51 protein-coding genes and 3 pseudogenes are annotated in these 57,671 nt (G+C 37.7%); 34 read left to right on the top strand and 20 right to left on the bottom strand.

What is annotated here, in order from left to right; translation table 11 throughout:
- Positions 1–91: 91 nt before the first annotated feature.
- Entirely contained in the window at positions 92–835 is a 744-nt protein-coding gene (locus AN486_RS05545; protein WP_290599523.1) for a Uma2 family endonuclease, read from the top strand.
- A gap of 151 nt (positions 836–986) precedes the next feature.
- On the opposite strand, the gene AN486_RS05540 is transcribed toward AN486_RS05545, so the two are convergent.
- The 4 genes from AN486_RS05540 to AN486_RS05525 all read right to left on the bottom strand — a co-directional run bounded on the left by AN486_RS05540 (position 987) and on the right by AN486_RS05525 (position 5,640).
- A complete protein-coding gene (locus AN486_RS05540; RefSeq protein WP_290599522.1) occupies positions 987–1,202 on the bottom strand; it encodes a hypothetical protein in 216 nt (71 codons plus the stop codon).
- Positions 1,203–1,386: 184 nt separating this feature from the next.
- Positions 1,387–2,895 (bottom strand): serine/threonine-protein kinase, encoded by a 1,509-nt coding sequence (locus AN486_RS05535; RefSeq protein ID WP_290599521.1) that lies wholly within the window; start codon positions 2,893–2,895, stop codon positions 1,387–1,389.
- 170 nt (positions 2,896–3,065) lie between these two features.
- Entirely contained in the window at positions 3,066–4,133 is a 1,068-nt protein-coding gene (locus tag AN486_RS05530; protein WP_290599520.1) for a serine/threonine-protein kinase, read from the bottom strand.
- Positions 4,134–4,563: 430 nt separating this feature from the next.
- Entirely contained in the window at positions 4,564–5,640 is a 1,077-nt protein-coding gene (locus AN486_RS05525) for a RuBisCO accumulation factor 1 (RefSeq protein WP_053541066.1), read from the bottom strand.
- A gap of 348 nt (positions 5,641–5,988) precedes the next feature.
- Here AN486_RS05525 and ubiE point away from each other — a divergent pair, with 348 nt between their 5' ends.
- Both ubiE and AN486_RS05515 read left to right on the top strand, forming a co-directional pair.
- Positions 5,989–6,678, top strand: a complete 690-nt coding sequence (gene ubiE, locus AN486_RS05520) for a bifunctional demethylmenaquinone methyltransferase/2-methoxy-6-polyprenyl-1,4-benzoquinol methylase UbiE (protein WP_168635985.1) — start codon at positions 5,989–5,991, stop codon at positions 6,676–6,678.
- 244 nt (positions 6,679–6,922) lie between these two features.
- Complete coding sequence (locus tag AN486_RS05515; protein ID WP_053541068.1) at positions 6,923–8,161, top strand: DUF445 family protein; 1,239 nt, start codon at positions 6,923–6,925, stop codon at positions 8,159–8,161.
- Between the two features lie 56 nt (positions 8,162–8,217).
- Here the strand turns inward: AN486_RS05515 and AN486_RS05510 are convergent, their stop codons facing one another.
- From AN486_RS05510 to AN486_RS05500, 3 genes are all read right to left on the bottom strand, one after another.
- Positions 8,218–8,397, bottom strand: a complete 180-nt coding sequence (locus AN486_RS05510; protein WP_199924348.1) for a hypothetical protein — start codon at positions 8,395–8,397, stop codon at positions 8,218–8,220.
- Positions 8,398–8,954: 557 nt separating this feature from the next.
- Positions 8,955–10,667, bottom strand: a complete 1,713-nt coding sequence (locus tag AN486_RS05505) for a diflavin flavoprotein (protein ID WP_290599526.1) — start codon at positions 10,665–10,667, stop codon at positions 8,955–8,957.
- A gap of 252 nt (positions 10,668–10,919) precedes the next feature.
- Complete coding sequence (locus AN486_RS05500; RefSeq protein WP_290599519.1) at positions 10,920–12,638, bottom strand: diflavin flavoprotein; 1,719 nt, start codon at positions 12,636–12,638, stop codon at positions 10,920–10,922.
- Between the two features lie 1,026 nt (positions 12,639–13,664).
- On the opposite strand from AN486_RS05500, the gene AN486_RS05495 reads away from it, so the two are divergent.
- From AN486_RS05495 to AN486_RS05465, 7 genes are all read left to right on the top strand, one after another.
- Positions 13,665–14,846 carry an acyltransferase gene (locus tag AN486_RS05495; RefSeq protein WP_290599518.1) on the top strand — a complete coding sequence of 394 codons (1,182 nt, stop codon included), beginning with the start codon at positions 13,665–13,667 and terminating at the stop codon, positions 14,844–14,846.
- Between the two features lie 396 nt (positions 14,847–15,242).
- Positions 15,243–15,884 carry a hypothetical protein gene (locus AN486_RS05490; RefSeq protein ID WP_039202830.1) on the top strand — a complete coding sequence of 214 codons (642 nt, stop codon included), beginning with the start codon at positions 15,243–15,245 and terminating at the stop codon, positions 15,882–15,884.
- A 308-nt stretch (positions 15,885–16,192) separates the two neighbouring features.
- Positions 16,193–17,002 carry a pentapeptide repeat-containing protein gene (locus AN486_RS05485; RefSeq protein WP_290599517.1) on the top strand — a complete coding sequence of 270 codons (810 nt, stop codon included), beginning with the start codon at positions 16,193–16,195 and terminating at the stop codon, positions 17,000–17,002.
- Positions 17,003–17,051: 49 nt separating this feature from the next.
- The gene (locus AN486_RS05480) at positions 17,052–18,383 is read left to right on the top strand and encodes an AAA family ATPase (RefSeq protein WP_053541072.1); all 1,332 of its coding nucleotides are present in this window, start codon (positions 17,052–17,054) and stop codon (positions 18,381–18,383) included.
- On the top strand, positions 18,380–19,132 hold the full coding sequence (locus AN486_RS05475; RefSeq protein ID WP_290599516.1) for a retron system putative HNH endonuclease: 753 nt from the start codon (positions 18,380–18,382) through the stop codon (positions 19,130–19,132). The genes AN486_RS05480 and AN486_RS05475 overlap by 4 nt, the downstream gene beginning before the upstream one ends.
- A gap of 302 nt (positions 19,133–19,434) precedes the next feature.
- Positions 19,435–19,953 carry a hypothetical protein gene (locus tag AN486_RS05470; RefSeq protein ID WP_290599515.1) on the top strand — a complete coding sequence of 173 codons (519 nt, stop codon included), beginning with the start codon at positions 19,435–19,437 and terminating at the stop codon, positions 19,951–19,953.
- 128 nt (positions 19,954–20,081) lie between these two features.
- Positions 20,082–20,705: a 4Fe-4S single cluster domain-containing protein gene (locus tag AN486_RS05465; RefSeq protein ID WP_290599514.1), complete on the top strand. Its 624-nt coding sequence runs from the start codon at positions 20,082–20,084 to the stop codon at positions 20,703–20,705.
- A gap of 128 nt (positions 20,706–20,833) precedes the next feature.
- On the opposite strand, the gene AN486_RS05460 is transcribed toward AN486_RS05465, so the two are convergent.
- Together AN486_RS05460 and AN486_RS05455 are read right to left on the bottom strand one after the other, a co-directional pair.
- Positions 20,834–21,529 (bottom strand): DUF305 domain-containing protein, encoded by a 696-nt coding sequence (locus AN486_RS05460; RefSeq protein ID WP_290599513.1) that lies wholly within the window; start codon positions 21,527–21,529, stop codon positions 20,834–20,836.
- Between the two features lie 180 nt (positions 21,530–21,709).
- Entirely contained in the window at positions 21,710–22,555 is an 846-nt protein-coding gene (locus AN486_RS05455; protein WP_290599512.1) for a procyclic acidic repetitive family protein, read from the bottom strand.
- Between the two features lie 211 nt (positions 22,556–22,766).
- On the opposite strand from AN486_RS05455, the gene AN486_RS05450 reads away from it, so the two are divergent.
- Complete coding sequence (locus tag AN486_RS05450; protein ID WP_290599511.1) at positions 22,767–23,666, top strand: metallophosphoesterase; 900 nt, start codon at positions 22,767–22,769, stop codon at positions 23,664–23,666.
- Between the two features lie 127 nt (positions 23,667–23,793).
- On the opposite strand, the gene rpmB is transcribed toward AN486_RS05450, so the two are convergent.
- A complete protein-coding gene (gene rpmB, locus AN486_RS05445; protein ID WP_027402820.1) occupies positions 23,794–24,030 on the bottom strand; it encodes a 50S ribosomal protein L28 in 237 nt (78 codons plus the stop codon).
- 158 nt (positions 24,031–24,188) lie between these two features.
- On the opposite strand from rpmB, the gene AN486_RS05440 reads away from it, so the two are divergent.
- Both AN486_RS05440 and AN486_RS05435 read left to right on the top strand, forming a co-directional pair.
- The gene (locus AN486_RS05440) at positions 24,189–24,509 is read left to right on the top strand and encodes a BrnT family toxin (protein ID WP_290599510.1); all 321 of its coding nucleotides are present in this window, start codon (positions 24,189–24,191) and stop codon (positions 24,507–24,509) included.
- Positions 24,484–24,735, top strand: coding sequence for a BrnA antitoxin family protein (locus AN486_RS05435; protein ID WP_290599509.1), 252 nt, complete (start codon positions 24,484–24,486; stop codon positions 24,733–24,735). Before AN486_RS05440 ends, AN486_RS05435 begins: the two co-directional genes overlap by 26 nt.
- Positions 24,736–24,786: 51 nt before the next feature.
- Here AN486_RS05435 and htpG read toward each other — a convergent pair whose 3' ends face one another.
- Positions 24,787–26,754: a molecular chaperone HtpG gene (gene htpG / locus AN486_RS05430; protein WP_290599508.1), complete on the bottom strand. Its 1,968-nt coding sequence runs from the start codon at positions 26,752–26,754 to the stop codon at positions 24,787–24,789.
- A gap of 51 nt (positions 26,755–26,805) precedes the next feature.
- Here htpG and AN486_RS05425 point away from each other — a divergent pair, with 51 nt between their 5' ends.
- The 6 genes and pseudogenes from AN486_RS05425 (at position 26,806) to AN486_RS05400 (ending at position 32,827) form a co-directional block, all read left to right on the top strand.
- Positions 26,806–27,018, top strand: coding sequence for a hypothetical protein (locus AN486_RS05425; protein ID WP_290599507.1), 213 nt, complete (start codon positions 26,806–26,808; stop codon positions 27,016–27,018).
- Between the two features lie 58 nt (positions 27,019–27,076).
- Entirely contained in the window at positions 27,077–28,375 is a 1,299-nt protein-coding gene (locus AN486_RS05420) for a P-loop NTPase fold protein (protein WP_290599506.1), read from the top strand.
- The gene (locus AN486_RS05415; RefSeq protein ID WP_290599505.1) at positions 28,375–29,982 is read left to right on the top strand and encodes a tetratricopeptide repeat protein; all 1,608 of its coding nucleotides are present in this window, start codon (positions 28,375–28,377) and stop codon (positions 29,980–29,982) included. The genes AN486_RS05420 and AN486_RS05415 overlap by 1 nt, the downstream gene beginning before the upstream one ends.
- Positions 29,983–31,077: 1,095 nt before the next feature.
- Positions 31,078–31,269 (top strand): hypothetical protein, encoded by a 192-nt coding sequence (locus tag AN486_RS05410; RefSeq protein ID WP_290599527.1) that lies wholly within the window; start codon positions 31,078–31,080, stop codon positions 31,267–31,269.
- Positions 31,270–31,349: 80 nt separating this feature from the next.
- Positions 31,350–32,093, top strand: a pseudogene (locus AN486_RS05405) (DUF4351 domain-containing protein); the annotation flags it as partial.
- Between the two features lie 371 nt (positions 32,094–32,464).
- Entirely contained in the window at positions 32,465–32,827 is a 363-nt protein-coding gene (locus AN486_RS05400) for a hypothetical protein (RefSeq protein WP_053541086.1), read from the top strand.
- Positions 32,828–32,983: 156 nt separating this feature from the next.
- On the opposite strand, the gene AN486_RS05395 is transcribed toward AN486_RS05400, so the two are convergent.
- From AN486_RS05395 to gloA, 3 genes are all read right to left on the bottom strand, one after another.
- Entirely contained in the window at positions 32,984–33,613 is a 630-nt protein-coding gene (locus AN486_RS05395) for a methyltransferase domain-containing protein (protein ID WP_290599504.1), read from the bottom strand.
- Between the two features lie 30 nt (positions 33,614–33,643).
- Entirely contained in the window at positions 33,644–36,262 is a 2,619-nt protein-coding gene (gene clpB / locus AN486_RS05390) for an ATP-dependent chaperone ClpB (RefSeq protein WP_290599503.1), read from the bottom strand.
- 92 nt (positions 36,263–36,354) lie between these two features.
- Positions 36,355–36,747 (bottom strand): lactoylglutathione lyase, encoded by a 393-nt coding sequence (gene gloA, locus AN486_RS05385; protein ID WP_027402811.1) that lies wholly within the window; start codon positions 36,745–36,747, stop codon positions 36,355–36,357.
- Positions 36,748–36,913: 166 nt separating this feature from the next.
- Between gloA and AN486_RS05380 the strand changes: the two are divergent.
- Both AN486_RS05380 and AN486_RS05375 read left to right on the top strand, forming a co-directional pair.
- Positions 36,914–37,498, top strand: a pseudogene (locus AN486_RS05380) (Uma2 family endonuclease).
- A 25-nt stretch (positions 37,499–37,523) separates the two neighbouring features.
- Entirely contained in the window at positions 37,524–38,102 is a 579-nt protein-coding gene (locus tag AN486_RS05375; protein WP_039204374.1) for a Uma2 family endonuclease, read from the top strand.
- Between the two features lie 330 nt (positions 38,103–38,432).
- On the opposite strand, the gene secA is transcribed toward AN486_RS05375, so the two are convergent.
- The 3 genes from secA to AN486_RS05360 form a co-directional block, all read right to left on the bottom strand.
- Positions 38,433–41,213, bottom strand: a complete 2,781-nt coding sequence (gene secA, locus AN486_RS05370; RefSeq protein ID WP_290599502.1) for a preprotein translocase subunit SecA — start codon at positions 41,211–41,213, stop codon at positions 38,433–38,435.
- A 261-nt stretch (positions 41,214–41,474) separates the two neighbouring features.
- On the bottom strand, positions 41,475–42,011 hold the full coding sequence (locus AN486_RS05365; RefSeq protein WP_053541090.1) for a cytochrome c: 537 nt from the start codon (positions 42,009–42,011) through the stop codon (positions 41,475–41,477).
- A 277-nt stretch (positions 42,012–42,288) separates the two neighbouring features.
- Positions 42,289–42,663, bottom strand: a complete 375-nt coding sequence (locus AN486_RS05360; RefSeq protein ID WP_053541411.1) for a cytochrome c — start codon at positions 42,661–42,663, stop codon at positions 42,289–42,291.
- A 429-nt stretch (positions 42,664–43,092) separates the two neighbouring features.
- On the opposite strand from AN486_RS05360, the gene petG reads away from it, so the two are divergent.
- Positions 43,093–43,206: a cytochrome b6-f complex subunit V gene (gene petG, locus AN486_RS05355; RefSeq protein WP_015078754.1), complete on the top strand. Its 114-nt coding sequence runs from the start codon at positions 43,093–43,095 to the stop codon at positions 43,204–43,206.
- Between the two features lie 199 nt (positions 43,207–43,405).
- Here the strand turns inward: petG and rsmD are convergent, their stop codons facing one another.
- Positions 43,406–43,984 carry a 16S rRNA (guanine(966)-N(2))-methyltransferase RsmD gene (rsmD, locus tag AN486_RS05350; RefSeq protein WP_053541091.1) on the bottom strand — a complete coding sequence of 193 codons (579 nt, stop codon included), beginning with the start codon at positions 43,982–43,984 and terminating at the stop codon, positions 43,406–43,408.
- Between the two features lie 66 nt (positions 43,985–44,050).
- Positions 44,051–44,686, bottom strand: coding sequence for an imidazole glycerol phosphate synthase subunit HisH (gene hisH / locus AN486_RS05345; RefSeq protein WP_027402806.1), 636 nt, complete (start codon positions 44,684–44,686; stop codon positions 44,051–44,053).
- Positions 44,687–44,752: 66 nt separating this feature from the next.
- On the opposite strand from hisH, the gene AN486_RS05340 reads away from it, so the two are divergent.
- From AN486_RS05340 to AN486_RS05330, 3 genes are all read left to right on the top strand, one after another.
- Positions 44,753–45,331 (top strand): peptidase C15, encoded by a 579-nt coding sequence (locus AN486_RS05340; protein WP_290599501.1) that lies wholly within the window; start codon positions 44,753–44,755, stop codon positions 45,329–45,331.
- Positions 45,332–45,369: 38 nt separating this feature from the next.
- On the top strand, positions 45,370–46,728 hold the full coding sequence (locus AN486_RS05335) for a DUF3370 domain-containing protein (RefSeq protein ID WP_290599500.1): 1,359 nt from the start codon (positions 45,370–45,372) through the stop codon (positions 46,726–46,728).
- A gap of 380 nt (positions 46,729–47,108) precedes the next feature.
- On the top strand, positions 47,109–47,351 hold the full coding sequence (locus tag AN486_RS05330) for a hypothetical protein (protein WP_053541094.1): 243 nt from the start codon (positions 47,109–47,111) through the stop codon (positions 47,349–47,351).
- Between the two features lie 605 nt (positions 47,352–47,956).
- On the opposite strand, the gene AN486_RS05325 is transcribed toward AN486_RS05330, so the two are convergent.
- Positions 47,957–48,889: an NAD-dependent epimerase/dehydratase family protein gene (locus AN486_RS05325; protein WP_053541095.1), complete on the bottom strand. Its 933-nt coding sequence runs from the start codon at positions 48,887–48,889 to the stop codon at positions 47,957–47,959.
- 293 nt (positions 48,890–49,182) lie between these two features.
- Between AN486_RS05325 and AN486_RS05320 the strand changes: the two genes are divergently transcribed.
- The 9 genes and pseudogenes from AN486_RS05320 to AN486_RS05280 all read left to right on the top strand — a co-directional run.
- Entirely contained in the window at positions 49,183–50,325 is a 1,143-nt protein-coding gene (locus AN486_RS05320) for a glycosyltransferase (protein WP_053541096.1), read from the top strand.
- A gap of 112 nt (positions 50,326–50,437) precedes the next feature.
- A complete protein-coding gene (locus AN486_RS05315) occupies positions 50,438–51,196 on the top strand; it encodes a sugar transferase (protein ID WP_053541097.1) in 759 nt (252 codons plus the stop codon).
- 497 nt (positions 51,197–51,693) lie between these two features.
- Complete coding sequence (gene gmd, locus AN486_RS05310) at positions 51,694–52,773, top strand: GDP-mannose 4,6-dehydratase (RefSeq protein ID WP_290599499.1); 1,080 nt, start codon at positions 51,694–51,696, stop codon at positions 52,771–52,773.
- Between the two features lie 20 nt (positions 52,774–52,793).
- Positions 52,794–53,738, top strand: a complete 945-nt coding sequence (locus AN486_RS05305; protein WP_290599498.1) for a GDP-L-fucose synthase — start codon at positions 52,794–52,796, stop codon at positions 53,736–53,738.
- Between the two features lie 181 nt (positions 53,739–53,919).
- The gene (locus AN486_RS05300; protein ID WP_290599497.1) at positions 53,920–54,483 is read left to right on the top strand and encodes a 5-formyltetrahydrofolate cyclo-ligase; all 564 of its coding nucleotides are present in this window, start codon (positions 53,920–53,922) and stop codon (positions 54,481–54,483) included.
- A gap of 157 nt (positions 54,484–54,640) precedes the next feature.
- Positions 54,641–56,008 carry an AAA family ATPase gene (locus AN486_RS05295; RefSeq protein ID WP_290599496.1) on the top strand — a complete coding sequence of 456 codons (1,368 nt, stop codon included), beginning with the start codon at positions 54,641–54,643 and terminating at the stop codon, positions 56,006–56,008.
- A complete protein-coding gene (locus AN486_RS05290; RefSeq protein WP_290599495.1) occupies positions 56,005–56,643 on the top strand; it encodes a retron system putative HNH endonuclease in 639 nt (212 codons plus the stop codon). The genes AN486_RS05295 and AN486_RS05290 overlap by 4 nt, the downstream gene beginning before the upstream one ends.
- An 81-nt stretch (positions 56,644–56,724) precedes the next feature.
- Positions 56,725–57,414, top strand: a complete 690-nt coding sequence (locus AN486_RS05285) for a carbonic anhydrase (protein ID WP_290599494.1) — start codon at positions 56,725–56,727, stop codon at positions 57,412–57,414.
- A gap of 135 nt (positions 57,415–57,549) precedes the next feature.
- Positions 57,550–57,671 (top strand): annotated as a pseudogene (locus tag AN486_RS05280) (ISL3 family transposase); the annotation flags it as partial.

Here is a 57,671-nt window from a genome sequence, read left to right as displayed (position 1 = left end):
ACATCGTACGATGCCTGCGGAGCGCTGGGCGATCGCTTTACCCTCTAATTTTGCTAAACTAGAATAAACCTCACACCAGCAGGAGGACATAATGACTTTTACAACTGATATCCAGGAAGATCAAGACTTACGCCCTTATCCAGAAACCTCTCTTCCAGACCACACTCAACTCCCAGAGTCGGACGGTACATTTGTGAAAAACTTCCAGGAACATCCCCAAAGCATTCTACTAACAGAGTCCATCACACAAGTATTACAAAAACTCCATCCAGATGGGCAATATACTATAGGTCAAGATTGCGGTATCTATTGGCGTATTACCGAGCCACCAGAAAAAGGTGCAGAAGCCCCAGACTGGTATTATGTCCCGAATGTCCCACCTTTACTCAATGGTAAAACCCGACGTTCCTATGTCCTTTGGCAAGAATATATTTCGCCATTAATTGTGTTAGAATTTGTTTCGGGGAATGGTGCAGAAGAGCGAGATAAAACTCCTTGGAAAGGTAAATTTTGGATTTATGAACAGGTGATTAAACCTGCTTTTTATGGCATTTATGAAGTTAATAAAGCCAGTATAGAAGTTTATGAATTAATTGGTGGAAAATATCAGTTATTAGCAGCAAATGAACGAGGACATTATTCAATTACACCTATGGGTGTGGAGTTGGGTTTATGGCAAGGTGAATATCAGAATGCAGAATTACCTTGGCTGCGGTGGTGGGATTTGCAAGGCAATTTGTTATTGACTGGTAATGAAAGAGCCGAACAGGAAACACAAAGAGCAAATCGTTTGACTGCACAATTACGGGCTTTGGGGATTGAACCGGAAGCGTAATATTAAATTAAATGTAATGGTGACGGTTTTGGATTTAATGGAAGTAAAAAGAAATAGCCCGACTGAGAATGAATTCCCAGTCTAATAGCAAAAGTCATCTAAAGATGACTAAATTTGATATTAGGCGTTAAAACTAATTCTCTCATTAATCTTATGTTAAACTTGCCTGTAATTCAACAATAATACTCTCCATAGATTGAGGTTTTAATTCTCCTCTGTGAAAGGCTGAAATCGCTTTTTTTGCATCTTCAGCAATTTCTTCCCGACGAGATTCAATCATTTGATTTTTAATAATTTCTAATAACATTTCTCTTTGTTCAAAAGGAAGTTGATTAACTGTTAAAATTGCCTCTTCTAATGTCACCATAATCTAGGTTCTCTTGATTTAATGGACTTTATTTAAATAGATTATAACTTATGGAGTAATTCAAACGCAGATAAACGCAGATAAACGCAGATGGTTTTTGGGCTATTTAAGGAAGCTAGGGATCATTTATCTAACTCTACCCAAGAATACGGTTTCTATTTACTTCTTGTATAGATCATACAAACTATCCAACCAGCTTAAAGAGTCGGTGTACTATCCATCCTAAACCTAAGCCGACGTTGGAAGTACCAGCCAAACTTAGAAAAGTATGAAACTTGCTAAAGGATGTTTCTAATTCAGCCCCAGCCCAAGACACAGCCCCAGCCGCAACTCCACCCACAACCCAAGCCGAAATCGCAGCCGGAATCGCAGCCGAAACAGAAGCTCCAGCCAGAATCGGCTCCACAACCCAAGCCGTAGCCACAACCCGCGCCACGTCCCAAGCAACAGCCCGCCCCACGTCCCAAGCCACAGCCACAGTCGCAACCACAACCACAGCCCAAAGCCAAAACGGAGGATTAACGACGGTTAAAATGAAGCCAATTAGCCAATAAGTCAATAATAATATAGTCAACGAAACCCAAGGAATTGTTCTAGCTGGTTTATTCCTAATAGTTTCTTCCTCTACTGTAGGTCTAGAGTAAACGTATTCTTTTCTGTAAGTATCTTCAACTGGAGGTGGAGGTGTTACTGTTGGATCTTTTGCCTCTACATTACGACCTTTTACCACTACATTAACAATTTTTGTTCCTGCATTAACAATATTTGCCACTGCATTAACAATTTCTATACCTGCATTGCGACCTTTTACCACTACATTAACAATTTTTTTTCCTGCATCACCACCTTTTGCCACTGTATTAGGAATTTTATGCTTGTAATTTAACATTTCTATCCATGACTGCATGGACTGAGGACGGTCTTTTGCTTCTAACGCCATACCTTTGAGAATTGCCTGATTTAATTCCTTGCTGATAGTGACAATAATTTTATGTGGTGCAATTAATAACTCATCATCAAGTTTACGAGCTAAAGAATTTGTCGGGTATTGACCAGTTACTCCATAATAAAGACTAGCAGCTAAACAGTAAATATCTACTCGTGGATCTCTACTTCCTTTATATCTCTGTTCATAAGGAGCAAATCTTTCATGGGCTGATTTATCTGTTGAACTCTGAGTTGCAGGAATTATTTGTTTAGCAATGCCAAAATCAATTAAAACTGCTTTACCATTATCTTTAATCATAATATTTCCAGGATGAGCATCTCTATGCACTAAACCCGCTTGATGTATCATTATTAAAGCTGCGCCAATTTGGCGAATATAAGTTATGATTTCTGCTTCTGGTAATGCTCCTTTACGCTTAACTATTTGAAATAAATTTTCACCTGGTATAAATTCCATGACTAGACAATAGGTATTACCTTCCTGAAATAGTTCAATTACCCCAACAATATGAGGATGAGGATCTTTAGATAACTCTGCTAATATTTGTCCTTCTGCAATAAATTTTTCTATATATTTTTCATAATCTGGATCATGTTGCAGATATTCATTAGGTGTTTTAATGACAACAGACCGATTTAAATTAACTTGTAATGCTTGGTAAGTAATTCCAAATCCTCCTTGTCCGAGAACTTGCTGAATTATATATTTACCATTTTGTAATTTTTGTCCTGTTACCCAAGTCATAAACACCTCTGATTTACAAATTAATACTAATTTTGAGTAGCAAATTACAGCAATTCTGATTTAAGTAAAATACAAAAAAGAATTAAACGCGGATAGACGCAGATGAACACAGATAAGATAACTTTGTATTTCATTAAATTTAAAAAAGCTGTTTATTTATTAAAAACTGTTTATTTTTTGGTAGAAGTAGGATTGGGAGGTGGTGTTGTTGAACTTTTCCAACTAGCTATACCTTGAAGTAAAGCCCCAAAAGCTGCAATTGCAGCTATAACTAATGTTAAAATCTGCATTCTTTTATCCCAATTTACAGAAAGTTTGTTTTCTGTTCCGTTATTAGTGTGACTTGCTGCATTAGTACTTTGACCTTTTGCATTGACATTTTGATCTTCTGCATTGGCATTTTGACTTTCTGCATTGGCATTGTAAGAATTGCTATTTAATAGTTTTAGCCATAATTCTATTGATTTTGGTCTGTTTTTGGCTTCTAATTCCATTCCTTTAAGAATTGCTAGATTTAATTCATTACTGATACTAGAAATAAGCTCTTGTGGTGGTGTTAAACGTTTATTGTCAATTTTACGTTTTAAAGCAGTTTCAGGAAGTTGACCAGTTATGGCATAATAAAAAGTTGCAGCTAAGGAATAAATATCACTAGCTGCGGTTGGTTTAGTATTTTTAGTGCAAAGCTCAAGAGATGCAAAACCCTCGACATTTTCTCTAACTCGTCGCGTTGTTAATTCATGATCAAAATCTAAAACTAAATCAAAATCAATTAATACAGCTTCAGATTTTCCCGCACGTAAAATAATATTTTCTGGCTGTACATCTCCATGAATTAAATGATGTTGATGTACAATTGTTAAAGCCGCGCCAATTTGTTGAATATAAATTAATGCTTCTTCTGGAGAAATTTTTCCCAGTTTATCTAAAGTTTCTCCAGGAATATATTCCATTACTAAACATGAATAACCTGCTTCTTTAAAAGGTTCGTAAAATTTGACAATATGTTCATGTTGACAAAGGGTAAGTTTTACCGCTTCTCGCATAAACATAGTTTCTAAACGTTCTTTCTCTAATTGATTAAGAGATGTAAGTGAATTAACATCTAAAGTTTTTAGCAGCAGAAAATCGTGCTGTTTGTCTTTAGCAATATAATTAATGCCAAATCGTCCTGTTTTTAACTTTCTCTCAATAGTGTATTTTCCACCTTGCAACTGATCACCTGCTACCCAAGCCATTTTTGCAACTCCCCAAATACTTGGATTAATTTTCGCACAAAAAGCTTGTGTAGTCTCTATCTAGCTTCAGTTTTCACCCAAAATCACGAAACTCCTTCCCATGCCATATTCTTAATATAAGAATCACATCTTCAATGCGTAATTCATCAACTTTCAACAGAAAATAATCCCTTGGTCTTCTATGAAACCTGCTTATATAATAAAAATATCTTAACTACTTGATTGTATGGGTAGGGGTTTAGCACTGCTAAACCCTTACACATCTACGCAAAACTGTTAAATTAATTTCTTCTTTCTGACTCGGTGACTTCTAGAGACTTCCAAATAAAAAAATGTCCCAAAACTGATGCAAAAATTCTCTCTCTGTGTACTCTGTGCCTCTGTGGTTCGTTTCTTGGGATAATTTATTTCTTGGAAGTCTCCTATTGCATTACTCGTCAATCTGCCAAGCATCTTTGGTATATTCTTCATCGAGAACTTTCTTAGGACGAACCAAGACAATCATTTTTCCTAACAAGGGAATTGCTGGTGCAGTTTCAAACCATTGAAAGTCAATACTATCGCCGTTTTCAAACACAAAGTAATTGGAAATATCCCATTCTCTTTGAGCGCGATCTATAACGATCATAATTGGTTCAACTTTGTTTTGATGGGGGTTGGGGAAAATATCGCTTTTACCAATGACAACTACAGGATCTTCGGCATTTAGTAGCACTTTCCAACCTGGTAAAGATACCCAAGCTTGTTCTCCGGCAAATTTGACGATCCGAAATGGTTGAATTTCGGTAATAAATGGTACAGCTTTTAATTCCTGTGATGTTAATGGTAACTCGCCTACAACCGGTAAAATCCGGGGTAAATCTTCATCAATTTCTAGACGATAAAATGGTAAAATCGGCGGTGCTACTTTAGCCGTAACGCTAAAATCCATTAACAGTTGTTCTAGTTGTTTTCTAGCTGTTTCGGAGTGAGCAAAGCGTAATCCCTTGGCAATTAAGCGCGATCGCTCGGATAAGTCAGATTTTTGTTTAGCATATTTCCAGGATTGATAGGCGATCGCATCTCCTGGATGTTTACTAAAACCTTCGGGTAAAGTAGGAAACCAAGAATAGTCTTTCACTGCTTTGGCTATATCCCTGACTACATCGGCATCAAGTTTGTATTGATATGTCAAATCCGCAGTCGTGGCTCGGTCTTCTTGGGTTAATCCACGCAATTCATATAAGACATCACTACTCTTGGTGCTATAATATGCCAATGTTGCCGATGATGAGCCACATTTTTCCATAGAATTATAAACCTGAGAGCCAACAATTACCTGATTTTGTTGAATTGGTTCAAATCCAGTGGCTTCAAAGATGTCTTGGGGATTGTAACCATTTTTTTGCAGGTAGGCGATCGCCTGTCCCCATTCCACCCAAGTCCCCTGTTTTTGTCTCAGCTTAACTAATAATTCTGTGGCTGTTTCTTGGTCAGGATTTGGCAAATTGGGCTGTATTTCGGTCATAATTAAAGGATGCGTCTTAAAAAGTTAATACTGTGTGATGAGCGTGAAGAAATATAAATCTGGAAAACTATCTTCTTCTCTTATGTGTATTTTGACTTATTACTCATGAAAATAGTCAGAAAAAATAAGTGAGATATATAGTTGTAGAATTAGTGTATCAAAGAAATTTGCATCTCACTTGAGTTTTCAGCGCTATTCTTAACATCATACAGATAGAAAATATAACAAAATAGCAGCTAACACGGATATATTTATGGATAAACCCAATTTTGAATCTAACCAAGTTCGCCGTCAACGCCTAACCCCTGAAAGTGCCAAAAAACTTAATGTTCCCTATTCCCTCAACAAATGAGTAACGAAGTCCGCGCTATATTTAATCGTATTGCTCCTGTTTATGACCAACTTAACGATCAGTTAAGCTTGGGACAACACCGCATTTGGAAAGAAATGACAGTCAAATGGAGCGCAGCTAAACCAGGTGATACTGGCTTAGATCTGTGTTGTGGTAGTGGGGATTTAACTTTTCGGTTAGCACGTCATGTAGGGAAAATAGGCAAAGTTTATGGAGTAGATTTTTCTGCTAACTTACTAAATACTGCTCAAGAACGCTGCAAAAATTACTATCCCCAACCTCCTATTAATTGGATAGAAGCAGATGTATTAAATTTACCTTTTGATGATAATTATTTTGACACAGCCACGATGGGGTATGGATTAAGAAATGTTAAAGATATTCCCGGTAGTCTCAAAGAAATACACCGTGTTCTCAAACCAGGTGCGAAAGCCGCAATTTTAGACTTTCATCGTCCCGACAATCAACAGTACCGCGCTGTGCAACAGTGGTACTTGGATAATCTGGTAGTTCCCATAGCTACTAATCTAGGCTTAAAAGACGAATATGCTTATATTAGCCCTAGTTTAGACCGATTTCCCACTGGGAAGGAGCAAATAGAGTTAGCTATTGAAGCCGGTTTTATGAATGCCACACATTACCCCATTGCTAACGGTATGATGGGAGTATTAGTAGTAAGAAATTAAAAATTAAGGTTCTACCGCTCCCCTTATGGAGAAGAATATTAATTTAATTTTTGTAGGTTGGGTTAAACGAAGTGAACCCCAACATTGGCGGTAAGATAGTAAGAGTTGTTGGGTTTCCTTGCGTCAACCCAACCTACAATAAATGTTGTTTTACGTAAAGGGAGCGGTAGAGCCAAAATTAATAATTCAATAAAACTTCCACCCTTACCCATTACCCATTACCCATTACCTAATCCAAAAGCCTGTGGATTTGTCTAGAATTCTATTATATATCTCTCCCCCCATTCTGGGTGGATTAATTGGCTATTATACCAACGACATAGCCATAAAAATGTTATTTCGTCCCTATAAAGCCGTTTATATTTTTGGACGAAAAGTACCGTTTACTCCTGGTTTAATTCCTAGTAATCAGGAACGGTTAGGACAGAATATTGCGAATGCGATTATGAAATCGCTACTGACTCCAGAAGAAATGCAAAATCTGGCGCGGAAACTCCTACAACCTGAACGATTACAAGGTGGAATTCTCTGGTTATTACGTCTGGTAGTTGATCAAGTTAAAGGTGATAAAAACCCTCGTAGCACTAAAATTTTAGCTGGTATTTTACGGGATTTATTAGGTGAATCTTTACCGCGTCTCTTGAAGGTTCTGGCGAGAAAAGAAACATTTTTAGAAACCCAAGTTAACCAAATATTTGACAAAGTATTACTAGAATTTCAACTCAGTGATGAACAATCTATCCGGTTAGCTGATTGGTTACTAGAGGTGGTTTTACCTTCAGATAGATTACGACAAGTTATTATTGATTTTTTAACAGATCGGACAATTCAAACTATTGATGAAAGCTTTCGAGAAAAAACCAGTGGTACTTATTGGGTAGTGGCAAATTTGTTTGGGTTGAAAAATACTTTAACTCGATTACGGACATTTTGCTTAGATGAGAAAGAAGCAACTAACAAGCGATTGCAAGAATTAATCAAAGATTTAAAAATGCGCGATCGCATTAAAGAATTATTACAAAATTTATCTTTGCAAAATCTCCCAGTTGGTACAGTGCGTCAACTGCGGAAAACTATTAGAGATAATGTCCGTCAATATCTACAAAATAGTGGTAGTAATTTACTGAAAGAATTAACAGAATCGGCTGACTGGGAAAGGATTTCTATTGTATTACTAAATCGCTTAAGTAGTTCAAGCGTTGTTAACACCTCCTTAGAAGTTGTTGCACGGGATTTAGCATTAATTTTAGAAAAGTATCTGGAAAAAGATTTAGAAGTTATTGTATCTCAAGCAATTCCTATTTTATCTATAGATCAGGTAATTGTAGAACGAGTCAAAGGTACATCACCTGCTGAGTTAGAAGATGCAATTGAGGGAATTGTCAGAAATGAATTACAAGCAATTGTCACTTTGGGTGGTGTTTTAGGTTTTGTTGTTGGTTTGTTACAAGTAGGATTTTTATTTTTGAGTCAATCTATGTAATGGGTAATTGGTAATTGGTAATTGGTAATTGGTAGTTTCTACTAACAACTGACAAATCAAGATTGTTGTTTACCCTTAGAAGCACATTTTTTTCTCCAGCATTGTTCTAAAAGTTGAATTCGCCAAAGCATAGCAAAACGTTGGGGATTCCAGATTACTTGAATATGATAGCTAAATAATGGCTGGTTTAAATATTGCCACAGAGGAAAGTTAATTTTTGTATGTTTGGGATTCATGGGGGGAAAAATATACTATATAATCAACCACTTCAGAAGTATCTGGCAATCTAAGTAGTGAGACAAAATTAATTACACAATGTCATTGCGTAAGCGTTGCGTGGCATTAGCCATATGGAACGAAGTGAAATGAAGCAATCGCAAGGGTTGTGATTGCTTCCCTTCCCTCGCAATGACTGTAAATATTTTTGTCCAATTACTTAGTTAATAAATTTCGATTACTAATACCTTCATAATTTGAGATTAAACTAGTATTTCACAATTGTCTTTGTGGAAATTACGGAAGTTAAAAAATTTAACTTTTGTAAGAGTTAAAAAATATCAGTCTAATTTTATTATCCACCTGGCGACTAGAAGTCGCGGCTACACAGACAAAACCCACCTTCGTGGGTTGAATACGTTATAGTTGTTTATCGCAAAACCCGTAGGGGCGCAGGGCGTGCGCCCTCCATTGTATTTTACAGCGGTTTCCAGTCGAATGTAATAGAATGGATTTTTGATTAGGTGGACTTTGCTTGTGTAGTAGCGACTTCTAGTCGCCGAAAACTTTTAAAACATCAATAGTATGAACCTGTTTTCCGGTGGTTAATAGCAGTCATGGCATCCGGCTTGAGTAATTTACCGTTGTCAACAGTTGCATAAATTACCCAATGATCACCGCATTCTAGGCGCTGTTGTACCAAACATTCTAGATATGCACAGGCTTCTGTTAAAATGGTACAACCATTATCGGCTTCCGCTGTGGGGAAGTTAGCAAATCTGTCTTCTCCAGGTTTAAAACTTTTGCGGAAATGTTTCATGTATTCCAGATGAACACCTTCAGGAAGGATATTCAAGACAAATTTACCACCAGGATATAATAGTGATTCGACTGCTCGCTCTTTGGCGATCGCTACAGTAATTCCCGGTGGGTTGAAAGTAGCCTGAGATACCCAAGCACCCATCATCCCTGTCGAAAATTCTCCCTGCTTGGCGGCAATGACACAGACAGAACCAATAATCCGGCCGACAGCTTGTTCTGTGGGGGTTGCAGATTGTTGAGGAACACGCACTTTCTTAGCTTTTCGCAAACTTTGAGCAAAGTCTGTACCGACTTCTTCGCAATATTTGAGAGTGACTTCATCTGGTTTAAATTTGACTTTCAAGGTATCAAAACCGAAACGATAGCCAGCGTCTCGGAGTTTGCATTCTACCAAGTCTAAAGCTTCACCACTCCAACCATAAGAACCAAATACCCCCGCCGGTTTGGTATTATCACCGCTAGAGAGGACAATTCCTAATGCGGTATGAATGGGAGTAGGTGCGTGTCCACCAATGGTAGGAGTACCAATGATAAAACCATCTGCTTGTTCGAAGCTGGTACGGATTTCGTCAGCGGTCGCAAATTCACAGTTGACAGATTTAACTGCAACGCCACCTTTGGTTAATCCTAACGCCATTGCTTGTGCTAAGGTGGCAGTGTTGCCATAAGCGGAAGCGTAGAGAAGTGCTACGGATATTTCTCGATCTTTTTGAGCGCGACTCCACTCACTGTAGGATTTGGTTAGTTCAATTAAACTGGTGCGTACCAAGGGTCCATGACCGACAGCATACATTCTCACCTGTAAATCGGAGATTTTCTCCAAAGCTGATTCCACATGAGTTGCATGAGGAGCCATGAGGCAATTAAAGTAATAACGTTGGTCTTCTTTGAAAGTTTCCCAATGATCATCAAATACTTCTTCACCACAGATGTGAGCGCCAAATAGCTTATCTGTAAAAAGAATTTGGGTTTGTTGGTCGTAAGTACAAAGTGCTTCAGGCCAGCGGGGACTAGGAGTAGGTAAGAATTTCAAGACATGACCTTTACCTAAATCTAGGGTTTCTTTCCCCCGCATGACGAGAACTTTGATATCTTGGTCGGTGAAAGCAGCACGTAAATTATTAGCAGCGGGAAGGGAACAAACAAAGGTAATTTGGGGTGCGATCGCTAAAATTGCTTTTAAAGTGGGAATACGATTGGGGTTAAAATGTCCTAAAATTACATAATCCAACTTTTGGACATTGATAGTTTTCTGTAATGCTTCCAGATAAATTTCTGTAAATCCTTCGGCTGGAGCGTCTGTTAATGCAGTTTTATCGGCTTCTATTAAATAGCTATTAGAAGTAGTTCCCCGTTCTAAAGCATATTCAATTTCAAACCGTAACCGGGACTTACTACGCGATCGCATTACTTTTGTGTTAGTAGCAATTGGTAGTATTTGTACGTCTCTTGGTCTGGAATCGCTCATGGATACTTGTTGGGTCGAAAAAACTTGAGAAACCCAATTTTTAGCTGATTCAACAGCGTTAGAGAATGAATCTGGAAGTGTCATAGTTATTATGAAAGATGGTTAGTTAATAATTAGGGAATAGGTAATGGGTAATAGGTAATAGGTAATAGGGAACAGGGAACAGGGAACAGGTAGAGAAGGGAGTAATTACCAATCACCAATCACCAATCACCAATCACCAATCACCAATTACCAATTACCAATTACCAATTAATAGTAGTTACCTACTTTGCGATGACGAACTGCGGTAATTCCATCTGGTTTGGAAACTTTTCCATCTGCAACTGTGCAGTATAAAATCCAGTGATCACTACATTCCATGCTATTAACAACTTCACATTCCATGTATGCGAGTGCGTCGGTAAGAATGGGTGAACCGTTTTTAGCAGTTTGGGTTTTTACTTCTGCAAATCTATCAGCACCAGGATTTAAACGTTTGAGAAAATGCTTTTTCAGGTCTTGATAATTGCCTTCTTCAAGAACGTTAAGAACAAAGCGATCGCCTACTTGCAATAAATTATCTAAAGCGCGATCTTTGGCTACAGCAATAGTAAAACCTAAAGGCTGTAAACTGGCTTGTGTTACCCAAGAAGCAATCATTGCGCCGCTAATATCGCCTTTTTTGGCAGTGACAATATATAAACCATTACTAATTCTTCCCAACGCTTTTTCCATGTTCACGTCGAGAGATTTGATTTGTTTAATATTGCGTTCCCGCACTAACAATTGTCCTAAACCATTGCCGGCTTCTGCAAATTGTTTATAGGTAGCATCAGTGGGGGTTTCTTTAATGCGAATAGCTGGAAAAGCTTCCTTAATACCTAAATCAATAAATTTGCGTCTGAGAGTATCAATGGGTTCATCATCTCCACCATAGGACTCGAATAAACCCACAACTTGTTTGTTTTTAGCAACTGCTAATAATGAACTAATTGCAGATTGAGCTTTGATTGCACTGGTAGAAGGCATACCTACAATTAAACCAGAAGCTCGACCGGCTAATTCTTGAATTTCTTGACTTTCTGCGGTGTTTAAATCCAATACTTCGACACCAACACCAGCTTTTTGTAAACCATCACCAATTGCGTGTCCTATGCGATCGCTATGTCCATAACCAGAGACATAAAACAAACCTACAGTAGTTTCTGTTTTCGCTTGTTTTTGACTCCAATTGTGATAACATTCTCTAAGAATATCAAGGTTATGATGTAGTAATGGTCCGTGTCCATTGGCGATAATTTTAATTTCACCAAGTTCACCCATTCTCTTCATTGCATTTAGCAAAGAACGAGCATTAGGACCCATTAAACAATCGTAATAAAAGCGAAAATCAGCTTCAATTGCTTCTAAATCTTCGTCGAAAGTGCGATCATCACAGTAGTGCATCCCAAACGCATCACAAGTGTAGAGAACTTGGGTTTGGCGATCAAAGCTAAAAATAGTATCTGGCCAGTGTAAATTGGGAGCGCTGACAAATTCCATTTCATGATCTTGTCCTATTTTGACGCGATCGCCACTTTTGACAATTCGCTTAGAAAAAGGTTCATGTACCAAACCTTCTAAAAATTGCAAAGCCACTTTAGAAGCTAAAACAGTGGCTCTAGGTGCTAACTGTAAAATATCTTCTACTAAGCCACTATGATCAGGTTCAGTATGGCTAACAATTATATAATCAATCGTTTTAGGATTAACTAAACCTTTAAGAGTCTCTAAATAAAGTTCACGAAACTTCTGGTGAGAAGTATCAATTAAAACTGTTTGTTCACCTCTAATTAAATATGAATTATAGGTTGTACCATTTTGTAAACCAAATTCAATATCAAAACGATCCCGATCCCAGTCTAGAGAACGAATCGCAGTGGTATTAGGGGCAATTTCTACAGTTTGTATAGTTAATCGGTTCTGAACGTTCTCTGATATCACTACCATGATTTCACAATAGAAAATAAACAATCATTTCTTCTGCCCCCATTCTCGCTATTATTCTTATTTAAAGCTGTAATGAAAAATATATTTCGGAAAATTAAAGTTGTAAGCACAGATACAGTTTTTACTTTAATTTAGATTAAATTGGAATACGAAATCACAAACTACAGCAATAATCAATACCCTATTTTTCGTAAGTATTATTTATACTTATGTCTTATTGGTAGAGTATCAATACTGTTCGGTTAAGACTAAAAAACAAAAATACGTAGGTTGGGTTGTTCGCGTTAGCGTTGCGGAGCAATCGGAACGAAACCCAACATTTTCAATGATTTGTTGGTTTTATACAATATGTTGTTTACGTGGAAATTTTCGTTAACCGAACAGTATTGGGTAGAGTATCCTGGCTGTAACCGTACTAATCATAAAACTAAGTTTACTTTTAAATCTTCATAATTTATGTTTAAACTTTACGATTACTTGATATTTATTTTGTAGCTTTATTTTAAAATAAGAGAGAGACATTATTTATGTCACTAAAAAGGTATTTTGTACGAAGAGTACATAAGTGAAATTTATTGACATACTATGATTACAACAATGGTATATTTAAAAATTGGCTCAAAGTAAGCCGTTACAGTAATCAGGGAAGTATTTATTAATTCCAAATATAAAAAAGTATTTTCTCTGATTTTTGAACAAGTACATATAGCGGATTACCAAATTTGGTTACAAATCAATCAGCATCTTTTGTATAGCCATCTACAACATTTAAATAACCTCTATTTAAGAGGCATTTTGAGAACCTTATAGCTTAGGTGAAAAATCTCTAAAACCTCTTTTTTTATTGTCATTTACTTCCTTATTCATTCATATTTCGTGACTTTTGTGTAAGTCCTAAACTTGTTGTGGGTTTTGCAAATACTTGAAAAACTTTATATTGTATTTCTTCTTGATAATTAATTTGCAATCCCAAAATGCAAATAGAGAAGAAATGTCCGTACAAAAATAGCATAGGAGATTAGTTGAATGACTAAAATTATCGAAGAATCCACTAAAAAGAGACTTCATCTTCCTTATTTAGACGGATTGAGGGGATTAGCGTCTTTATATATTGTCCTCGTACATATTGAACCATCAATTGAAGGACAATTGCCTATAATGTGGTCATTATTTGGAGAAATCATGAAATATGGTGCATTTAGTGTTGTCATTTTCATTGTTCTTTCTGGTTATGTTTTGATGCTGCCAGTAGCGCGTTCTGAAAATGGTCAGTTATCAGGAAGTTTCATGAATTATATTAAGAAGCGATCGCGGCGAATTTTACCACCCTACTATATAATACTGTTTATCTGTTTACTATTAACAGCAATTATCTTGGGTTTAGAAAAATTTACGGATTTTCAATGGAATACAGAAGCAGGACTAGGAGCATTTTCTCCCAGATTTTCTTTGATGGATGTCTTGCTTAAACTACTCCTAGTTCATAATCTTGACAGTAATTCATATCTAACTATTAACCCACCCATGTGGACTGTCGCCACAGAATGGCAAATATACTTTTTATTTCCGTTATTTTTATTGCCTATATGGCGAAGGTTGGGATTATTTGGGATTGTCATTATTACCTTTTTAATTGGTTTAACTCCTCTATATTTGTTGAATGGATTATTTGAATCAGCCAATCCTTGGTTCTTATGTATATTTTGTTTAGGAATGGCAGCAGCAGATATTGGATTTTCCCAAAAACCCAAGTTAGTAGCTATCAGAAATTCTTTACCTTGGGGTTGGTTGGCTATTATCTTTACCTGTCTTGCTGTCATCACTGAATGGCGACGGCTAGGACTGCATATATGGATTAATCAAACTTTCGCCGGTCTAGCATTTGCCTGTCTATTTATTTCCTTAACCAAGTCAATAATAGAAAACAAAAAACCATCTTTAATACTACGGATCTTACAACATCCTTTAGCGATCGCCCTGGGAACATTTTCCTATAGTCTCTATCTTACTCATGGACCAGTTTTAGTTTTTGTGCGTTACTTCCTGTTTTACCTACCAATCTCACCAGATATGTTTGCAGCAGGATGTTATTTAATAGGTACGGTGATGTCACTCATTATTGCTTACTGGTTTTACTTATTCTTTGAGCGGCCATTTATGTCTAATTTTTTGAAAAAGCGAAAAATCAAAGATGCCGTGATCTCATAAAAGTCTTAGACATAAAGACCCCATGAAAAATCGAGCAGCGGTCAGTAGTAAAACCCTTTTTGTGCATCTAAAATATCTAAGAGACTTCCAAATAAAAAAATGTCCCAAAACTGATGCAGAAATTCTCTCTCTGTGTACTCTGTGCCTCTGTGGTTCGTTTCTTAGGATAATTTATTTCTTGGAAGTCTCTAATCCAGAAGATTTTGGCTTTAAGGCTTACTTATTTCATATTAATACTTATAAATAAAACATCCTCCAGCCGAAGAATTAATCATCACTAATTACCAAACTAGTCCACTTTAACGGTAAACTCATATATTGCAGATCCCCGACTTCTCAAAGAAGTCGGGGATCTAAATCCAAAATGTTTACCCTCATGACTGGAGAATTAAGACTTTGGGCATAGAATTACGCAGTTTCGTATTTCTAGACAATCTGCAACCTCAACACGCCGCATACATGGGAACAGTAGCCCAGGGTTTCTTACCATTACCGGGGGATACATCCCTATGGATTGAAATTTCCCCTGGTATCGAAATCAACAAGATTACGGACGTAGCCCTGAAATCCGCTTCCGTTCGTCCTGGAGTGCAAGTAGTAGAACGTCTATATGGACTATTAGAAGTGCATTCTGGCTCTCAAGGGGAAACACGAGCCGCTGGAGATGCGATTTTGGCATTTTTAGGCGTAAAAAAAGAGGAATGTATTAAACCTCGCGTAGTTTCTAGCCAAATTATCCGCAATATTGACGCTTACCAAACCCAACTTATTAACCGTACCCGACGAGGACAACTGCTACTAGCAGGACAAACCCTCTATGTATTGGAAGTTGAACCAGCCGCTTATGCAGCACTAGCAGCTAATGAAGCAGAAAAAGCAGCGCAAATTAACATCCTCGAAGTTCAAGCTGTCGGTAGTTTTGGCAGACTTTATTTAGGTGGCTCAGAACAGGATATTTTAGCAGGAGCAGCGGGCGCTTTAGCCGCAATTGAAAACTCACCTGGAAGGGAAAATTCCCAAGGTAAGCGTAACGAATAAGGAACAAGATTGACGCAACTAACATATTAGTAGGGTGCGTCAAATGTTAAAAATCTGTTTATTCTTACCCCATAATCGAGTCTGACGCACCTTAGAGGATGTTTTAAAAGTGGTATCCCGTAATTTTCATCACATTGTTACCCCCTTTCCCCTTGTAAAGGGAAACAAGAAAAATCTGCTTCCCTCCCCTTCACAAGGGGAGGGTTAGGGAGGGGTAAAAGATTTGATACAGCAATCATGACTTTTCAAACACCCTCTTACAAAAAATATTAAATGTGAAACTTGCGTAAGTCCTAAAGGAGCAAAAAATGGCAAATCAACAACATCTCAATGTATTACGTTCAGGAGCAGTTACCTGGATAGAATGGAGAAACAAAAATTCCCAAATTGAAATTGATCTTAGTGCTGCAAATCTACTAGGAGAAAATCTCCGCGGAGCAAATCTCCAAGGGGTAAACTTGAATAAAGTAAATTTAGCTCACGCTTTATTGGTGCGAACTAATTTCAGTCATGCCAATCTCAGTAATGCTATTTTTTATCAAGCCAAATTAATAGAAGCTAACTTAAGTCAAGCGAATTTGAGTATTGCTAATTTGAGTGGGGCAATTTTAACCCAGGCTAATTTAAGTTTTGGCAACTTTATTGGTGCTGATTTTAGTGGTGCAAATCTGGAAAATACTATCATTAACGATGCTAATTTAATTGGTACAGATTTCCAAAATGCTAATTTAAAAAATGCTGATTTAGCCGCAGCCCAACTTATTCGCAGTAATTTAAGTTTTGCAAATTTGATGGCAGTTAATTTAATTACTGCTAACTTGAGTGAAGCAAATTTATATGAAGCAGAATTAATGACTGCTCAACTTTATCAAGCCAACCTACATAAAGCTAATTTAACAAAAGCTCATTTAGGAAACGCATTTTTATCTAAAGCAAATTTGAGTGAAGCAAATTTAACAGAAGCTGATTTAAGTTGGGCAAATTTAAAAGGTGCAAACTTAGCAGGAGCAAATTTAAAAGGTGCAAATATTCGCGGCACAAATTTTCAGGGAGCAAATTTGAAAGGGACGATTTTAGAGAATAAGTTAGAATTATTAACACCAAAGAAATGCAATTAACGGTAACGAGGTAATATGTTAAAATAAAATCAACTGTAACAATAAATCAATGCACATTCAAAAAGTCATTATCAAAAACTTCCGCTGCTTTGAGCATTTGGAAGTTAATTTAGATCCCGATATCAATATTTTTGTTGGCAATAATGGATCAGGTAAGAGTGCGTTATTGGATGGTATTGCTGCGGCAATGTTTGCTTCATATATACGTTGTATTCAGCTAATTGAAAGTATAAGATATCAACAAACTAACCCTTTTTCACAAGAAGATTTTTCAGTCAAACAAAAAGAAAATCAACAAAAACATTATGCAGAATTTACTGTATCAACTACAGATTTTTTAGATTGGAGAATAGTCTACGAAAAAAAGTTTATTTATAACAAGGAAGATATTTCTACAGCAGTCACAGGTATATCTTTATCAGAAGAAGCAAATAAGGAGTTTTTTGCTGAGTTGCAAAATAAATGTGATACTTTGAAAAATGACCCAAAATCTGAGCTTTCTGTCATAGGTTATTATAAAAGTGATCGTAATTTAACTAATCTTGAATACCAAGAAAATATTTCCAATCTACCTTTAGATAGATTTGATTCTTTAAAAAATGCTTTAAGTGCAACAGCTAATTTTACTGATTTAGCCACTTGGTTTTTTTGGCGTGAGTATGAAGAATTGAGAGAGGGAAAAAATCAAAAAGATATTAACTTTGAACTTCCAGATTTAAAGCAAATACGAAAAGCTATTTCTACTATTATTGCTCCTAATGCTCGCGTTTATTTTTCAGGTGCAACATCTGCAAAATTGATGGTTGAGTGGACAATGGAAACAGGAGAAAAACGAGAACTTTTACTTAGTCAATTAAGTGCAGGTTATCGCAATATGTTAGCGTTGGTGATGGATTTTGCGCGGCGTTTAGCACAAGCAAACCCACACATGGAAAACCCATTATCAGCAGAAGCCATTTTGATGATTGATGAGTTAGATTTACATTTACATCCAACGTGGCAACAAAATATTATTCCTGATTTAAAAAAGGTATTTCCCAACACTCAAATTATCGCCACTACTCACAGTCCCGAAGTTGTAACAACAGTTAAACAAAATCAGGTGAAGATATTAGAAGATTATCAAATCAAGGAATGTCCATCACCTACCAAGGGGATGAAAAGTTCAGATATTGTCAGATATGTTTTAGGGTTGAGTGATTTAAGACCAGATACGGAAGAATCAAGAACACTGACACGCCTTTTTGAAGCAATTGATAATGGTCAATTAGAAGAAGCAAAACGCCTCAGACAAGAATTACAACACTGGGAATCTTATGATCCAGATATGACTAGAGCAGATATGCAAATCCGCAAATTGGAACGGAGGAATGCGGTGTGAAAAAAGTGCTGAAATCCCCAGAACCAGAGGAACTTAAAAAGTATAAAGGGCGATTTTCTTTACAGATAAAGCGATGGAGTGATTTAAAAAAGAACCGAGAAACTTTGAATGCAATTCGTGACACTTTAGCGACTGATCAAAAGGGACTTTGTGCCTATTGTGAAATGTCCCTTCATGAGAAAAATCGTTCTGTAGAACATTTTATTCCTCGTAACCAATCAACAAAAGAAAATAATCATGATCTAGATTGGCAAAATATGCTTGCTATCTGTCTTCCTCCAGGTGGAATGAAAGATGAAGACTTGGAAAATCCACAACTACTGAAAGAACTGAAAGATTTACCATGTTGTGGCAAAAAGAAGGATGGTGACATACCTGATGGTAGATTATTAAATCCTCTGAATTTACCAACATTACGTCTATTTAAATTCAGTAGTAAAGATGGTGAAATTAGACCTGATAAAAAAGCTTGTGAAGATTCTGGTATTCCTATAGAAAATGTTCAATTTACTATTGATACTCTGGAACTTAATGTCCAAAGATTGAAAGATCAACGATTAGTTGTAATTGACGAAATAGAAAAAGAACTTGATGATGAGACAATTGATATAAATGATTTAGAAGAGAAAGTTGCAGCCGAATATTTTGGTAATGGTACAGACAATTGGCATCCGTTTTTTACAACTATTCGCTGGGTTTTAGGTGCAGGTGCAGAACGACATCTTATGAATATTTATTATTCAGGTTAACAATAAATAAGATCCCCGACTTCTTAAAGAAGTCGGGGATCTGACTCCAAAAAGATGTTAATTGAGCAACATTTAATTAGACAAAATAAAATCCGCCCTTTCATCTATCTAGAGAAATAGATTTTAGTTTGTAATTAATCTAAAATTAACCTATTGATAAAAAGACTCTTTTTTTTTTGAACAAAGCTTCAATTTTTGGAAAAAGTCTGATAGATTATCGGTATTGAGTTTTTCATTGTCCGTTCCGTCTGCGAGAATCTTATCAACTCAATTTCCTCTTATTAATTTAGTTGGTGCATATTATGGATATCTTATTTGTTCACGGCGAAGAAAGTAAAAACATCATCGGATGTTATGGAAATATAGAAGGGATTGCGGCTGTGGTTGTCACAGTATTTCCAGACAATAGTAAATATGAAATTATTGATTCCGTTTTCCGTCGTCGTCTAGGATTGAAGCCAACTGCTAATGATTTAATAGAACTGGCTAACACCCATAAAGTTAAATATATTATCGGCAATAAACTCATGGAAAACGTTTACAGTGGGGGAACATTAGACAAAAATTATGAGTTTCCTATTGAAATTCAATGGGAAACCAATGAAATTAATGTTGAGAAATTACTGTTTCTCACCGAATGTTATCTCAATGAAGGTAGGTTAAATTTAGCTGCTGATGTCGAAAACGTCATCGAAAAAGAATTACGGTCTTTCGACCTGCAAAAATGCCGGGATCATGGTCAACCCAGCCACAGGATATTTGCATTCTTTCATGCGATCGCTGCTGCGCGTTCATTCATCCCCTCCTGGGCAAAAGCTTAAAAAAACCTAAAGGTTGACTGTACAAAATAATCAAACTTCAAAAAGCTTATATTTTCTTTCTCCACACTTGTTCCGAGTCTCGCTATATTAGCAAGTAATAGGAAAAGTTGAAAAGGAGTTGAGAAAAGATGGAAACTAAGCCCATGAACCCATCTCTAGCACTCGCGGACATCCCCCCCGGTTATCTGAATATTATGGGTTATGTTGACCAATCAGAAGTTAATGGACCCGGTTGTCGGGCTGTTGTCTGGGTACAAGGTTGTAACCGTGAGTGTTCTGGTTGCTTTAATCCTGACTCCTGGGCATTTGAGATTAATGATTTAGTTGCTATTGATACCCTCGCTGAAAGTATTCTCAAAAATCCCCAGAATACGGGTGTAACTTTTTCCGGTGGTGAACCATTTTGGCAAGCACCTGCATTAACAATTTTAGCCAGAAAGTTAAAAGCAGCGGGTTTAAATATCATGTCTTTTACTGGTTTCACTCTTCAACAATTACAATCTGATTCCGCCCCTCCTGGTGCAAAAGAATTATTGGCAGAATTAGATATTTTGATTGATGGTCCTTTTGTGAAATCTCTAGCAATTAATTCTCCTGATTCTCCCGTTTCTTCTAGTAATCAAAAAGTCAATATCTTTAATCCAGAATTTGCAGATAAAATTACTTGGGCTAGTGATCAAATTGAAGTCCACATTCTCAAAGATGGTAATCGTATTGTTACAGGTTATCAAGGTTTATTGGAATTAAGCTAATTTTAGGGAGGCTGAAAAATCAAAGTATTTTCGGTTTTCAGTCTCTCAAATTTGGAACTGCTAAAATTCTTCATACGACCAGCCGTAACGGTTATAAATCAAGCGCAATATAAGGGTTTCACAATGGTTTATACAGGCTTTGACTTATACCAACTTTGATACCATTGCTGCATTTGGTTAATTTCTGCCGTTTGAGTTTTAATGATAGACTTAGCCAAATTACGGATTTCTGGTTTGGCAGTTTTTTTAACAATCATCTGTGACATTTTGACAGCCATGCGATGATGAGGAATCATTTGACGAATAAATTCTTTATCAAAATCTGGTGCATTTTTTAATGTTTCTAAATCCATATTCATGCAGTGCATTTTACCATTCATCGGCATTTTCATCGTGTCTGGTGGATTCATCTGTTGACACATATTCCCAGGACCTGCCATCATTCCTTGATCAGTCATAGTCATTATAGGTACTTCTTTACCGTACCATGTCTTATACCAGATTCGCATCTGTTCAATTTCGCTGGTTTGATCTTTTTTAATAGCAACTGCGAGGTTCTTAATTTCTGGATGTTGTGCGCGAGTGAATGCGATATCAGCCATTTCTACTGCTTGCTGATGGTGTGGAATCATCATTTCGATAAAATGCTGATCTGTTTGCATCATCATCCCTTTTTTGGGGGGATTAGCTTGTTTAGATGAATGATGAGAATTGTGTTCAGAATTGGGACTTTGTGCTTGTGTGTTACTGACAAGTAATAATCCACTCACAGCACTACTACTTACTAACCCAATCAAACCATAAATCAAATTTTTGCTTTTCATAACTTGTTTTTCCTTGAAAATATGAAGATTTAATAGTAAAAGTCATTAAACCTAACTGTTGCAAATATTTGGAACCAGTTATGCGTTTAACTAAATTCTAGCTTTTCATGGGAATATGAAATCAAGATGAAATGTTTTGTGATATTAATCTTTATTAACAAAATAACTGTCTATGAACTTTCAACGTTTAAAAACTATCATTTTATTACCCACAACTGGACTACGGGCAATTATTTTCTCTTGAAAATCAACAACTTCTAAATGGATAAAATTAAGTTCTTGGGAACGTTGTAATATATCCGCTGCTAGTTTGTCCTGTTGAGATTTTTCCAGGTTATACCAAATATCGCTAATTTTCACAGTTAAATCGCTGGTACGGAAATTAGCTTGAACAGGTTTTATGAGTTGAGAAATAATATTTTTATCCTGCGTATTTTTAACAGCAATGGTAATATCTGAAAACTGATTTTCAATTGCTGCTAGTAAAGCTTGTTCAGGTGTTAATTCAACAACTGGAGTCGGGGTAGTTTCAGTTTCTATAACCGGAGTTGGTATGACTTCCGGTTCAACAACTGGGGTGGGGGTTGGTATGACTTCAGGTTCTATAACTGGGGTGGGAGTTGGTTCTGGTTCTATAACTGATTTTGGTGGGATAACCTCTTCTACCGGGGGAACAGTTGCGACTTCCACAGATTTAGGAATAAACATAAATGTAGTTATTCCTATTGTCACCACAAAAATTACTGCAAAAATCCCTGTCAGCACCGTATCTGATACATTATTAGATATATTTGATGGTAGAAATAAGCGGAATGTCCTTAAAAATCCATCCCAACGCGATAAAAAATTAGTTTTTTTCTGAGTATCAGCGGGTGTTTCTGTCTCCAGTTTAACTACTGTAGTTTCTAAAACACCAATCGTTCCCCGCAAAACTTGGATAATTGCCGTTTTCCAAATTGGTTGATTTTTTTGATAGAGTGTAGGTGCGGGTTCACTTCTTGGTTTTCTACGTTTTTCTCCTGACATGGAACTTTTACCCAAATTAGCGAATCAAAAATATCAATACCTTGTCCAAATTGGAAAAAGTCTTGATTTGTAGGTTGGGTTGAGGTACGAAACCCAACAAATGCGTTGGGTTGCGCGATCGCTTAACCCAACCTACGAAAAATGGACAAGGTATTGAAATGTAGAAAACGTATTGTGACTATAATCATCTATTGTGCCATTTTAATAAAATATGAATATTAACCGCCGTCAATTTTTGTTTTTAAGTGGAATCAGCACCATAGCATCTGGATTTTTGAGTGGGAAATTGTCAAATTCAAATTCTCTCATACAATCAGCAACAGCAGCTAAACCAGTCAAAAAAGATTTATTATTGCGTTTTGTCTCCGTTGCTGATACAGGAACTGGGACTAAAGGACAATATGCTGTAGCAAATGCTATGAATTTTTATCATCAGCAAAATCCTTATAATTTGGTAGTTTTAGCTGGTGATAACATCTACAATAATGGGGAAATTGAGAAAATAAAGGAAGTTTTTGAACGCCCTTATCAACCTTTACTAAAAAATGGTGTCAAGTTTCATGCTTGTTTAGGCAATCATGATATTCGCACGGATAATGGTGTTCCCCAAGTTAAATATCCTGGTTTTAATATGCAGGGACGTTATTACACATTTAGTCAAAATAAAGTTCAGTTTTTTGCCTTAGATACTAATGGTAATGCTGATTGGAAAAATCAATTAATTTGGCTAGATAAAGAATTAAGTCTGAGTAAAGCACCTTGGAAAGTTGTCTTTGGTCATCATCCGATTTATTCGTCTGGTCATTATGGAAATAATACAAGTTTTATTAAAACCTTTACTCCCCTATTTAAAAAATACAATGTTCAACTTTATATCAATGGTCATGAACATAATTATGAACGAACTCGCGCTATTAATGGAACTACCTATTTAATCTGTGGTGCTGGTGCTGGTAATCGTCCAGTTGGTCGTTCTCAATGGACAGAATATTCAACCAGTGATTTGAGTTTTGCTGCCTATGATGTGTATGCAGATAGAATGGAAGTGAGCGCTATTGGTACTAATAATCGCGTTTTTGATCAGGGTATAATTAAATTAAATAGTGTTTAATGAAAGGAGTCAGGAGTCAGGAGAAGAAAGAACGAGTCAGGAGGAAGAAAGAAGAATAATCAATATCGAAGGACTTTTCCTCCCCCTATTTCCTGTTCCCTGTTCCCTGTTCCCTGTTCCCTACTATTTAGTAATGGTTGAGGTTGATTCCTGCTTCTTTTGCCATTGCGTCTAAACCTTTAAATTCTAAGGTTTTAATAGCCTTGGTGGAAAGTTTCAATTTTACCCAACGGTTACCAGCAGCCCACCAAACCCGCTTGGTTTGCAGATTAACGTGCTGTAGACGCTTGGTGTGACGGTTGGAGTGGGAAACGGAACAAGCGTTATTGGCTTTTTTACCAGTTAGTTCACAACGACGGGACATAATAAATATCTCCTAGAGTTCTATTTTAAGACAACCTTCCCATTATATCCCAACAAGTTCGGGAAAAAGAATAATTATCTAGTATCTAGGGAATTATGGCAAGTATTATCAAACCTTTTAGAAAATCTTAATTTTTACCATTTATCACTAATGTTACCATGGTGTATATACAAAATGTATTTACAAGTCTAATGGAATTTGAATGGGACGAACATAAAAATCAACAAAATCAGAAAAAACATGGACTTAGCTTTGAGGAAGCACAAGAAATTTTTCAGGGAATCGTTTTTACGTCGATTGATGAACGATTTGACTATGATGAAGAAATTAGAGAAATTACTATTGGTGCAATACAAGGAATTATTGTTGTCACTGTAGCCCATACTGAAAGAAACGGCAAAACTCGCCTGATTTCAGCCCGAAAAGCCACCCCTAAAGAAAGGAGACAATACTATGAATATCTCGCCGAAACGTCTTGAAGAAATCCAAAATATCCCAGATTCTGCCATTGATACTTCTGATATTCCCGAATTAGACGATCATTTTTGGAAAACAGCTAAAATGGTGAAACCTATCACTAAAAAAGCTATTTCCATTCGCTTAGATAGTGACGTTTTAGAATGGTTTAAACACCAGGGAAAAGGCTATCAATCAATGATTAATACTGTGCTGCGTTCTTATATTAACCATCAAGAAAATCTCTAAAAAAATAAAGTGTTACAACCGACTTCTCCGAGAAGTCGGTTATCTGGCTGTTTACTTGCTGGCTTGTTCTGTTAGCTTGGTGAGTACGTCATTGGAACGTTCTACAAAGGATTTCATCCCATCTGCATCAAAGCCTTTTTGAGATATCAGTGCCAAATCATAAACGTGCTGACACATCATATTAACTAATTGACTGGAGGGGGATTCACCATCACCCTGAATAATACTAGCTTGACTGAGATTAACCAAGTTTTGAATTAACGGGTGAGCAGTATTTACTAGTAAAATATGTTCTTCGGGGAATTCGACCGTTTGCTGCTGCATCATAGCACTCATTTCTCGCATCCGCCGCAGAAATTCGGGTAATAACACCATTGCAGGTGGTGTTCCTTGAGGGTCGTCTGATTTCAAGGACTCGGTGCGGATGTTGAGTTTTGGCTTGTTGAGGGCTTTCTCAAATAGTTCTTTAATGACTTCTCCTTTGGTCTTGTTGGTGGTGGGGTCAACAATTTCGCCAGTTTTGTCATCGAGAAGAGTGTTATCGAGGTCAGAGTCTACCCGTGTAAATTTAACATCCCGATATTCTTGTTCTAGGAAGTTAATGAAGTGGGTATCAATGAAGGAGTCCATAAAGAGGACTTCTAAACCTTGATTTTTGTGCAGTTCTATGTATGTGGATTGAGTAGCTGCATCGGTGCTGTAGAATACCTTGTTTTCGTGACGTTCTTTGTTCCGTTCTAGGTATTCTTTCAGGGTGGTGTAGGGGATGCTAGTGCCATTTGTGGGGGTAACATCTTGCCAAACATCACCGTCAGCAGATTGAACTTCAACGGCTGCGGTGTCGGCTACAGGGGCTTCTAATTTGGCTGTACTGCGGAAGATGATGATGTCTTCAACTTGTTTTTTGAATTTATCATCGTTGAGAACGCCAAATTTCACGAATGTTCCCAAGTCTTTCCAGGCTGTTACGTATTGTTCGCGGTTATCGCGGTATAATTCTTTGAGTCTATCGCCGACTTTTTTGGCGATATAATCTCCTATTCTCTTAATAGTGCGATCGCCTTGTAATGCACTTCGAGAAACGTTCAAAGGTATATCAGTGCTATCAATCACGCCCCGCATGGGCATTAAAAACTGGGGAATAATTTCCTCACAGTTATCACTGACAAACACCTGATTGCAGAATAATTTAATTTGTCCTTTGGTAACATCTACATCAGGACGCATTTTCGGGAAATACAAAATCCCGTTAATCACAAAGGGATAATCTGTGTTCAAATGTACCCACAGCAAGGGTTCTTCTTGGAAAGGATACAAATAGCGGTAAAACTCTAAATAATCTTCCTCTTTAAGATTACTGGGAGATTCACGCCATGCAGCTTTTTGTTTATTTAAAACTTCCCCATCCATTTTAATGGGAACTGACATGAAATCGCAGTAGGTCTTGACAAGATTCCTAATTCGTGCTGGTTCGAGAAACTCCTCTTCTTCTCCTTCCAATGTGAGAATAATTGTAGTTCCACGAGTGGTGCGAGGAGATTCATCTAAAACAAATTTAGGTGAACCATCACAAGTCCAACGCACGGCTTGTGCGCCTTCCTGGTAAGATAGAGTATCAATTTCTACTTGCTTCGCTACCATGAAGGATGAGTAGAAACCCAAACCGAAATGACCGATAATCGGTTGGTCTGCCTTACCTTCATACTTGTGAATAAATTCTTCAGCACTAGAGAAAGCAACTTGGTTAATATATTTTTTGACTTCCTCTGCGGTCATTCCAATGCCATTATCAGTAATGGAGAGGATTTTGTTGTCTTTATCAATGCTAATGGTAATTTCTGGTTCACCAATTTCGCCATTGTATTCCCCAGCGCGGGATACCATGTTTAACTTTTGGATAGCGTCTACCCCATTGGATACCAGTTCCCGCAAGAAGATTTGATGATCTGAGTAGAGAGACTTCTTGATAATCGGGAAAATATTATCGGTATGAATACTGATATTGCCTTGTTCTAGCATAGTTATCCGTCGGTTTTACTTGCAGATATATTTTATGAAAATCATTTTTCCGTGATTTTATCTCTTTTGGGGTCAGGAATACCTCTTCATTATGATTCGGATTACACTACCATCATGCTAGACTGGGGACTAAAGACTAAAGACAGTGGTAAAGCCCAACTGCGTAATATAGTGAATTTTAGCATTAATGTGAGGGTGTTAGCAGTATTACCCGATTTGTGGAATAAGAATTATCTATTACATACTCCTATTGATTTTAGATAGATAAAATTGATATAACTGACATAACATAAAAACTGTCAATATATAAGGAGCATAAACAATGGCAAGTGATCGGATTGAGGCGTTTCAAAAAGCATTTCGTAATCTGCAATTGCAACCTTTGGTAACAACAGAAGAAACCGCAGATTTTCGAGTTCCTTATGGTGATGATTTCATTGCAGAATTAGAACAGAGAGTTTTGGATGGTAATGATTATACCAATCAATTAATTTTTGCAGGACATCGCGGTTGTGGTAAGTCTACATTGTTGGCAGAATTTGCCAGAGAATTTGACGATAATTATCTGACAATCTTCTTTTCTATATCTGATTTAATTGAAGCTACAGCCATCAATCACATTAATATTCTTTTTGCTATTGCTGTCCAAATTATGGATAAAGCGGAGGAGCAAAAAATTGAGATTGATGCTAACAAAAAACAAAGATTTTTTAATTGGTTTCAAGAACGGACAGAAATTGAAGAAAGTAAAATTGGGGCTGAATTAGAAGCAGGTTTTGATTTTTGGAGTTTTCTGAAAAGTAAGTTAAAGGCTGAAGCAAGTATCCGCGAAGTTATAGAAACTAAATTTAAACGTGATTTTCGAGATTTAATAGATACTCTCAATCTGATTGCTACAGAAGTTTCTTTAGCTTGTAAAAAACAGATTGTGGTAATTATTGATGATTTAGATAAACTAGATTTAGCAGCTATTGAAAGTATATTTCTCAAAAATATTAAAGCACTATTACAACCTAATTTCTTTGTTATTTATACAATTCCTATTGCCACAATTCGTGATGGTGTTTTAAAAAGACATATCGAAGATGAAACGAGTAATCCGATTTTTGTGATGCCAGTTTTAAAAGTTTATCCTAAAGGTGAAAGTCATAAAAACGAAGCTCAACCTGTAACTGCAACAATAGCTAAATTACAGGAGATTTTGCGGAAACGCATTGATAGCACTTTATTAGCAGATGATATTTTGCTGGAGATTGCTTTATCTAGTGGTGGTGTAATTCGGGAATTGGTTCGCATTGCTCAAAAATGTTGTAGTTTAGTATTAGTAGAGTTAAGAAAAAAAGCCAGAAAGCTAGAACCGATTGATGATGTGCAAATTGATGCGACAATTTTGCAGCAAGCACTTGATATTTTGCGAAATGATATGACAATTACTTTGAGCAAAACTGACCGGGAGATTTTACAACAAACATATACGAATTATCGCCCTGATGATCCTAAACAGCAAGAATTTCTTGATTTGCTCCACAATGTTTATGTGATTGAATATAGAAATGCTGAGAGTTGGTATGATCTTCATCCTCTTGTAATTCAACAGTTAAAGTTAGAAGAGTTAATTTAATGAACACCTTAACCAATGAATCCATTATCAAAGCAAATGAACAGACTTATATAAGTTTGTTAGTTTCAATTGAAGCTGGCATTGGGATGTTACAGATTTTCATTGCTGTGTGTGATGCAGATCGTCAGCGTGAAAATATTATAGCTAATTATGAAAAAGAATTAGCATATATTGACAATATTTATCGAGTTTATCTTGATGGTCAAGAACCTAGTTTAAAGCAAGCCATCACACAACAAGTTACATTAAAAGAAAATGCCATAGCCACAGTATTAGGTGCAGAAAAATTAGGATCATTCAATCAAGATGAATTGTTGAAAAAGTTTTTTGGTTATTTGCAATGGACAAGGGAAGCATTGCGAGAACTAAAAATGCCGATTATTTTATGGATACCATCACGTATTTACGCTCAAATTGCCAAGCAAGCACCTGATTTCTGGAGTTGGCGTAATGGTGTATTTCATTTTCAGCCTGAACCGTCTTTAGTGACAAATGAGTTATTAATCAATCGCAATTCTGAGGTAATTCTAGATAATCAAGCAAGTTCGATTTTTTCCCCAGAACAATTAGAAGCATCATTAGCTGAAGCCATTAACCAATGGGGAGCAAATAGTAGCAAACTAGAAACTCTCTATAGCCAGTTAGGTAATTTATATTCTGAACGAGTACAATCAGGAAAATCAGCAGATAGGGAAAGGGAATTAGCACTAGCTCAAAAATATTTGAATCAAGCAATAGTTTTGCAAACTCAATTTCAACAACAAGATGCTCTGGCTAATACGCTTAATAAATTAGCATTATTGTATTATTCTCAAGGACGTTACAATGATGCTGAACCTCTTTATTTACAATCTTTAGATATCTTAAAACGCCAACTTGGTGATGACCATCCCCATGTTGCTACCAGTCTGAATAATTTGGCAGCATTGTATAAAGCGCAAGGAAGATACAATGATGCTGAACCTCTTTATTTACAATCTTTAGATATTAGAAAACGCCAACTTGGCGATGACCATCCTGATGTCGGTACTAGTCTTAATAATTTAGCAGGATTGTATGAATCTCAAGGAAGATACAATGATGCTGAACCTCTTTATTCACAATCTTTAGATATTAGAAAACGCCAACTTGGCGATGACCATCCTGATGTCGGTACTAGTCTTAATAATTTAGCAGGATTGTATGAATCTCAAGGAAGATACAATGATGCTGAACCTCTTTATTTACAATCTTTAGATATTAGAAAACGCCAACTTGGCGATGACCATCCTGATGTCGGTACTAGTCTTAATAATTTAGCAGGATTGTATGAATCTCAAGGAAGATACAATGATGCTGAACCTCTTTATTCACAATCTTTAGATATCTTAAAACGCCAACTTGGTGATGACCATCCTTCCGTCGCTACTAGTCTTAATAATTTGGCACTCTTATATAAATCTCAAGGACGATATAATGATGCTGAACCTCTTTATTTACAATCTTTAGATATCTTAAAACGCCAACTTGGTGATGACCATCCTTCCGTCGCTACTAGTCTTAATAATTTAGCAGCATTGTATGAATCTCAAGGAAAGTACAATGATGCTGAAAGGTTAGTTCAATAAGCAGACTTTCCCGAACTAAATACAAAAATAGCATTAGCATTGCTAGAAATGATAGAAAGCAATCCTGAGTTATTGTCATCTATTCGAGAGTTTTTGCAACAACAAACAGAAGCATCTGATGACAATACATAAAAACAAGTTTGTAATGCAATCATGAAATTGTCTGAATCAGGATATCCAGGATTATAGGATTTACAGGATTATAAGTGTCAAAATACTTGATAAATTACTAAAATCCTGAATAAGATCATGCTTGAGTTAAATAAATATAGTGCGATTTTGTGGGAAACTCTCACAAAACTAATTGTCTGATAGCGCAGCGTGGCGTAGCCATATCAGGATATCCAGGATTATAGGATTTACAGGATTATAAGTGTCAAAATACTTGATAAATTACTAAAATCCTGAATAAGATCATGCTTGAGTTAAATAAATATAGTGCGATTTTGTGGGAAACTCTCACAAAACTAATTCTGCTTTGCGTAATTCATCATTAACTCACCAAAACCCATTAAGAACAACTACCAAACCCATAAATATAAAACTGCTTAGATAGAAAATGACGCAATAATTAAAGTAAAACCCATAAATCATCCACAATAATGACTCTTATACATATCATCCTGTAAATCCTATAATCCTAGACATCCTGATTCAGACAATTATTCCCGAAGTATCTTGATAAAGAAGAACTATCTTCCATTATCCTGCAAATCCTATAATCCTGGACATCCTGATTCAGACAATTATTCCCAAAGCATCAGATAACAATCCAAAAAAATATTTTTATCATCCATTCATAATTCATCGCCAAAAAAAGGTAATAAACCTATTGACTTCCTATTTAAAATATGTTATCGTGAACTTGATAAGGAAGAACTATCTCGCAAACAGACAAATTAACTCTCCGTGCCTCTGCGTCTCTGCGTGAGAAAAAAATAATAACCCTATTTGCCAACCCAATAAAACATTAACTCTTAACACCTTAAAAACATCGCCAAAAAAAGGTAATAAATCTATTGACATCCCATTTAAAATATGTTATCCTGAACTTGATAAGGAAGAACTATCTTAAATATTTTTACAAAACCACTTGTGACTCGCTTTATCCATGACCAATTCGCCAAAGACTATTTAGAAGAACTACTAAAACCCTTTGGACAAGTTGAAGCCCCCAGCCATTTAGCTAGAGAAATCAGGGAAATAGATGTATTATTTTCCCCCGTCAGCACACAAACCGCCGACATCGAGATATTAGGATTGTTACAGCGATTTCCAATCATATAAGGTACATCTTAGCCCCCTCATCGCTTGCGGGGAGGGGGTTGGGGGTGGGGTTCTTGTTCCGGGTTTGATGACAATTTGCTGTAGGTAAACTAGCAGCTACACCTGCTATCTTTGAACCCTTTCGCAATCCAGCAAGCAAAGAAGAAATCTGTGATTGTTTGTTAAAATCATTAGAAGTGAGAGGTGCATTACAACGAGAAGCAAAACGGAATAAAAACCCCATAGCTACCATAGAAACACCTAAACTATGGGTTCTGACACCAACAGCATCACAAACCCTATTATCCGGCTTTAGAGCCATAGAAAACCCTAATTGGCCAGCAGGAATCTACTTTTTAGCAGATTACTTGAATACAGCCATTGTCGCTATTCATCAATTACCACGTACACCCGAAACCCTATGGTTAAGACTATTAGGACGGGAAACAGTACAAAAAAGAGCAATTGATGAATTAGAAACATTACCAACTAATTACCCATTCCAACAAGCAACGTTAGAATTGCTTTACAACCTCCAACAGACTTTAAAGATCAATAAAAGTTCAGAACCAGAAGATAAGGAGTTAATTATGCGGTTAGCACCATTTTATCAACGAGATAAAGAACAAGCTAGACTAGAAGGAGAACAAAAAGGAGAAGAACGTCTAGTTTTACGGCTAATAAATCGCCGATTTGGTGAAATTAAATTATCATTAATCGAGCAAGTTCAATCATTGTCTATAGAACAACTGGAAAATTTAGCAGATGCTTTGTTAGATTTTTCACAAGTTGCTGATTTAGAAACTTGGTTAAAGCAACAGAAACCACAAGAAACAGATAAGTAGGTGAACGGAAAAAACCGTAGACGCGAAGCGGCTTCTCGAAGAGTAATATGTAACGAAAAGTAAAATCGCTCAAACCCTCTTCACTCTTGCCTCTTGCCTCTTGCCTCTTGCCTTGCCATAACGACAATTTTCAATGCTAACCTACTTAGCTGATGACTTAATGTTAGCAATGCTAAAAAGATTAAATTGCAATTTTAAACCATTGTCATTTATTCTTTAAGCATTGCATAAAAAACAAAAATATTAGATATCAATACATAAGCATTGTTTAGCAATCCAAATCTACTCAAATAAAAAATCTAAATAACGTCTTGCCATAAATAAACATTGTATAGTAAACTGATACAAATATTTTTAACAACAAAGTTATCATGCCAGCCCCAGATACTAGTCGCCGCATCACCCCTAGCAACCTCCAGCAAGACATAGATTCTTACAACGGACTCAAAGCCGTCTCTGGTTATACCACTGCTCGTGTAGCAGCCACACCGGAAGCATTACAAAAAGCTTATGCAGAAATGGTGACAAGACAACAAGAAGAAACCGAAAAACAAGCATTATTTAAAGCCTCCGCAGACGCAGCCAAACAAGCAGAATGGGAGTTCCATAATGCTGTTTTAGCCATGAAAGAAGCAGTAAAAGGTCAATTTGGGTCAGATAGTGATGCAGCCCAAGCAGTAGGTTTCAAGAAGAAATCAGAACGGAAACGTCCCACCAAAAAGAAAACCGAGTAGGATATTCTCATGATCTTATACCATTTCTTTATGAAGCTGCGTTGAATTTTGTAACCTTGTCTTTTCCTCCTCTGTGTTCTCTGTGCCTCTGTGGTTCGTTCCTTTCTAAATTTGGGGCATCTTTATACAGAATTGGTATTAGACAAGCGATCGCACTCATATTTTTTCTAAGATCAAAAAGTAGTGATATGGGAAAGTAGGATCAACATATTCTTCCCTCATTATCAAACCAGCTTTAGCAACAGATTCCAAAAACCGCTTTTTGGGATATCCTTTCAATCCCAATTCCCAATAATGTTCATCACAAAGTGGTGTTGTACTCCAAAATTGGGGAATTTCCCAGAGTAAATGTCTGGCTTTAAGTAGAAAAGAAGTTTTGATTTGCAATGATAGATATTCAGTAGCATTGGGAATCGAAATCACCAAATATTTCTTAGTAATTGCGGCGAGTTTTTGCAATGCTAATTCAGATTTTTCATAAGGAAAATGTTCTAATACCTGAAACAGAACAATTGCATCAAACTTATCTTTTGGTAGTATAAAGTCCGCCGTCAAATCCAAGATTATATCTGGTTTGAGACTAGGATCAATATCCGCCGTAGTTACGTTATAGTTATTTTGTCGGAGTATTTCTGTAAACAAAGAATTAAAAATACCAATTTCTAGAACATTTTTAACTTGACTACCCAAGGAAAACAATAACCGCGACTGATGATGATAACTAATAAATCTTTCCTTGGAAAGATATTGCGAACTTGTAATCCCTAAAGAAGAAATCAATTCCATAGAAAGCCCCCTATTTACTAATGAAAATGCTTAAAGTTTTTTACTAAAACTTAACCCAGTTTCAGCCTTATCAATGATGATAGTATCACCAGAAACAAAAGTATTTTCCAGTAACTTCGTAGCCAGAGGATTTTCTACCTCGCGTTGAATTGACCGTTTTAATGGACGTGCGCCATAAACTGGGTCATAACCAGCTTCCACAAGATGATCACAAGCGGCTTGGGATATTTCAAAAGAGATTTTTTGTTCTTTGAGCAGATTTTCCACCCGTTTGAGTTGAATACGGATAATATGCCCCATTTCTGAACGATTAAGAGCGTGGAAAAGAATTAAGTCATCTATGCGGTTGAGAAATTCGGGACGGAAGTGACTTCGCAAACCTTCCATCACCTTATTACGCATTAAATCATACTTGGAATCATCCCCAGATACATCCAAAATATGTTCACTACCAATGTTGCTAGTCATGACTATGACAGTATTCCGAAAATCTACAGCCCGTCCTTGGGAATCAGTAACTCTACCATCATCCAATACCTGCAACAAAATATTAAATACATCGGGATGGGCTTTTTCTACTTCATCTAACAGCACCACAGAATAAGGATGTCTGCGAATCGCTTCCGAAAGTTGTCCCCCTTCTTCATAACCCACATATCCGGGAGGCGCACCCACAAGGCGGGAAACCGAGTGTTTTTCCATATATTCGGACATATCCAAACGCACCAAAGCATCATCCGAATCAAAGAGAAATTGAGCCAAGGCGCGGGCGAGTTCGGTTTTACCCACGCCAGTTGGTCCCATAAACAAGAATGAACCGATGGGACGAGAGGGGTCTTTCATCCCTGCACGGGCGCGACGAATCGCCGCAGAGACGGCGGAAACGGCTTCTTCTTGACCAATTACCCTTTCATGTAAATGACTTTCTAGTTGCAGTAATTTTTGCCGTTCTGATTCCAAAAGCCGATTTACAGGGATTCCTGTCCATTTAGCGACAATTTCGGCAATATCGGCTTCGGTGACTTGTTCGCGCAACAAAGTCGAACCTTGAGTTTGCATTTCTAAAAGTTTCGCTTCTTTAACTTCTCGTTCTCGTTGCACACCTTCTAACTTACCGTACTTCAATTGAGCGGCTTTGTTTAAATCATAGTCTCGTTCTGCTTGTTCAATTTGCACCCGCATGGCATCTTCTTCTTTCTTTAACCCGCTGATAGATTCTAAAATCTGCTTTTCCCCTTGCCATTGTTCATTAAATATTTGCTGTTTAACTGTTAAACTGGCAATTTCTTGTTCAATTCGTTCTAATCGTTCTCTAGTTGGAGAAATACTCTGTTCTTCTCCAGATAATGACAGCTTTTCCATTTCTAGCTGCATCAAACGCCGGTCAATGGTTTCTAATTCCGCCGGTTTGGATGTAATCTCCATTTTTAATTTTGCTGCGGCTTCATCAACTAAGTCAATAGCTTTGTCTGGTAGAAATCTATCGGCAATATAACGCGCTGATAAAGTTGCAGCAGCAACTAAAGCGGAATCGGAAATTTTAACATTATGATGCACTTCATAACGTTCTTTTAAACCTCGCAAAATCGAAATTGTATTTTCTACTGTCGGTTGATCTACATATACTTGTTGAAATCTTCTTTCTAATGCTGCATCTTTTTCAATAAATTTGCGATATTCATCTAAGGTAGTTGCACCAATACAACGCAACTCGCCCCGCGCCAACATAGGTTTAAGCAAATTTCCGGCATCCATTGACCCTTGTTGATTAGAACCAGCCCCGACAACGGTATGTAGTTCATCAATAAATAAAACTACTTGCCCGTTTGATTCCGTAACCTCACGGAGGACATTCTTTAAACGGTCTTCAAATTCACCTCTGTATTTTGCTCCTGCAATCAAACTACCGATATCCAAGGAAATCAATTGGCGATTCTTTAAAGACTCAGGAACGTCACCATTCACCATTCTTTGGGCTAAAGCTTCAGCGATCGCAGTTTTGCCAACTCCCGGCTCACCAATTAACACAGGGTTATTTTTGCTACGACGAGATAAAACCTGAATTACCCGGCGAATTTCATCATCTCTACCAATAACTGGATCTAATTTTCCTGCTTTAGCTTGTTCCGTTAAATCTCGTCCAAATCTTTTTAAAGCTTCCTCTTGTACATCTGCTTCTGCTTTTGGAGATGCTTTGATTTTGGGAGTAGCGCGAACAGATTTAACCCCAAGTTCTACTTGAGCAATATCTATATTTAAGCTTTTAAATAACCGTCTACCAACACGTTCATCATTACCAAACGCTAGAATTATATGCCCTTCTGAGATTTCCTCCTCTCTCATTTTGGCTCTAATTTCATTAGCTTTATCTAAAAGTAAATCTAAATTCCGCCCCAGGTAAAGTTGATCACTTTTACCAACTTTGGGTTGACGTTGGGTAAAAGCCTCTAGTTGTTGTTTGAATCGCACAGAATCAACTTCTGCACGGGTGAGAATGGCTGTAGCTAGGCTTGTGGGTTCTTCTAAAAGGGCGAGAATTAAATGTTCAACTTCTAATTGTTGTTGTTTATAAGCACGAACCACGTCTTGGGATTTTGTTACCGCTTCCCAGGCTGTATCAGTAAATTTATCAGGATCTGTAGGCTGCATTTGTAAAATTTTAGATTTTAGACTTGTAATTTAAGTTTAGGAGGGATTTGGGTAATGGGTAAAGAAGTTCTCTTCTTACCCTCTACCCTAAATCATTCTGGAGTTTTTAACTGAATCAATTCAACTTTATAACCATCTGGGTCTTCCACAAAAGCAATTACTGTTGAACCATGTTTCATAGGTCCTGGTTCTCGGACTACTTTACCACCCAGTTTTCCAATAGTCTCACAGGTAGCGTAAATATCATGCACACCCAAAGCGATATGACCATAGGCGCTACCTAAATCATACTTTTCTACGCCCCAGTTGTGGGTGAGTTCTAAAACTGAATGATCACTTTCTTCTCCATAACCGACAAAAGCCAGGGTAAATTCTCCCGCTGGATAATCTTTCCGGCGGAGTAACTTCATTCCCAATACATCACAGTAAAATGTTAAGGACTCTTCTAAATTACCTACCCGCAGCATTGTATGTAGTAATCGCATATTTACCCTTTGTTTAATTCCTGTATCTTATATTCTATAGGGAATTTCCACGAAATCTGCGTTTAATTCTGCTTTTAATTGCTCAACCGTTGGTAACTATATATTAACTAATTTCAGCAACGGCTTGTGGTAAAATTGATTTTAATTTCAGATGGAGGAAATAATTATGATTTCATCACCTTTGATATTACATTTTCCCTCATCAGTGCAAATGACAGATGATCAATTTTTTGATTTCTGTCAAGAAAACCGTGATTTACGCATTGAGAGGAATGAATTCGGAAATATATTAATTATGCCACCTGTTGATTCAGAAACGGGAAATCGAGAATTTCATATTATTGGACAGTGAGCAATTTGGTCAGATGAAAATGGTACAGGAATTGGCTTTTCTTCTAGTGCGGGATTTACACTTTCCACAGGTGCAATACGTTCTCCTGATGCTTCCTGGATAAAATTAGAAAGATGGAATCAACTTACACCTGCACAACAAAAGAAGTTTGCACCTATTTGTCCTGATTTTGTGATTGAATTAAGGTCAGCTTCTGATAATTTGCGGCCTTTAAAGGATAAAATGCAGGAATATATGCAAGAACCAGGAATCCAATTAGGTTTATTAATTGACCGTAAAAATCGCCGAGTTTATATTTATCATCCTGGAGAAATAGAGGAATGTTTAGAAAATCCTGATACTGTGAGTTGTGAATCTGTTTTATCAGGATTTGTTTTGGATATGAATAAAATTTGGTAAACTAAATAAACGGAAGGAAATTATTATGCTTTCATCTCCCTTAATGTTACAAATGCCTTCATCAATGACAGATGATCAATTTTTTGAATTTTGTCAACTAAACCGTGATTTACGGATTGAGAAAAATAGATTTGGAGATATATCAATCATGTCACCCGCAGGTTCAGAAACAGGAAATCGAGAAGGTAGAATTATCCAACAATTAATGAATTGGACAGATGAAGATGGTACAGGAATAGCATTTTCTTCTAGTACAGGATTTACACTGTCTACAGGTGCGAAACGTTCTCCTGATGCTGCTTGGGTAAAGTTAGAAAGATGGAATCAACTTACACCTGCACAACAAGAGAAGTTTGCACCTATTTGTCCTGATTTTGTGATTGAATTAAGGTCTGCTTCTGATAACTTGCAGCCTTTAAAGGATAAAATGCAGGAATATATACAAGAACCAGGAATCCAATTAGGTTTATTAATTGACCGCAAAAATCGCCGAGTTTATATTTATCGTCCTGGACAAGTAGAAGAGTGTTTAGAAAATCCTGATACTGTGAGTTGTGATCCTATTTTACCGAGGTTTGTGTTGAATATGAGTAAAATTTGGTAAGTAGGTGAACACAATAAAACCAAACTGTGTAAAGAAATGTAAAATCGCCTAAACCCTCTTCACTCTTGCCTCTTGCCTCTTGCCTCTTGCCTTTTGCCTTGCCATAACGACAATTTTCAACGCCAACCTACTTAGTGATAAAATTGCGAGTGAAAGGAAGCAATCTCTTGACAACCGATAAACCACCTAACGCAAAAATATCTCAAAACCCTTATTCCTCTGTGTCCTCTGCGCCTCCGTGGTTCGTTAATCAGGATAATTTATTTCTTGGAAGTCCCTAAAACAAAGACGCAGAAAAAACTCTCTGCGTCTCCGCGTGAAAATATTACCTTAAACCATCTCAGCAGTTTGCTGCGCTTGAGGCTGGAACATAAACAGAGAATAAACCACATCACGGCGGATATTCACCATCATATCCAAGAACAACTCATAACCCTCACTCTTATACTCAATCAGTGGGTCCTTTTGCCCATAACCACGCAAGCCAACCGACTCACGCAAAGCATCCATTTGTTGCAGATGCTCCCGCCATAAAGTATCTATGCGTTGGAGAATAAAGAACCGTTCCGCTTGACGCATTAAACCTGGTTGAATTTGGTCAATTTGCGATTCCTTCATATCATAGGCAATTCGCGCCTGTTCATGGAGGAAAGCCTTAATTTCCACCACCACCATATCCTCCAACTGGCTAGACTGCATATCAGCCAACAGGTAAACAAACTCCTTCACCTTATCCACCAACTTATCCAATTCCCATTCTTCCGAAGGTAAATCAGGGTTGATGTAATAATCAACAATGTCATCCATCGTTTTTTCCGCGTATTTAACCACCTGTTCCTTCAAGTCTTGACCTTCCAATACCCGGCGACGTTCCGCATAGATCGCCCGACGTTGGTTATTCATTACCTCGTCATACTCAAACACCTGTTTACGGATGTCGTAGTAATAGGTTTCGACCTTTTTCTGTGCGCCCTCTAAGCTGCGGGTTAACATTCCCGACTCAATGGGCATATCTTCTTCCACTTGAAACGCATTCATCAAGCCGGCAACGCGATCGCCCCCAAAGATTCGTAATAGGTTATCCTCTAAACTGAGGAAAAATCTGGTAGTTCCTGGGTCGCCTTGTCTTCCCGCCCGTCCGCGTAATTGATTATCAATCCGTCGTGATTCGTGTCGTTCCGTTCCAATAACGTGCAAACCGCCACGTTCCACCACTTGATCATGTTCGCGGCTGGTAAACTCTTCATACTCATGCTTAACCTGTTGGTAAGCTTCCCGCAACTTCTGAATTACCACATCATCTGTCGGGGCTTTTTCCGCCGCCACAGCCACCTTATCTTCTGCTTCCAACTCCGGTAAACTCCGTTCACCGTAAGCCTTAACAGCCACCTCTACAGCCGCTTTTAAAAGCTGTTCTGTTTCTTTTCTTAATTGGGTGGGGAAAATTTCTGGAGAAGCCCGCCAAGTTTTCACCTTTTTACCAGGAACAAAGCCTTGTCCACCACCGCTACCACCCATAGGTAGTCCCGAAGCCCTTTGTACGCCAAATTCATCATCTTCAGGGCTGACAATGCGGGGCATAAAGTATTCCCGTAGTTTCAACCGCGCCATATACTCGGAATTACCACCCAGGATAATATCTGTACCCCGTCCTGCCATGTTGGTAGCGATAGTTACAGCCCCACTGCGTCCAGCTTGGGCAATAATTTCCGCTTCCCGCTCCACATTTTCTGGTCTAGCGTTAAGCAACTCATGGGGAATATCTATTTCCTTGAGGAGTCGGCTGAGAAGTTCGGATTTTTCGACACTGGTTGTCCCCACTAACACAGGTCTACCATTTTCGTGCATTTCAGCACATTCTTTAGCGATCGCTCTCCACTTCCCTGGTTCAGTCTTAAACACCATATCAGACAAGTCTTCCCGTCTTCTAATCCGGTTAGTGGGAATAATCGTGACTTCTCGTTTGTAAATCTTTTCAAATTCTACCTCTTCCGTTTTCGCCGTTCCCGTCATTCCCCCCAACTTGGGATACAGCAAAAATAAGTTTTGATAGGTAATTGTCGCCAAAGTTTGGGTTTCTGGCTGAATTTCTACGTGTTCCTTCGCTTCAATTGCCTGATGCAACCCATCACTCCACCGTCTGCCCGGTAATACCCGACCTGTAAACTCATCCACAATCACCACTTCATCATTGCGGACAATATAATTTACATCCTTGAGAAACAATTCCTTAGCTTTAATCGCATTAAACATAAAATGCGCCCAAGGGTCTTCCGGGTCAAATAAATCTGTCACACCCAACTGACTTTCCGATTCAGCAAAACCCTCATCTGTCAAGAGAACGTTACGATCCTTTTCATTAACTTCGTAATGCTCATCTTTTTTGAGACTAAAAGCAATTTCCGCCGCTTGCAGGTATTTTTCTGTCGGTCTTTCCACCTGACCAGAAATAATTAATGGAGTTCGCGCCTCATCAACTAAAATCGAGTCTACCTCGTCAATCACACAGAAATTAAACGGACGTTGCACCACCTCAGCCATAGATGTAGCCATATTATCCCGGAGATAATCAAAGCCAATCTCGCTATTGGTGACATAGGTAATATCACACGCATAATTTTTTTGGCGCTCGCTGGGGGTCATAGTGGACTGAATTAGCCCCACACTTAACCCCAAAAACCTGTGTACCTGACCCATCCATTCCGCGTCCCGACGCGCCAGGTAATCATTCACAGTAATTACGTGGGCGCCCTTACCAGTCAGGGCATTTAAATAACTTGGTAAAGTCGCTACCAAAGTTTTCCCCTCACCAGTTTTCATTTCGGCAATTTGTCCGGTATGCAGAATTATCCCACCCTGTAATTGCACATCAAAATGTCGCAATCCTAAGACACGCCGCCCCGATTCCCGAACCACAGCAAAGGCTTCCGGTAAAATATCATCTAGAGTTTCGCCTTTAGCCAACCGTTGTTTAAACTCGACGGTTTTAGCTTTTAACTGTTCATCAGATAGCGGCTTAATATCTTCCTCTAAGAGGTTAATTTCTGTAATGTAAGGTTGGTATTTTTTAAGTTTACGAGCGTTGGGATCGCCCAACAAAAGTTTTAGCATGGCAGTTTATAGAATTAAATCAAGAGGAATGGAGATTAAAGCTTTGGTTATTCGATTATAGACACTTAATGTAACCCAGCCCTTTTGCTTATGGATGGGTGTAAAATGAGAATTTACTCAAAAACCGAATGAAAGCAAACCTGTCGCCTTTATACAATCATAGATTTCAATTAATATCTTAATATTTAAACTGCTTCATTAGTAAGTTGTCAGTTGTCATTAGTCAGTTGTCATTAAATTATTTCTCCCTGCCCCCTAACTCTACTCCCATTCTGCACTGAGGCTGCGGAAATTATACTTATCAGCCCCAATATGACAACTTACACAACTACTCATAGTTACAGGTTTGGGTAATTTCACACTGGGATGCAAAGCCTTAAAATAACGAGAGTCCTTGAGACGATAGGGTGTTGCTTCCTCTTGTAGTTGTACACGGGAAAAAGTGTAAAGATATTTTGATACCAAGAAATGTGAAACCTTATCTAAGGGCTTAATTTGTGCGCCATAGTGCTGGGAGTCCTGTAAAAGATTTTTCCAAGTTTGGCTAGGAAATACAGCAGGTGGTAATGCGATGTGACAAGATGAGCAGTTTTCTAAATACAGTTCTTGTCCTGGTTGATATTGTGCTGGTATGACATCAACAGTCCCAATTGAGTCCACCGGGTTTGCACTGTGGGCGCTAGTGGCGAATCCCAATATCCAGCCTATAGCCACACTCCAAGCAAAAATCACCAGCATCACCATAAGTAGTTGGCGTTTTAGTCGGCGGTGGGATTTACTTTTAACTAAATTTGGCATAAAGTTCTCAATTTACTTTTGCGTTGAGAAATGGTTTTTTATATGAAAAATCTTATAAAAACTTTTAATCAAACGTCTGGACATCCAAGAATATAGCAATCTCTAGAATTGTACTCCTTCTTCTTTCTCCCGTAATTATGCACAACTAAGTAGGTGAACACAATAAAACCAAACTGTGTAAAGAAACGTAAAATCGCTGAAAACTTCTTTACTCTTGCCTCTTGCCTCTTGCCTCTTGCCTTGCTATGACGACAATTTTCAACGCCAACCTACTTATTCATAGACTTTCTAGATAGCTTAAAAGGTCTGCCATTTCTTGGATACTGGGCTGGAATTTTGGCATGGGGGGAGTTTCCCCACTAGTTACTTGATGAATTAGTCCATAGCGGGATTTATATTTGGAGATTTCACGTAAACTTGGACCAACTAGTCCGGTTGCGTCTAAACCATGACAGCCAGCACAGTTGATTTGAAAAATAGCTTTCCCCTGGACTGGGTTGCCTTGACGGGATAGAACACTTTTAACATAAGGATCGGAGGCTTTGACGATCTCAATCCCAAACAGGATCAATGGGAGGGCTATCAGTATCGCTACGATGAAGATAACGATCTGTTGAATGAGGGTTTCAGGTTTGATTAGCTGGTTATCCAAAAGGTTTGCTTTGACAATGTGCAAGTTTTCATTTCCTACACATAGCTTAAAATTTCTTGATGGTGTTCGCAAGTACAAATGATAATTTTTATCTAGTATTTATATTTTAATCTATATTCGTGATACAATCAGATTGTAAGCAAAGACATTAAAAACCTACCGGGGGACTCTCGGAAAGTTACGCTTGTCAGAGATGATTCTGCCAGTAATGGTAAACAGAATCAGGGCAAGAACCGAAATATTGAAGGAACCCTGCCTGAAGCTGGGATAACTGAGAGATATAGACTGAAACTCTCTATAGAATTCTCGCGTCTTTGGACCGGGGAGTGTCAAATTTAAAGCTACTATGGAACGCGGGATTAATGCAAAATTTGGTAAAATGAAAAACAGGAATCAAATCTTTCAATAATTGCAACAAGGAGCTTTACAGTGGTTGAACCCCTACTATCAGGTATTGTGCTTGGTTTAGTTTTTGTGACTTTAAGCGGTTTATTTTACGCTGCCTATAGACAATATAAGCGTCCTACAGAATTGGGCGGCTGATATTGATTGATGAGTTGGGAGTGAGGAGTATTGCCTTTACCATAGACCTCTTGCCTCAGTCCTAACACCCGCCTCAGAATTCATTCTGAGGCTAATAACAGAAGTCTTCTAAAGAAGACTGCTAAAGTGGACTTTGGGTATTAGCCCGGAACTATGGCTTACGCCACGCTACGTTATTAGTTCTGGGTGGTTAATTAGTCTATTGATTCTGAACTTCTGCAACTCCTGACTCCTGAATTCTTTCTTGATAAAATGTCAAAGCGGTTTTACCATAGCTTTTCTGACGACAGATTTCCCAGTTGGGGATGGTTAGTGGTGTCCAATCTTGGTAACGATGTTCGACTGCTATTTCTCCCTGGGAATCTAAAAGCTGATATTGAGCGATCGCTTGTAATACTGGTTCATATAATCCACTAGTATAAGGTGGGTCAAAATATATTCTGTCAAATTTTTGACCTGATAATTTTTTTAACTGTTGAGTAATATTTCCCCGTAATAGCTGAAATTTCTGTTCTGGTTTGGCTACCTGTTGCCAATTTTCTTGGATGATGGCACAGGCTTGACTTGATTGTTCAATGCCAATCACGACACTGGCTTCTCTGCACAAAGCCTCCGCACCCATAGAACCACTACCGGCGCACAAATCTAACCAGCGACAACCACTGATTCTCCCCTGCCAAATATTAAACAATGCTTCCCGGACTCGCGCACTGGTAGGTCTGGTATGTTCACCTGGTAAAGTTTTAAGCAGACGATTCCCGTAAATTCTTAGACTCATTACTTAATTGATCATTAGATATTCAACTTTGAGTAAATAAACACCTGAAAATATTGCAAACTTTTGTTAAGCAAAAACTTTTTCACGGACTTGAGCCACAAAATTAGATAGAATTTGCAATCCCACATTTGATGATTTTTCAGGATGGAATTGGACAGCCATGAGATTTTCATGAGCGATCGCTGCTGTAAAACTTTGATCACCATGAGTCACAGTTGCCGCCTGCACTTGGGGATTTGTCGGTTCAACATAGTAAGAATGCACAAAATAAACCCAAGGATCTATAGGTAAATGTTCCCATAAAAGGTTTTTTGGCTGGTTGAGTTGGAGTTGATTCCAACCCATGTGGGGAATCGTCATCCCCGGTTCAGAACGAAACCGGCGGACTTTTCCTGGCACAATTCCTAATCCTGGTAACGTTCCTTCGGCACTGGATTCAAACAAAATTTGTAATCCTAAACAAATACCCAGGAACGGTTTACCAGAGGCGATCGCATCTTTAATCGGTTGTTCCAAACCACGCGATCGCAAATGTTGTACCGCCGGATCAAATGCTCCCACTCCTGGCAAAACTATAGCATCTGCCTTTGCTAACTCTTGAGAACAATAAGTAACCAGAGGAGTCGCCCCAGCTTTTTCTAATCCTTTGCAAACAGAGTGCAAATTTCCCATATCGTAATCAACAACTGCAATCACTGCCATTTAGCTGCTCCTTGTAAATTTATGAGGGAGGGCTTTTAATTATTCTAATTCTAATTATTATTTATAATGCAAAAAAAAATACTATTAACTTCTTTTGACATTTGGTTAAGCCAACAAGAGTCAAATTCATCCGATGACTTGTTACTCGCACTAGCCAAAATGGCTTCACTCTCCCATGATTTAAATTTTTTGCCCCGTTTACCTGTAGATGTGCAACTGGCAAGTTCCCGCGTCATTGCCAAAATCAATGAACTCCAACCAGACTACATTATTTGTTGTGGCATGGCGGAAACTCGTTGCCAATTAAGCGTAGAAGTCCTTGCCCGTGGTACAGGCATCTTGCCTGTAAAATCTCCAAATTCTCTCGACATCTTGCCTCAAGAGTCTATAAATTCCCCTGAAAATATTTTCCAAACCAGCGTTGATCTCGAAAAATTATTAGTCCAAACAGCAGCAGTTGAGATCAGCTACGACTGTGGTAAGTTTGTCTGCGAGGGACTTTATTATAAAGTATTGGACTATTTACACCAGTTCCAACTGTCAATTAAGTGTATTTTTGTTCATGTCCCAATTTTAAATCCAGAAAATTCGCCAGAGATAATTGCCGATTTCGTTTTGATCATTAACAACTTGGCACTTCTCTAGAGAGATTAACGTCTGTTTAAACAAATTTACTCAGTATTATGTTGCCACTATTACTTGCTTTCACCCTTGCTCAAGCTGTTCCTGCCACGCCACCACCAGAAGAAATATTACAAATACAATCAGTCCGTCCTTTACCGGGAAAATTGGATTCATTACCAGTATTTAACAGCAATAGTCCAGAACTGGTATCAGAAGAAGGAATTTTACTTTCTACCTTTCCAGCAACGGGAAAAAAAGTCCCATCAGCCCATTTAGATTTTCCCTTGCGCGGACAGTTTGATATTTTTGCCCATCATATTGCCAAAGCTGACCCACCGGAAAATTTACGTTCTTTGTATTTGGGCATCATCTTACATAACCCTGGTTCTCAACCAGTGACAGTAAATATATTGCAAGGTGCGAGTTATTTAAGTCAACCAGATGCCCCGTTTAAGGAAATAGCATCTTTAATTCCCAATGACTTAGGCACAGTTTTTTCTGGTCCTGGGAGTCGGGTTATGTCTGATATTTTGAGAGGGAAAAGACAAGATATTTTTCCTCCCCAAATTGTTATTCCCCCAGGGAAAAGCCAGATGTTATTAAATTTACCCATTCCCGTTCAAGGATTAACACCCCCTTTAAATGGTCGGTCTACATATTTACGACTGCGAAGTAATGGTAATGTTTATGCTGCTAGTTTAGCGATGTTTGCCCGTATAAATACTGACGGTAGTGAACGTGCGCCGAATTTATCAGAATGGCAAAATTTATTAGATAATGGTGAATTATCTACCCCTAGAGATAAAGTCCCCACAACCATCACAGGAAACAACAAACCGACAATTTACGGGCGTGTAGCCGGAGTATCCAAGGGTTCTCGATGGTTAGCAGACATAGTAGATGCCCCAAAAAGCAAGTATTTAACCATTCCCCAACCTGGTGCAGCCTTTTCCTACGGTTTGAGTACCTTACATGGAGGAACATTAGGCACAAATCAAATTCAAACCGCACCCATGTTAGTCCGCTATCCTGACACCGCTTATTACGCTCATGGTAATTATGGGACTCAATATAGTCTCAAGTTACCTTTATACAACAATACTCAAAATCCACAAACTGTGAGTGTTGCGATTCAAACTCCACTCAAAGAAAATCAATTAAGTAAACCTGGACTCCGCTTTTTCAACTTACCGACTCGTCAAATCTTTTTCCGAGGAACTGTACGCTTGCGTTATCAAGATCAGGGAAAATGGCAAAATAAATTTGTACATTTAGTTCAGAAGCGCGGTGAATTAGGAGAACCATTAGTCTCATTAGATATAAAACCAGGAAATACATCTTTAGTCCAAGTTGACTTTCTGTATCCACCAGATGCTTCACCACCACAGGTTTTAACTGTGTCAACTCAAGCCAAGTAGTTCAAAATCACCAAGTCAGATCCCCGACTTCTTTAAGAAGTCGGGGATCTTTTGAAGACTTCTAAGAAGATGTTAGCAAAGTTAAAAAATGAGTAAAAAAGCTATCAGGGTATAAATTAACATGAATTGTAAATTTCAGGATATTTTCATAGCAATTGCCAAAAATTACTAATTTAACGAAGTTAAGGACAATTGTCTCAAGTTAATTTTTTTTCACATAAGGCTACAACCAAGTTGTACAATGATTGCCAAAATTGTTATTGAAGAACTTTGCTTAACTTCGTTAAATTCGCACATACTATCGAGAATTTGAGCAATAATGAAGCTCTTCAGATTAAACTTCAGTGTCTAATCTAAAATTCTTTGTTAGGATAACGAAAATGAGTATAAAAAGAATGGAATTGGCTAAACAAACTGCAAGAAAGCATCAAGAAAATATCCAAAAAATCCTAGAACATCGCTTGCAAGTAGCGAGAACGCAGGATAACGAAAACCTATTGCATCAGTTAGAAGGGGAAATGAGAGAATATAGCGAATACCCTGAACCTTCTGGCATTAAAATTGATTCTCTTGGGTTTCTACGCATCTTTAAGACTATTCTTGCTCCAAACAGGGCAAAGTAGTAAATAAGCTGTCGGGGCTGCTAAGTAGGTGAACACAATAAAACCAAACTGTGTAAAGAAATGTAAAATCGCCCAAACCCTCTTCACTCTTGCCTCTTGCATGAGTGCCTTTTGCCTTGCCATAACGACAATTTTCAACACCAACCTACTTATACTCAAAACGGCTAGAAGCTGGACTTTTTTATCATACAAAGAACAAGTTCAAAGCCTCTCCCCGTTGCGGGGAGAGGCTAGGGGTGGGGTTTTATGGCAACCCATAGGTGGCAACTTAAGCTCAAATCCCTACCACATCTCGTTCCTAGTCTCTGACTAGGAATGCAGTTGATGAGGCTCTGCCTCTAATAACTCAAGTTGCTAGTTATCTCGTTGAGGCTGGTAATGGGTAATAGGTAATTGGTAATAAAAGCTCTGGTTTCATCCTGTTCATCCTTTAATCCTGGATATCCTGATTCTGACAATTTACCTAACTAGCAACTTACATTAATATCATTGAAGGCAGAGCCTTCTAGAATTCATTCCCAGTCTCTGACTGGGAATGAGATGACTTGAGTTGTTTGCGAGATAGATGTTTTCCGTTAAGTTGACACCATTTTACCCATTACTCATTACGTGGCGTTTAAAATCTCATCATCTACAGAAAAATCAACTTCTTTTTTATCTGCACCAGTCGCTAAATAGTCATTTTCTAAAGAGTCTTGCAAACCAGAAATTAAATCATATTTAGGTTGCCAATTTAATTCTATTTGCGCTTTATTCACCGATGCAAAGAAATGCTGCACCCGCATGGGAAAAGCCTTGCGTTTACCGAAATCAAACTTTTTCGGATCATAATGGACAATTTTAATATCATCAGCAGACTTACCAACAGCCACAGCACAAGCGCGGGCTAAACCGTCGAAAGTGACAAAGCGATCGCCCGAAATATTATAAATCTGTCCAATTGCTTGATCATTCCCAATTATCTGGGTCATCGCTTGAGCTAAATCCCAGACATGGCCAAGTTGAGTGATGTGCATACCATTTCCGGGAATACAAATCGGGCGATCGCGCACAATTCTATCAAAAAACCAACTTTCCAAAGGATTATAATTTTGCGGTCCGTAGATATAAGTAGGACGAATAGAAGTAAAGGGGATTCCCAACTGCTTGAGGTAAGCTTCCGTTTCATGTTTACCCTTGTGACGACTCTTAGGATCAACAGCATCCCCTTCTAAATGGGGCATTTGGTCAGATTTGAGGTAAACACCCGCAGAACTCATATAAACAAAATGTTTGACCCGTCCTTGAAAAATTTCTGCCAGAGGTTGTGTATCCGTTAGTTCCCTACCATTATTGTCAAAAACGACATCAAAACTTTCTGGTGCTAACTTTTCTTGAAGTTGAGTTGAGTTAGTGCGATCGCCTATAATTTGTCCTACCCCCGCAGGCGCAGCATGATTACCACGATTGAACAAAACCACCTCATGTCCAGCTTTCATCAGTAATTCAGTCAAATACACGCCAATAAACCGAGTTCCACCGATAACCAGAATCCGCATAACTTTCTAATTCCTGAATAAAAATCACCCTTATTTGTAGAGGTTATCAGGTTGTAGTATCACTAGAGGAACATCTTTTGGTAGGATTATATCTTCTATTCAATCTAGAGATTTTCTGACTTCTGGATCACAGTGAGGAATATTTAATATAGCGGTATGCAGTTGGATGAGAACATAAACTTGTCATAGAACTTAGGCAGCACAAGACTTTAAACTCTGTCACCTGTCACCTGTCACCTGCTATATCACCTCATTAAAATAGCCTAATTACCTTCCACCCATTCAACTTAACCGTGTCCCTAGAATATGCCTTAGTTCATGAGTGGTTAACCCCTCAAGCCACAGGAGGTTCAGAACTCGTAGTCCAGGAAATATTAAATCACATTGACGCTGATTTATACGCCCTGATAGATTTTGAATCCAGCAATCCAGAAAGTTACCTGTACAAACGTCAAATTGGCACAACGTTTTTACAGAAATTTCCCCAAGCCCGTCAAGGAGTCCAAAAATATTTACCCTTATTACCCTTGGCTATTGAGCAATTGGATTTGCGAGAATATGAAGTCATCTTATCTTCATCTCATGCTGTAGCTAAAGGAGTCTTAACCACCCCTAATCAATTGCATATCTGTTATAGCCATAGCCCCATGCGCTACGCTTGGGATTTAACCTTTGATTATCTCAAGCAAAGCAAACTAGGGCAAGGAGCAGTCGGCTGGATCACCCGCCAAATCCTCCATAATTTGCGGCAATGGGACGTAATTAGTGCCAATCGAGTAGATTACTTCATTGCCAACTCTCAACACACAGCCAGACGGATTTGGCGTTGCTATCGTCGAGAAGCAACCGTCATCTATCCACCAGTCAACCTAGATGAATGTCTCTTTTCCTCGGAAAAAGAGGATTTTTACCTGATAGTTTCTCGATTAGTCAGTTATAAACAAGTTTCCTTAATTATTGAGGCTTTTAATCACCTAAAAAAACCCTTGATCATTATTGGCACAGGTCCCCAAATGAACAAACTACGGGAAATAGCCCAACCACATATTCAAATCTTAGGATGGCAACCCGATCATATCGTCAAAAATTATATGTCCCGTGCCAAAGCCTTTGTTTATGCAGCTTGCGAAGACTTTGGCATTGCCCTAGTTGAAGCCCAAGCTTGTGGAACTCCCGTAATTGCCTATGGTGCAGGTGGTGCATTAGAAACAGTTAGAGATATTCAGACACATCCTGATACAGGAACTGGTATATTATTTAAAATCCAAACAGTAGGAGCTATAGTAGATGCCGTAGAAAAATTTGTAGATCATCAGCATTTATACAATTACGAGTATATACAAACACACGCTAATCAATTTTCTCGCCAGGTTTTTGCAGAACGTTATCTAGGTTTTGTGAATGAATGTCGTGAAAAAGGAGTTTACCAAAAGTAAACATCGGCCTTTTGTATTTATTTTCTGAGAAGAGTGCAAATTTTTCCTCAAAATTACTGCCTTTTAGCTTTAAGATTGGGACTATGTGTGGTGTGGATTATAAAGGAGTATGATGACTGCCCAGAGTTCACTCCTCTCCGGCAAGCGATACCCGCGGAAGGATAACGGTACATCTGTGACTGTTTTATCAAAACGTGGTCAAAAAGTTAAACAGCCAAAGGTGAAATCCAGAAGTTTATCTTTTGAGGGTTTATACGGAGAGTTTTTTAAACGACTGTTTGATATAGTTTTTTCATTGTCGGTCTTGATTTTGTTTTCTCCCATCTACATGATATTGGCCTTATTGATAGCCATAAGCTCAAAGGGTCCGATCTTTTATGTTCAAGAACGGGTGGGCAAAAACTACCGCAGCTTCAATTGCATTAAGTTTCGCACCATGGTCAACAATGCTGACGAAATTCTTGTCGAAATGATGGCTACATCACCTAACCTCCGAGCAGAATTTGAAGACAATTTTAAGCTAAAAACAGACCCAAGAATCACTAAAATTGGTCACTTTTTGCGAATTACCAGCTTAGATGAATTTCCCCAATTTTGGAATGTTCTCAAAGGAGATATGAGTGTAGTTGGTCCAAGACCTTTAGTAGCGGAAGAATTAATCAAATATGGTGATTATATCAATCATGTTTTAACGATTCGTCCTGGAATTACTGGTTTGTGGCAAGTATCCGGGCGTAATGATATTCCATATCCTCGCCGGGTGCAAATAGACCTCCATTATGTCAATTTTAGGAATTTTTGGCTCGATTTGTGGATTATCCTCAAAACAGTTAATGTTGTCATCATGCCCAAAAATAAAGGAGCTTACTAAGTAAGTACGCAAATTCCATCTTATGGGGCAACATTATGCCCCAAAAACTATTTTCGATAGCAAAGGTATAAAATTTATTCTTACGCATATATACGGCTCAAGGAATTTCTATTACTGACAATAATTGATACACTTGAAATCAAGAATATTAATTGAACTAAACCTATAATTATTTGTTAAAGTGTTTTTTAGCAAAAATATTTGTTGACCTTTAAGAGGTTGTTTGAAAAGTATTATATCAAACCCGTAATCTCCAAAAACCTAACCCCCCTACCCCCCTTCCCTGCAAGGGAATGGGGGTTTTAAAGCCTCTCCCCTTGCAGGGGAGAGGTTTGGAGAGGGGTCAGTCTATACATTCAAAACTTTTCAAACATCCTCTAACTTGTAATAGCAACTAATATTTGTAGCCCGACTATTGGGCAGTTATATCAATTAACTGCTAATTTATATCAGAAGGTTTGTAATCTTCAACTAAAAATAACAAGGCATCACCAACCATGATACAAAGAAAACGGGCTTTAATTACTGGTATTACTGGTCAAGATGGTTCTTATTTAACTGAACTGTTACTAGAACAAGGTTATGAAGTACACGGAATTATTCGCCGTACTTCCACCTTTAACACAGACAGAATTGATCATATGTATGAAGATCCTCATAACGAGGGCGCAAGGCTATTTCTCCACTATGGTGATTTGACAGACGGAACAACACTGCGGCGGATTTTAGAAGAAGTTAAACCTACAGAAATTTATAATTTAGGCGCTCAATCCCACGTCCGGGTCAGCTTTGATTCACCTGAATATACAGTAGATGCTGTAGGTATGGGGACATTACGGTTATTAGAAGCAATCCGCGATTATCAACACCGTACTGGGATTGAAGTCCGCTTCTATCAAGCTGGTTCTTCGGAAATGTATGGTTTGGTGCAAGCAGTTCCTCAAAGTGAAACCACACCTTTTTATCCCCGCAGTCCCTACGCTTGTGCTAAGGTGTACGCTCACTGGCAAACCATCAATTACCGCGAATCTTACAATTTATTTGCTTGTAACGGTATTCTTTTTAATCATGAATCTCCAAGACGGGGCGAAACATTTGTTACCCGCAAAATTACTAGAGCCATAGCCCGCATTGTTGCTGGTAAACAAAAAAATATCTTCATGGGTAATTTGGACTCCAAGAGAGATTGGGGCTATGCGAAAGATTACGTCAAAGCTATGTGGTTGATGTTGCAGCAAGAGCAACCGGATGATTATGTGGTGGCTACAGGTGAAACCCATTCAGTGAAGGAGTTTCTGGAGTTAGCATTTAGTTATGTTAATCTCGATTGGCAGAAATACGTAGAATTTGATCAACGTTATCTGCGTCCTGCTGAAGTGGATTTACTAATTGGTGATCCCACTAAAGCCCAGCAGAAATTAGGCTGGCAACCATCGGTAACATTTAAAGAACTGGTTGCGCTAATGGTGGAAGCTGATTTACAAGCTGTGGGTTGTACTTCCCCTAATGGTAATGGTGCAAAATACCCTCAAGATATTGCTACTACCCGTCAAGAATTGGGATATCTACACTTTTAATTCAGATCAAGGATAATAATATGACAGCCTTAGAATTAGAAAATAAACGAATTCTTGTCACTGGTGGGGCGGGTTTTCTCGGCCGTCAGGTGATAGATCAATTATGTCGGCATGGTGCTAATCGTGAGAAGATTACAGTGACGCGATCGCACGACTGTGATCTACGAGTATGGGAAAATTGCCAACGGGCAGCAGATCAACAGGATATTATCATTCACCTAGCTGCCCATGTTGGTGGCATTGGTCTAAATCGAGAAAAACCCGGTGAGTTATTTTATGATAACTTGATCATGGGGACTCAGTTAATTCATGCAGCTTATCAACAGGGGATAGAAAAGTTTGTCTGTGTAGGAACTATTTGCGCCTATCCTAAGTTTACCCCTGTACCATTTAAAGAAGATGACATCTGGAATGGTTATCCAGAAGAGACTAACGCCCCCTATGGAGTGGCGAAAAAAGCCCTGTTAGTGCAACTGCAATCTTATCGTCAGCAGTATGGGTTTAATGGTATTTACCTGTTACCTGTAAACTTGTATGGACCTGAAGACAACTTCAACCCCAGCAGTTCTCATGTAATTCCCGCTTTAATTCGTAAAGTGCAAGAAGCCCAAACTAGGGGAGAAAAGCAACTTCCTGTGTGGGGTGATGGTTCTCCTACCCGTGAGTTTTTGTATTCTACAGACGCAGCACGGGGAATAGTCATGGGAACTCAGTTTTATAATGATGCTGAACCCGTCAATTTAGGAACTGGTTACGAGATATCCATTAAAGACTTAATCACCCTAATTTGCGAATTAATGGAGTATGAAGGGGAAATTGTTTGGGAAACCGACAAACCCAATGGTCAACCCCGACGTTGTTTGGATACGGAAAGAGCAAAACAGGCTTTTGGCTTCACTGCTGAAGTAGAATTTAGACAAGGTTTGAAAAATACTATTGATTGGTGGCGTAAAAACGCTGCATAGATGATCTCCTCATCTCGTTCCCAGTCTCTGACTGGGAATGCCTTCTAGAGTCTCCGACTCTAGTATACAAGAGAAGGCAGAGCCTTCTTAATTCATTCCCATACAGAGCATGGGAACGAGAGATAACGAGACATACAGAGTGTGGGAACGAGAGAATCTAAAATCTAAAATTATATCGGCTTTGCAAACAATTAATTCACAGCTAAATAAAAAAGAACTGCGGCGGACTTTACTCCAAAAACGCCAGTCAATGACATTATTAGAATGGAGAGAAAAGAGCGATCGCCTCACTACCAACATCCAAAACTCGGTTATATTTAATCAAGCAAATACCATTCTCGCTTTTTTTAGCTTTCGTCAAGAACCTGATATTAGCTCACTGTATACCAACACTAACAAACGTTGGGGTTTTCCCCGTTGTGTTGATAAATCTCTAGTTTGGCATTCTTGGCAACCCCATGACACAATGAATATCGGTGCTTATGGGATTACAGAACCTCACCACGAAGCACCGATAATTGACATTGAAGAAGTAGATTTAATTCTTGTTCCCTGTGTGGGTTGTGATGTCCAAGGATACCGCTTAGGTTATGGTGGTGGATATTATGACCGTTTGTTAAATTCACCAGGTTGGCAGACAAAAGCAACTATAGGAGTGGTTTTTGATTTTGCTTATTTATCTCAATTACCTGTTGATAGTTGGGATAAACCATTAGAAAGGGTGATTACGGAAAATGGAGATTAAAGATGAATGAACCACAGAGGCACAGAGGTCACAGAGAAATGAGGGTTTGAGAGATATTTTGTATAAGTCCTGATTTTATTAAATCGGAAATTTTTGATAAGATGAAAATATTATCTTGTTGGCGGTTTGAATTTACAATTATATTCAATTTATAAATATGCGTATTGAAGAATTACATTTACAAAACTTTCGAGGTTTTCGAGAACTCAAATTAACGCTTCCTCCTGATTTGGCTGTGTTTATTGGAGTGAATGGTTCAGGTAAATCGTCTATTTTAGATAGTATTGCTATCCTTTTATCTCAATTTGTAGCCGACGTGAGTGTACATTATGAATCTCGTCTATATATTGAAGAGGATGATATTAAAATAACTTCCAATGAAGTTTTTCTATCTACTCGTGTTGAAGTTGATTCAAATAAGAAGTTGTGGTGGGAAGTTAGTCAAGAAGTTAGTCAAGATAGAAAAATGGGAATGCAATCCACGAAAGGAGACCTTTTTAATTATTTGCTGGAGAGACTTTTAAACGAAGTAATTCCTATTCATGATGATGAGCGAATTTTACAAATTAATAATAAAAATGATTTAATTTTACCAATTATCGTTTTTTATCACACCGACAGAATATTAATAAAATCTTCAGCCATAAAAGATATGAGTGAAGAGGAAAGAGAAAATACTTATGATAATAATAGACTTATTGGTTATCAAACAGCTTTTTCAGGAAATATAAATGATTTTCGAGATTTCTTATATTGGTTTAAAGAAGAAGAAGAATATGAAAATGAAGTTAGATTAAGACAAGATACCAACTTTAGAAATCCACGTCTTGAAATTATTAGAAAAGCATTAGAAACATTTTTAGAAGGTTTTCCTAATACCCAATTCTCAGATTTACACATAGTGCGCGTGAGTTCGAGTAGAGAAGGTGGTATTCGTCGTTTAAGTAAACCTTCGTTAGTTATTAAAAAAAATGGTGAAAACTTCAAACTAGATCAACTTTCCGACGGGGAAAAAACCTTACTAATGATAGTAGTTGACATTGCGCGACGGTTAGCAATTTTAAATCCTAGTATTATTAATCCTTCTGAACTGCTAGAAAAAGGAACAGGAATAATATTAATTGATGAAATAGATTTACATTTACATCCTCAATGGCAAAGAATTGTCATTCCGAGTTTTAGAAAAACATTTCCCAAGTGTCAATTTATTGTTACTACTCATTCTCCTCAAGTTTTGAGTGGAGTCAACCGAGAAAACGTATTTATTTTAGAAGATTCAGAAATTGTAGAAACACCCCATACTTTTGGTAGAGACAGTAACTCAATTCTTTCTGAGGTTATGGGTGTGGAAAAAAGACCTGTGAAAATGCAGGAAAGAATAGACAAATGTTTTGAAATGATAGATAATGATAACTTAGAAGAAGCTAAATTAGAACTGCAAAAATTATCTGAATCCTTGGGAAATAATGATCCAGATATGATTCAAGCTTATACACTTATTGACTTTTTAAACAGGGTAGAATGAAACGCATTATCAAAGGTTATGAACCTCGATGTCTTTTACAATATCGTCAAATAAATGGGGCAAATTATGACGGATATAGTCCAAAAAAGTCTTTAAAAGAGGCATTATTGACTGAACAAGTTTATATCTGTTGCTATTGTGTGCGACGAATATCTGAAGATAATATGGAAATTGAACATTGGCAACCACAAAGTAAATATCCAGAATTACAAATAAATTATAAAAATCTCCTTGCTTCTTGTTTAGGTAATCGTCGTAGTAAAAAGGATAATCAGCATTGTAATCCAAGAAAAGGCGATGCAGAAATAACTATTAATCCATGCGATTCTACTAAAAATTGTGAAAATTATATCAAATATAGTTCTACTGGAAAAATTTTTTCTGATGATGAAACTATCAATCATGAACTAAATGAAATTTTAAATCTTAACCTTCAAACTCTCAAGGATAATCGTCAAACCAAATTATTTACTCTAATTAATGCGTTAAATAAAAAATTCCCTAATAAAACTTGGTCAAAAGAAGCTATCAAAAAGAAACTAGAGGAACTTAGTAGCAAAGATGCAGAAGGCAAATATACTGAATATGTCCAATATATTGTTTGGTATTTAAGCAAAAGATTAAATAACCCTTAAACCGTGTAATAAGGTACTCTCACATCATGATCAAATCTGATATCTTCTGTAAAAATTATGTAGAAGTTATCAGGTGGAGTCATGAGTAAAATTAACGGATTTATAGATCGTCGTAAATTCTTAAAATTCGTAGGTTTAAGTACCTTGAGTATGGGTACTTTGACTGCTTGTAATGAAATCATTACTAACCGTTCAGAAATTACAATTCCTGAAAATAATCCTAATCCTAATCCAGTGAGTGCAGAGGAAGCAAAAAGAAGATTAATAGCAGGAAACAGAAGATTTGTTAATCAAAATCGTCAATATCCCAATCAATCAAAAAGACGGTTGCAATCAGTATCTAAAAAACAATATCCCTATGCAGCAATATTAGGATGTGCAGATTCTCGCGTACCCCCAGAAATAATTTTTGATCAAGGATTAGGAGATTTATTTGTCGTGCGTATAGCTGGTAATATTGCCAGTAATGAAACTATTGGGAGTTTAGAATATGCTACTGCTAATTTAGGAACACAATTAATAGTTGTTTTTGGTCATAAAGGATGTGGTGCAGTATCAGCAGCGATTGACAATCAACCAGATGATGGTAAAATTAACTCTGTAGTTGATGGCATTAAGCCAAGTTTGTCTCAACCTCAAAGAACAAGAAGTAATATTAATGATGATAACAATCCAGTGATTAATAATATTGAATACCAAGCTAGGAAATTGCAGAATAGTTCACAAATTAGGCTCTTGCGGTACTTTTATGGTGGAAACTCAAATAACTAAAATTTAGTACCTAAAATTTATATTCATTAAGTCTCAGACTTCAGTACCAGCAAGAGATTACAAGATTTTAAATATGTTCAGATAGCAATGATGATATAATGATAATTATAAAATACAAAAGTTTTGGTGATAGCTATGAAATTTTCTGTAGATCAAATTCTCAATCTCCCAGATATGAAAGTGTTAGATTTTCAAGAAATCGAAGGGGCAGGAATAATTATAACAATAGAAAAAGCTGTTAATAATTCTACTTGTCC

It is taken from the genome of Anabaena sp. AL93 (assembly GCF_001672085.1).
GTDB lineage: Bacteria > Cyanobacteriota > Cyanobacteriia > Cyanobacteriales > Nostocaceae > Dolichospermum > Dolichospermum heterosporum.
Note: the sequence above shows the minus strand (reverse complement) of the source record. Positions and strands in the feature narration are given on the sequence as shown.

Coding starts and splice junctions, on each gene's coding strand:
- AN486_RS05545 (WP_290599523.1), top strand. CDS start 92: ATGACTTTTACAACTGATATCCAGGAAGATCAAGACTTACGCCCTTAT.
- AN486_RS05540 (WP_290599522.1), bottom strand. CDS start 1,202: ATGGTGACATTAGAAGAGGCAATTTTAACAGTTAATCAACTTCCTTTT.
- AN486_RS05535 (WP_290599521.1), bottom strand. CDS start 2,895: ATGACTTGGGTAACAGGACAAAAATTACAAAATGGTAAATATATAATT.
- AN486_RS05530 (WP_290599520.1), bottom strand. CDS start 4,133: ATGGCTTGGGTAGCAGGTGATCAGTTGCAAGGTGGAAAATACACTATT.
- AN486_RS05525 (WP_053541066.1), bottom strand. CDS start 5,640: ATGACCGAAATACAGCCCAATTTGCCAAATCCTGACCAAGAAACAGCC.
- ubiE (WP_168635985.1), top strand. CDS start 5,989: ATGAGTAACGAAGTCCGCGCTATATTTAATCGTATTGCTCCTGTTTAT.
- AN486_RS05510 (WP_199924348.1), bottom strand. CDS start 8,397: ATGAATCCCAAACATACAAAAATTAACTTTCCTCTGTGGCAATATTTA.
- AN486_RS05505 (WP_290599526.1), bottom strand. CDS start 10,667: ATGAGCGATTCCAGACCAAGAGACGTACAAATACTACCAATTGCTACT.
- AN486_RS05500 (WP_290599519.1), bottom strand. CDS start 12,638: ATGGTAGTGATATCAGAGAACGTTCAGAACCGATTAACTATACAAACT.
- AN486_RS05495 (WP_290599518.1), top strand. CDS start 13,665: ATGACTAAAATTATCGAAGAATCCACTAAAAAGAGACTTCATCTTCCT.
- AN486_RS05485 (WP_290599517.1), top strand. CDS start 16,193: ATGGCAAATCAACAACATCTCAATGTATTACGTTCAGGAGCAGTTACC.
- AN486_RS05480 (WP_053541072.1), top strand. CDS start 17,052: ATGCACATTCAAAAAGTCATTATCAAAAACTTCCGCTGCTTTGAGCAT.
- AN486_RS05470 (WP_290599515.1), top strand. CDS start 19,435: ATGGATATCTTATTTGTTCACGGCGAAGAAAGTAAAAACATCATCGGA.
- AN486_RS05465 (WP_290599514.1), top strand. CDS start 20,082: ATGGAAACTAAGCCCATGAACCCATCTCTAGCACTCGCGGACATCCCC.
- AN486_RS05460 (WP_290599513.1), bottom strand. CDS start 21,529: ATGAAAAGCAAAAATTTGATTTATGGTTTGATTGGGTTAGTAAGTAGT.
- AN486_RS05455 (WP_290599512.1), bottom strand. CDS start 22,555: ATGTCAGGAGAAAAACGTAGAAAACCAAGAAGTGAACCCGCACCTACA.
- AN486_RS05450 (WP_290599511.1), top strand. CDS start 22,767: ATGAATATTAACCGCCGTCAATTTTTGTTTTTAAGTGGAATCAGCACC.
- rpmB (WP_027402820.1), bottom strand. CDS start 24,030: ATGTCCCGTCGTTGTGAACTAACTGGTAAAAAAGCCAATAACGCTTGT.
- AN486_RS05440 (WP_290599510.1), top strand. CDS start 24,189: ATGGTGTATATACAAAATGTATTTACAAGTCTAATGGAATTTGAATGG.
- AN486_RS05435 (WP_290599509.1), top strand. CDS start 24,484: ATGAATATCTCGCCGAAACGTCTTGAAGAAATCCAAAATATCCCAGAT.
- htpG (WP_290599508.1), bottom strand. CDS start 26,754: ATGCTAGAACAAGGCAATATCAGTATTCATACCGATAATATTTTCCCG.
- AN486_RS05420 (WP_290599506.1), top strand. CDS start 27,077: ATGGCAAGTGATCGGATTGAGGCGTTTCAAAAAGCATTTCGTAATCTG.
- AN486_RS05415 (WP_290599505.1), top strand. CDS start 28,375: ATGAACACCTTAACCAATGAATCCATTATCAAAGCAAATGAACAGACT.
- AN486_RS05400 (WP_053541086.1), top strand. CDS start 32,465: ATGCCAGCCCCAGATACTAGTCGCCGCATCACCCCTAGCAACCTCCAG.
- AN486_RS05395 (WP_290599504.1), bottom strand. CDS start 33,613: ATGGAATTGATTTCTTCTTTAGGGATTACAAGTTCGCAATATCTTTCC.
- clpB (WP_290599503.1), bottom strand. CDS start 36,262: ATGCAGCCTACAGATCCTGATAAATTTACTGATACAGCCTGGGAAGCG.
- gloA (WP_027402811.1), bottom strand. CDS start 36,747: ATGCGATTACTACATACAATGCTGCGGGTAGGTAATTTAGAAGAGTCC.
- AN486_RS05375 (WP_039204374.1), top strand. CDS start 37,524: ATGCTTTCATCTCCCTTAATGTTACAAATGCCTTCATCAATGACAGAT.
- secA (WP_290599502.1), bottom strand. CDS start 41,213: ATGCTAAAACTTTTGTTGGGCGATCCCAACGCTCGTAAACTTAAAAAA.
- AN486_RS05365 (WP_053541090.1), bottom strand. CDS start 42,011: ATGCCAAATTTAGTTAAAAGTAAATCCCACCGCCGACTAAAACGCCAA.
- rsmD (WP_053541091.1), bottom strand. CDS start 43,984: ATGAGTCTAAGAATTTACGGGAATCGTCTGCTTAAAACTTTACCAGGT.
- hisH (WP_027402806.1), bottom strand. CDS start 44,686: ATGGCAGTGATTGCAGTTGTTGATTACGATATGGGAAATTTGCACTCT.
- AN486_RS05340 (WP_290599501.1), top strand. CDS start 44,753: ATGCAAAAAAAAATACTATTAACTTCTTTTGACATTTGGTTAAGCCAA.
- AN486_RS05335 (WP_290599500.1), top strand. CDS start 45,370: ATGTTGCCACTATTACTTGCTTTCACCCTTGCTCAAGCTGTTCCTGCC.
- AN486_RS05330 (WP_053541094.1), top strand. CDS start 47,109: ATGAGTATAAAAAGAATGGAATTGGCTAAACAAACTGCAAGAAAGCAT.
- AN486_RS05325 (WP_053541095.1), bottom strand. CDS start 48,889: ATGCGGATTCTGGTTATCGGTGGAACTCGGTTTATTGGCGTGTATTTG.
- AN486_RS05315 (WP_053541097.1), top strand. CDS start 50,438: ATGACTGCCCAGAGTTCACTCCTCTCCGGCAAGCGATACCCGCGGAAG.
- gmd (WP_290599499.1), top strand. CDS start 51,694: ATGATACAAAGAAAACGGGCTTTAATTACTGGTATTACTGGTCAAGAT.
- AN486_RS05305 (WP_290599498.1), top strand. CDS start 52,794: ATGACAGCCTTAGAATTAGAAAATAAACGAATTCTTGTCACTGGTGGG.
- AN486_RS05295 (WP_290599496.1), top strand. CDS start 54,641: ATGCGTATTGAAGAATTACATTTACAAAACTTTCGAGGTTTTCGAGAA.
- AN486_RS05290 (WP_290599495.1), top strand. CDS start 56,005: ATGAAACGCATTATCAAAGGTTATGAACCTCGATGTCTTTTACAATAT.
- AN486_RS05285 (WP_290599494.1), top strand. CDS start 56,725: ATGAGTAAAATTAACGGATTTATAGATCGTCGTAAATTCTTAAAATTC.